The sequence below is a fragment of the Amycolatopsis sp. NPDC047767 genome (genome assembly GCF_040704195.1).
Classification (GTDB): domain Bacteria; phylum Actinomycetota; class Actinomycetes; order Mycobacteriales; family Pseudonocardiaceae; genus Amycolatopsis.
Genome location: NZ_JBEYSJ010000002.1, coordinates 393,353 through 448,030 on the forward strand (window position 1 = coordinate 393,353; position 54,678 = coordinate 448,030).

62 protein-coding genes (2 of these 62 only partly in view) are annotated in these 54,678 nt (G+C 71.2%); 33 read left to right on the forward strand and 29 right to left on the reverse strand.

Annotated elements, in window-relative coordinates:
• Both AB0878_RS05020 and AB0878_RS05025 read left to right on the forward strand, forming a co-directional pair.
• Positions 1–269: the 3' end of a sugar porter family MFS transporter gene (locus AB0878_RS05020; protein ID WP_366576621.1), read on the forward strand. It extends 1,090 nt beyond the left edge of the window; 269 of the gene's 1,359 nt are visible here — the last part of the coding sequence; the start codon falls outside the window, past its left edge; the stop codon is at positions 267–269.
• A 9-nt stretch (positions 270–278) separates the two neighbouring features.
• The gene (locus tag AB0878_RS05025) at positions 279–1,178 is read left to right on the forward strand and encodes an NAD-dependent protein deacetylase (RefSeq protein WP_366576623.1); all 900 of its coding nucleotides are present in this window, start codon (positions 279–281) and stop codon (positions 1,176–1,178) included.
• 7 nt (positions 1,179–1,185) lie between these two features.
• On the opposite strand, the gene AB0878_RS05030 is transcribed toward AB0878_RS05025, so the two are convergent.
• On the reverse strand, positions 1,186–2,046 hold the full coding sequence (locus AB0878_RS05030) for a haloalkane dehalogenase (protein ID WP_366576625.1): 861 nt from the start codon (positions 2,044–2,046) through the stop codon (positions 1,186–1,188).
• Between the two features lie 13 nt (positions 2,047–2,059).
• Complete coding sequence (locus AB0878_RS05035) at positions 2,060–2,878, reverse strand: NAD(P)H-binding protein (RefSeq protein WP_366576627.1); 819 nt, start codon at positions 2,876–2,878, stop codon at positions 2,060–2,062.
• A 93-nt stretch (positions 2,879–2,971) separates the two neighbouring features.
• On the opposite strand from AB0878_RS05035, the gene AB0878_RS05040 reads away from it, so the two are divergent.
• The 3 genes from AB0878_RS05040 to AB0878_RS05050 all read left to right on the forward strand — a co-directional run bounded on the left by AB0878_RS05040 (position 2,972) and on the right by AB0878_RS05050 (position 6,166).
• Positions 2,972–3,382 carry a helix-turn-helix domain-containing protein gene (locus AB0878_RS05040; protein ID WP_366576629.1) on the forward strand — a complete coding sequence of 137 codons (411 nt, stop codon included), beginning with the start codon at positions 2,972–2,974 and terminating at the stop codon, positions 3,380–3,382.
• A 2-nt stretch (positions 3,383–3,384) separates the two neighbouring features.
• A complete protein-coding gene (locus tag AB0878_RS05045) occupies positions 3,385–5,790 on the forward strand; it encodes a glycoside hydrolase family 2 TIM barrel-domain containing protein (protein WP_366576631.1) in 2,406 nt (801 codons plus the stop codon).
• Between the two features lie 67 nt (positions 5,791–5,857).
• Positions 5,858–6,166, forward strand: coding sequence for a helix-turn-helix transcriptional regulator (locus tag AB0878_RS05050; protein WP_220241202.1), 309 nt, complete (start codon positions 5,858–5,860; stop codon positions 6,164–6,166).
• A gap of 33 nt (positions 6,167–6,199) precedes the next feature.
• Here the strand turns inward: AB0878_RS05050 and AB0878_RS05055 are convergent, their stop codons facing one another.
• The 5 genes from AB0878_RS05055 to AB0878_RS05075 form a co-directional block, all read right to left on the reverse strand.
• Complete coding sequence (locus AB0878_RS05055; RefSeq protein ID WP_366576633.1) at positions 6,200–6,892, reverse strand: TetR/AcrR family transcriptional regulator; 693 nt, start codon at positions 6,890–6,892, stop codon at positions 6,200–6,202.
• A 121-nt stretch (positions 6,893–7,013) separates the two neighbouring features.
• Entirely contained in the window at positions 7,014–8,228 is a 1,215-nt protein-coding gene (locus tag AB0878_RS05060) for a cytochrome P450 (protein WP_366576635.1), read from the reverse strand.
• The gene (locus AB0878_RS05065) at positions 8,225–8,752 is read right to left on the reverse strand and encodes a PadR family transcriptional regulator (RefSeq protein WP_366576637.1); all 528 of its coding nucleotides are present in this window, start codon (positions 8,750–8,752) and stop codon (positions 8,225–8,227) included. Before AB0878_RS05065 ends, AB0878_RS05060 begins: the two co-directional genes overlap by 4 nt.
• Positions 8,753–8,823: 71 nt before the next feature.
• Positions 8,824–9,819, reverse strand: a complete 996-nt coding sequence (locus AB0878_RS05070) for a zinc-binding alcohol dehydrogenase family protein (RefSeq protein WP_366576998.1) — start codon at positions 9,817–9,819, stop codon at positions 8,824–8,826.
• Positions 9,820–9,923: 104 nt separating this feature from the next.
• Positions 9,924–11,432 carry a glycoside hydrolase family 30 beta sandwich domain-containing protein gene (locus AB0878_RS05075; RefSeq protein WP_366576639.1) on the reverse strand — a complete coding sequence of 503 codons (1,509 nt, stop codon included), beginning with the start codon at positions 11,430–11,432 and terminating at the stop codon, positions 9,924–9,926.
• Positions 11,433–11,740: 308 nt separating this feature from the next.
• On the opposite strand from AB0878_RS05075, the gene AB0878_RS05080 reads away from it, so the two are divergent.
• The 6 genes from AB0878_RS05080 (at position 11,741) to AB0878_RS05105 (ending at position 15,668) form a co-directional block, all read left to right on the forward strand.
• Positions 11,741–12,553, forward strand: a complete 813-nt coding sequence (locus AB0878_RS05080) for an LLM class flavin-dependent oxidoreductase (protein WP_366576641.1) — start codon at positions 11,741–11,743, stop codon at positions 12,551–12,553.
• 377 nt (positions 12,554–12,930) lie between these two features.
• Positions 12,931–13,302: an STAS domain-containing protein gene (locus AB0878_RS05085; RefSeq protein WP_366576643.1), complete on the forward strand. Its 372-nt coding sequence runs from the start codon at positions 12,931–12,933 to the stop codon at positions 13,300–13,302.
• Between the two features lie 34 nt (positions 13,303–13,336).
• Positions 13,337–13,834: a hypothetical protein gene (locus tag AB0878_RS05090; protein WP_366576645.1), complete on the forward strand. Its 498-nt coding sequence runs from the start codon at positions 13,337–13,339 to the stop codon at positions 13,832–13,834.
• A gap of 179 nt (positions 13,835–14,013) precedes the next feature.
• Complete coding sequence (locus AB0878_RS05095; RefSeq protein ID WP_366576647.1) at positions 14,014–14,439, forward strand: STAS domain-containing protein; 426 nt, start codon at positions 14,014–14,016, stop codon at positions 14,437–14,439.
• An 85-nt stretch (positions 14,440–14,524) separates the two neighbouring features.
• Complete coding sequence (locus AB0878_RS05100; protein ID WP_366576649.1) at positions 14,525–15,427, forward strand: TIGR03619 family F420-dependent LLM class oxidoreductase; 903 nt, start codon at positions 14,525–14,527, stop codon at positions 15,425–15,427.
• Between the two features lie 55 nt (positions 15,428–15,482).
• Positions 15,483–15,668, forward strand: a complete 186-nt coding sequence (locus AB0878_RS05105; RefSeq protein ID WP_366576651.1) for a hypothetical protein — start codon at positions 15,483–15,485, stop codon at positions 15,666–15,668.
• Between the two features lie 229 nt (positions 15,669–15,897).
• Here the strand turns inward: AB0878_RS05105 and AB0878_RS05110 are convergent, their stop codons facing one another.
• Positions 15,898–16,431: a bifunctional nuclease family protein gene (locus AB0878_RS05110; RefSeq protein WP_366576653.1), complete on the reverse strand. Its 534-nt coding sequence runs from the start codon at positions 16,429–16,431 to the stop codon at positions 15,898–15,900.
• Between the two features lie 85 nt (positions 16,432–16,516).
• Complete coding sequence (locus AB0878_RS05115; protein WP_366576655.1) at positions 16,517–17,248, reverse strand: GAF and ANTAR domain-containing protein; 732 nt, start codon at positions 17,246–17,248, stop codon at positions 16,517–16,519.
• 218 nt (positions 17,249–17,466) lie between these two features.
• Here AB0878_RS05115 and AB0878_RS05120 point away from each other — a divergent pair, with 218 nt between their 5' ends.
• From AB0878_RS05120 to AB0878_RS05135, 4 genes are all read left to right on the forward strand, one after another.
• Positions 17,467–17,919 (forward strand): ATP-binding protein, encoded by a 453-nt coding sequence (locus AB0878_RS05120; RefSeq protein WP_366576657.1) that lies wholly within the window; start codon positions 17,467–17,469, stop codon positions 17,917–17,919.
• Positions 17,916–18,701, forward strand: coding sequence for a SigB/SigF/SigG family RNA polymerase sigma factor (locus AB0878_RS05125; RefSeq protein ID WP_366576659.1), 786 nt, complete (start codon positions 17,916–17,918; stop codon positions 18,699–18,701). The genes AB0878_RS05120 and AB0878_RS05125 overlap by 4 nt, the downstream gene beginning before the upstream one ends.
• A gap of 188 nt (positions 18,702–18,889) precedes the next feature.
• Positions 18,890–19,303, forward strand: coding sequence for a VOC family protein (locus tag AB0878_RS05130; RefSeq protein WP_366576661.1), 414 nt, complete (start codon positions 18,890–18,892; stop codon positions 19,301–19,303).
• 87 nt (positions 19,304–19,390) lie between these two features.
• Positions 19,391–20,686 (forward strand): NAD(P)/FAD-dependent oxidoreductase, encoded by a 1,296-nt coding sequence (locus AB0878_RS05135; protein ID WP_366576663.1) that lies wholly within the window; start codon positions 19,391–19,393, stop codon positions 20,684–20,686.
• A 16-nt stretch (positions 20,687–20,702) separates the two neighbouring features.
• Here AB0878_RS05135 and AB0878_RS05140 read toward each other — a convergent pair whose 3' ends face one another.
• Positions 20,703–21,227, reverse strand: a complete 525-nt coding sequence (locus AB0878_RS05140) for a L,D-transpeptidase (RefSeq protein ID WP_366576665.1) — start codon at positions 21,225–21,227, stop codon at positions 20,703–20,705.
• A 147-nt stretch (positions 21,228–21,374) separates the two neighbouring features.
• Here AB0878_RS05140 and AB0878_RS05145 point away from each other — a divergent pair, with 147 nt between their 5' ends.
• Positions 21,375–22,406, forward strand: a complete 1,032-nt coding sequence (locus tag AB0878_RS05145; protein ID WP_366576667.1) for an LLM class flavin-dependent oxidoreductase — start codon at positions 21,375–21,377, stop codon at positions 22,404–22,406.
• Between the two features lie 21 nt (positions 22,407–22,427).
• Here AB0878_RS05145 and AB0878_RS05150 read toward each other — a convergent pair whose 3' ends face one another.
• Positions 22,428–22,970, reverse strand: coding sequence for an enoyl-CoA hydratase-related protein (locus AB0878_RS05150; RefSeq protein ID WP_366576669.1), 543 nt, complete (start codon positions 22,968–22,970; stop codon positions 22,428–22,430).
• A gap of 46 nt (positions 22,971–23,016) precedes the next feature.
• Positions 23,017–24,735, reverse strand: a complete 1,719-nt coding sequence (locus AB0878_RS05155; RefSeq protein ID WP_366576671.1) for a helix-turn-helix domain-containing protein — start codon at positions 24,733–24,735, stop codon at positions 23,017–23,019.
• Between the two features lie 340 nt (positions 24,736–25,075).
• Here AB0878_RS05155 and AB0878_RS05160 point away from each other — a divergent pair, with 340 nt between their 5' ends.
• From AB0878_RS05160 to AB0878_RS05200, 9 genes are all read left to right on the forward strand, one after another.
• The gene (locus tag AB0878_RS05160) at positions 25,076–26,713 is read left to right on the forward strand and encodes an aromatic/alkene/methane monooxygenase hydroxylase/oxygenase subunit alpha (protein WP_285966586.1); all 1,638 of its coding nucleotides are present in this window, start codon (positions 25,076–25,078) and stop codon (positions 26,711–26,713) included.
• Positions 26,714–26,802: 89 nt separating this feature from the next.
• Entirely contained in the window at positions 26,803–27,852 is a 1,050-nt protein-coding gene (locus AB0878_RS05165; RefSeq protein ID WP_366576674.1) for an FAD-binding oxidoreductase, read from the forward strand.
• A gap of 55 nt (positions 27,853–27,907) precedes the next feature.
• Complete coding sequence (locus AB0878_RS05170; protein ID WP_366576676.1) at positions 27,908–29,011, forward strand: aromatic/alkene monooxygenase hydroxylase subunit beta; 1,104 nt, start codon at positions 27,908–27,910, stop codon at positions 29,009–29,011.
• Positions 29,008–29,358 carry a propane 2-monooxygenase effector subunit MimD gene (gene mimD, locus AB0878_RS05175; protein WP_360603108.1) on the forward strand — a complete coding sequence of 117 codons (351 nt, stop codon included), beginning with the start codon at positions 29,008–29,010 and terminating at the stop codon, positions 29,356–29,358. The genes AB0878_RS05170 and mimD overlap by 4 nt, the downstream gene beginning before the upstream one ends.
• Before the next feature lie 101 nt (positions 29,359–29,459).
• Positions 29,460–30,494: an amidohydrolase family protein gene (locus tag AB0878_RS05180; protein WP_366576679.1), complete on the forward strand. Its 1,035-nt coding sequence runs from the start codon at positions 29,460–29,462 to the stop codon at positions 30,492–30,494.
• Positions 30,491–31,060, forward strand: coding sequence for an iron-sulfur cluster assembly protein (locus AB0878_RS05185; protein ID WP_366576681.1), 570 nt, complete (start codon positions 30,491–30,493; stop codon positions 31,058–31,060). Before AB0878_RS05180 ends, AB0878_RS05185 begins: the two co-directional genes overlap by 4 nt.
• Positions 31,057–32,082, forward strand: coding sequence for an NAD(P)-dependent alcohol dehydrogenase (locus AB0878_RS05190; protein ID WP_366576683.1), 1,026 nt, complete (start codon positions 31,057–31,059; stop codon positions 32,080–32,082). The genes AB0878_RS05185 and AB0878_RS05190 overlap by 4 nt, the downstream gene beginning before the upstream one ends.
• 50 nt (positions 32,083–32,132) lie before the next feature.
• Positions 32,133–33,782 (forward strand): chaperonin GroEL, encoded by a 1,650-nt coding sequence (gene groL / locus AB0878_RS05195; protein ID WP_366576685.1) that lies wholly within the window; start codon positions 32,133–32,135, stop codon positions 33,780–33,782.
• 1,051 nt (positions 33,783–34,833) lie between these two features.
• Entirely contained in the window at positions 34,834–35,157 is a 324-nt protein-coding gene (locus AB0878_RS05200) for a putative quinol monooxygenase (RefSeq protein ID WP_366576687.1), read from the forward strand.
• A gap of 128 nt (positions 35,158–35,285) precedes the next feature.
• On the opposite strand, the gene AB0878_RS05205 is transcribed toward AB0878_RS05200, so the two are convergent.
• Positions 35,286–35,618: a hypothetical protein gene (locus AB0878_RS05205; RefSeq protein WP_366576689.1), complete on the reverse strand. Its 333-nt coding sequence runs from the start codon at positions 35,616–35,618 to the stop codon at positions 35,286–35,288.
• Positions 35,619–35,809: 191 nt separating this feature from the next.
• On the opposite strand from AB0878_RS05205, the gene AB0878_RS05210 reads away from it, so the two are divergent.
• Together AB0878_RS05210 and AB0878_RS05215 are read left to right on the forward strand one after the other, a co-directional pair.
• Positions 35,810–35,959, forward strand: coding sequence for a hypothetical protein (locus AB0878_RS05210; protein WP_366576691.1), 150 nt, complete (start codon positions 35,810–35,812; stop codon positions 35,957–35,959).
• A gap of 53 nt (positions 35,960–36,012) precedes the next feature.
• Positions 36,013–36,300, forward strand: coding sequence for an antibiotic biosynthesis monooxygenase family protein (locus AB0878_RS05215; protein WP_366576693.1), 288 nt, complete (start codon positions 36,013–36,015; stop codon positions 36,298–36,300).
• Positions 36,301–36,308: 8 nt separating this feature from the next.
• Here the strand turns inward: AB0878_RS05215 and AB0878_RS05220 are convergent, their stop codons facing one another.
• Positions 36,309–37,253, reverse strand: a complete 945-nt coding sequence (locus tag AB0878_RS05220; protein ID WP_366576695.1) for a LysR family transcriptional regulator — start codon at positions 37,251–37,253, stop codon at positions 36,309–36,311.
• A gap of 100 nt (positions 37,254–37,353) precedes the next feature.
• On the opposite strand from AB0878_RS05220, the gene AB0878_RS05225 reads away from it, so the two are divergent.
• From AB0878_RS05225 to zwf, 6 genes are all read left to right on the forward strand, one after another.
• Positions 37,354–37,602, forward strand: a complete 249-nt coding sequence (locus AB0878_RS05225; protein ID WP_366576696.1) for a hypothetical protein — start codon at positions 37,354–37,356, stop codon at positions 37,600–37,602.
• A 4-nt stretch (positions 37,603–37,606) separates the two neighbouring features.
• Positions 37,607–38,482 (forward strand): MoxR family ATPase, encoded by an 876-nt coding sequence (locus AB0878_RS05230; RefSeq protein ID WP_366576698.1) that lies wholly within the window; start codon positions 37,607–37,609, stop codon positions 38,480–38,482.
• Positions 38,475–39,578: a VWA domain-containing protein gene (locus AB0878_RS05235; RefSeq protein WP_366576700.1), complete on the forward strand. Its 1,104-nt coding sequence runs from the start codon at positions 38,475–38,477 to the stop codon at positions 39,576–39,578. The genes AB0878_RS05230 and AB0878_RS05235 overlap by 8 nt, the downstream gene beginning before the upstream one ends.
• A 12-nt stretch (positions 39,579–39,590) precedes the next feature.
• Entirely contained in the window at positions 39,591–39,857 is a 267-nt protein-coding gene (locus AB0878_RS05240; RefSeq protein ID WP_366576702.1) for a hypothetical protein, read from the forward strand.
• On the forward strand, positions 39,854–40,243 hold the full coding sequence (locus tag AB0878_RS05245; protein WP_366576704.1) for a hypothetical protein: 390 nt from the start codon (positions 39,854–39,856) through the stop codon (positions 40,241–40,243). The genes AB0878_RS05240 and AB0878_RS05245 overlap by 4 nt, the downstream gene beginning before the upstream one ends.
• 108 nt (positions 40,244–40,351) lie before the next feature.
• Positions 40,352–41,752 carry a glucose-6-phosphate dehydrogenase gene (zwf, locus tag AB0878_RS05250; protein WP_366576705.1) on the forward strand — a complete coding sequence of 467 codons (1,401 nt, stop codon included), beginning with the start codon at positions 40,352–40,354 and terminating at the stop codon, positions 41,750–41,752.
• A gap of 57 nt (positions 41,753–41,809) precedes the next feature.
• On the opposite strand, the gene AB0878_RS05255 is transcribed toward zwf, so the two are convergent.
• From AB0878_RS05255 to AB0878_RS05325, 15 genes are all read right to left on the reverse strand, one after another.
• Positions 41,810–43,141, reverse strand: a complete 1,332-nt coding sequence (locus AB0878_RS05255) for an NAD(P)/FAD-dependent oxidoreductase (protein ID WP_366576707.1) — start codon at positions 43,139–43,141, stop codon at positions 41,810–41,812.
• Complete coding sequence (locus tag AB0878_RS05260) at positions 43,138–44,997, reverse strand: glycoside hydrolase family 15 protein (protein WP_366576709.1); 1,860 nt, start codon at positions 44,995–44,997, stop codon at positions 43,138–43,140. The genes AB0878_RS05255 and AB0878_RS05260 overlap by 4 nt, the downstream gene beginning before the upstream one ends.
• A gap of 104 nt (positions 44,998–45,101) precedes the next feature.
• Complete coding sequence (locus tag AB0878_RS05265; RefSeq protein ID WP_366576710.1) at positions 45,102–46,145, reverse strand: cytochrome d ubiquinol oxidase subunit II; 1,044 nt, start codon at positions 46,143–46,145, stop codon at positions 45,102–45,104.
• Positions 46,142–47,575 (reverse strand): cytochrome ubiquinol oxidase subunit I, encoded by a 1,434-nt coding sequence (locus AB0878_RS05270; RefSeq protein ID WP_366576712.1) that lies wholly within the window; start codon positions 47,573–47,575, stop codon positions 46,142–46,144. The genes AB0878_RS05265 and AB0878_RS05270 overlap by 4 nt, the downstream gene beginning before the upstream one ends.
• A gap of 230 nt (positions 47,576–47,805) precedes the next feature.
• Positions 47,806–48,165, reverse strand: a complete 360-nt coding sequence (locus AB0878_RS05275) for a hypothetical protein (RefSeq protein ID WP_366576714.1) — start codon at positions 48,163–48,165, stop codon at positions 47,806–47,808.
• Positions 48,162–48,437 (reverse strand): hypothetical protein, encoded by a 276-nt coding sequence (locus AB0878_RS05280; RefSeq protein WP_220241270.1) that lies wholly within the window; start codon positions 48,435–48,437, stop codon positions 48,162–48,164. Before AB0878_RS05280 ends, AB0878_RS05275 begins: the two co-directional genes overlap by 4 nt.
• A 5-nt stretch (positions 48,438–48,442) precedes the next feature.
• Positions 48,443–48,685: a hypothetical protein gene (locus AB0878_RS05285; protein WP_366576716.1), complete on the reverse strand. Its 243-nt coding sequence runs from the start codon at positions 48,683–48,685 to the stop codon at positions 48,443–48,445.
• A gap of 13 nt (positions 48,686–48,698) precedes the next feature.
• Positions 48,699–48,926 (reverse strand): hypothetical protein, encoded by a 228-nt coding sequence (locus AB0878_RS05290; protein WP_285966567.1) that lies wholly within the window; start codon positions 48,924–48,926, stop codon positions 48,699–48,701.
• A 13-nt stretch (positions 48,927–48,939) separates the two neighbouring features.
• Positions 48,940–49,194, reverse strand: coding sequence for a hypothetical protein (locus AB0878_RS05295; RefSeq protein ID WP_366576718.1), 255 nt, complete (start codon positions 49,192–49,194; stop codon positions 48,940–48,942).
• An 11-nt stretch (positions 49,195–49,205) separates the two neighbouring features.
• On the reverse strand, positions 49,206–49,790 hold the full coding sequence (locus tag AB0878_RS05300) for an SRPBCC family protein (protein ID WP_366576720.1): 585 nt from the start codon (positions 49,788–49,790) through the stop codon (positions 49,206–49,208).
• Positions 49,784–50,725 carry an XdhC family protein gene (locus AB0878_RS05305; protein WP_366576722.1) on the reverse strand — a complete coding sequence of 314 codons (942 nt, stop codon included), beginning with the start codon at positions 50,723–50,725 and terminating at the stop codon, positions 49,784–49,786. Before AB0878_RS05305 ends, AB0878_RS05300 begins: the two co-directional genes overlap by 7 nt.
• A gap of 10 nt (positions 50,726–50,735) precedes the next feature.
• On the reverse strand, positions 50,736–53,126 hold the full coding sequence (locus tag AB0878_RS05310) for an aerobic carbon-monoxide dehydrogenase large subunit (protein ID WP_366576724.1): 2,391 nt from the start codon (positions 53,124–53,126) through the stop codon (positions 50,736–50,738).
• A gap of 10 nt (positions 53,127–53,136) precedes the next feature.
• Positions 53,137–53,655, reverse strand: a complete 519-nt coding sequence (locus AB0878_RS05315; RefSeq protein ID WP_366576726.1) for a (2Fe-2S)-binding protein — start codon at positions 53,653–53,655, stop codon at positions 53,137–53,139.
• Positions 53,652–54,515 (reverse strand): xanthine dehydrogenase family protein subunit M, encoded by an 864-nt coding sequence (locus tag AB0878_RS05320; RefSeq protein ID WP_366576728.1) that lies wholly within the window; start codon positions 54,513–54,515, stop codon positions 53,652–53,654. The genes AB0878_RS05315 and AB0878_RS05320 overlap by 4 nt, the downstream gene beginning before the upstream one ends.
• A gap of 10 nt (positions 54,516–54,525) precedes the next feature.
• Positions 54,526–54,678: the 3' portion of a hypothetical protein gene (locus AB0878_RS05325; RefSeq protein WP_285966560.1), read on the reverse strand. 84 nt of this gene lie beyond the right edge of the window; only the last 153 of its 237 coding nucleotides appear in the window; its start codon lies beyond the right edge, outside the window — the gene reads right to left on this strand; it ends in the stop codon at positions 54,526–54,528.

Genomic DNA, 54,678 nt, shown 5'->3' on the forward strand with positions numbered 1-54,678 from the left:
GGGGCCCGGTGCAGTGGGTCGCGCTGCCGGAGCTGTTCCCGTTGCGGATCCGTGCGGCGGCCGTGAGTGTCTGCGTGGTCTTCAACTGGCTGTTCAACCTCGCGGTCGCGCTCGTGTTCCCGCCGCTGCTGGACGCCTTCGGCGCCGGGCTGAACTTCCTGTTCTTCGCCGTGATGACGGCGCTCGCGTTCCTCTTCGTGTGGCGGCTGATGCCGGAGACGAAGGGTCGCAGCCTCGAGGACCTCGAACGCGAGCTCGTGGGTGCGTAAGCTGATCGGGTGCGGACACGACCGACCCTGACCTGGACCGGCACGGGTGAACCGCTCCCGCGCACCGGAAGCGTCGCCGAAGTGGCCGAGGTCGTCTCCCGCGGCCGCGTGGTGGTGCTGAGCGGGGCCGGGATCTCCACCGAGTCCGGCATTCCCGACTATCGCGGCGAGTCCGGCAGCCTGCGCCGGCACACCCCGATGACCTACGACGAGTTCACGACCAGCGCCGAGGGCCGCCGCCGCTACTGGGCCCGCAGCCACCTGGGCTGGCGCACCATCGCGCGCGCCGAACCCAACTCCGGGCACCACGCCGTCGCGGCCCTGCGCGAAGCGGGCCTGCTGTCCGGCGTCATCACGCAGAACGTCGACGGCCTGCACCGCGCGGCGGGCACGCGCGGCGTGGTGGAGCTGCACGGCAACCTCGACCGCGTGATCTGCCTCGGCTGCCGCCGCACCACGCCGCGCGAAGAGCTCGACGACCGCCTGCGCGCGGCCAACCCGGACTTCGGCGGCACCGCCACCCGCATCAACCCCGACGGCGACGTCGAGCTCGCCGAGGAATCCGTGCGCACGTTCACGCTCGTCGGCTGCACCGCGTGCGCCGGCGTGCTCAAGCCCGACGTGGTGTTCTTCGGCGAGAACGTGCCCCGCGCCCGGGTCGAGCGCTGTTACCGCCTGGTCGACGAGGCCTCGGCGGTGCTGGTCCTGGGCTCGTCGCTCACGGTCATGTCCGGCCTGCGCTTCGTCCGCCACGCCGCGAAAACCGGCAAACCCGTCCTGATCGTCAACCGCGGCCAGACCCGCGGCGACGCCCACGCGCGGGTTCGCGTCGACCTGCCGCTGGGCGAGGCGCTGACCGACCTGGTCGACCTGGTCGACCGCGTCGGCCGCCCCGCGCGCCTCGCCTGACGCGGGCCTACCGCAACCCGCGCGCGCCGGCCCACGCGGAGATCGACGCGGCCAGCTCGGCCGGCCGGTCCTCCGGCGTGTGGTGCCCCGCCGGGACCGCGTGGTGCGCGTGGTCGAGCCCGGCGACGGTGTCGGCACACCACCTCTGCAGCTGCGGCCCCAGCATCACCCCGGGGCCGGGTTCGAACGTCACGAGCAGCTTCGGCACGTCGGCGCTCGCGGCGAGCCACTCGTCGTAGCGCTCGATCCGGGCGACAACGTCGGCGGGTTCGCCGTCGAGCGGCATCGCGCGCGGCCACTGCAGCAGCGGCAGCCGGCTCTCCCGGGTCGGATACGGCCGCAGGTACTCCCGCAAGTCCGCCGGCGCGAGCGCGCGGGACACCGAGCCGGGCAGCAGCTCGCGCAGGAACACGTTGTCGTCGAGCACCATCCGCTCGCCTTCGCCCGGGGTCTTGAGCGCCCGGAACAGTTCCCGGCCCGCGGCCGGGAACTCCGCCCACGTCAGGGGTTTCACGATCGTCTCGGTGAACGCGACCCCGCGCACGCGGCCCGGGTGGCGCGCCGCGAAGTCGAACGCGAGCGCGCCGCCCCAGTCGTGGCCGACGAGCACCACGTCGTCGAGGCCCAGGGCGTCGAACCACGCGTCGAGGTGGCGGGCGTGGTCGTCGAACCCGTACGCCAGCGGCGGTTTTCCCGAATCGCCCATGCCGATCAGGTCGGGCGCGAGCAGGCGCCCGCCCCCGGCCGCGGGCAGTACGTGCCGCCAGAGATAGGAGGACGTCGGGTTGCCGTGCAGGAACACGAACGGCGCGCCGTGGCCGGTTTCGCGGTGGTACACGGTCGAACCCAGCACAGCAGTGGTCGGCATGTCCGCCCGTCCCTCAGCGGAACGCGGCGACGGAACCCGCCACCCACTCGGCGAACGTCCGGGCCGGGTGGCCCAGCACCCGCTGCACGTCGGGGCTCACCCGGCGTTCCGCGGGCAGCGGCGAACCCAGTACACCCAGCGTCGCCTCGACGATCGGCGGCGGCATGAACTCCAGCATCCGCGCGCGGGCCTCGTCCGGCGTCTGCTCGGCGAACCGGACGGGCTCGCCGAGCGCGGCGCCGATCGCCGCCGCCCGCTCGCGCGGGGTCAGGGCCTCCGGACCGGTCACGTCGTACTCGGCGCCGTCGTGCGAGTCGTCCAGCAACGCCGCGGCGGCGACCGCCGCGATGTCCGCCGGGTCGACGAACGGGAGCGCCACGTCACCGAACGGAGCTTCGACGAGCCGTGAAGCCCGGACCGAAGGCGCCCATCCCAGGGTGTTGGTCGTGAACCCGCTCGGCCGCAGGATCGTCGCCGCCGGCACCGCCGAGCGCACGGCCTGTTCGTACGCCGTGAAAAACGCGTAAGCCTCCGGCCGGGTGGCCACGCCCTGCGAGGAAAGCAGCACGAGCCGCCGCACTCCCCCGGCCTTCGCGACGTCGGCCAGCTCCGCCGGAGCCGGCCCGCCCGGGAACAGGAACAGCGTGTGCGCCCCGGCCAGCACCTCGCGCAGGGAATCGGGCGCGGCCAGGTCCGCCACCTGGTGCGTCACGCCGTCGGGCAGGTCGGCCGGCGCCGTCCGCGACACCGCCGTCACCGGTGCCCCCGCGGCCGCCAGTGCCGCCACCAGCGGACGGCCGATGTTGCCCGTCGCCCCCGTCACCACGATCATCTTCGTTACCCCAATCTTACGATCCACAGTGGTCACGAAGGTGCCGTGCGCGTCCCCCGGCCGGAAGGACGCACCTTTAAGTAAGCTCACGACATGGAGGAATGGACGCAGTTCGCGGGCCGGTCGACCCGTGACGGGTATGAGGTGTTTCACACCGACTGCCCGGCGCGGACGGTGCTCGACCACGTCACCAGCCGCTGGGGCGTGTGGGTGCTGATCGCCTTGCGGGAGCGGGAACTGCGGTTCTTCGAGCTCCGCCGCAGCATCGAAGGCGTGAGCGAGAAGATGCTGGCGCAGACGCTGCGCACCCTCGTGCGCGACGGCCTCGTGTGGCGCCGGGTCGAGCCCACCACGCCGCCGCAGGTCAGCTACGGCCTCACGCCGCTCGGCCGCGGCACCGGCGACCAGCTGTCGACGCTCTTCTCCTGGCTGCGCGACCACGCCGTCGACATCCTCGCCACGCAGTCCGGGTACGACGAGTCCGGCGGCCGGCAGAGCGCGTAGGCATGGCGGAGGAAGAACCCGGGGGCACGGCTGTCCCGAGGACCGGTCACGCCCGGCGCACGTTCCTGCTCGGCGCCGGTGCCGCCATCGCCGCCTCCGGCGCGCTGTCGGCCGCGTTGCACCACCCCGAGCCGGTGGAAGCGACGAGCGGGTTCGGCGCCGACTGGCTGTTCGGCCCGTTCGTGCCCGGCTGCACCGAAGCGGACTTCGACGACCGGTCCATGACGCTCATGTCGGTGCCCCACTGCGTCACGCCGTTGTCGTGGGAGGGCTGGCACCCGAACGACTGGCAGCACCTGTGGGTGTACCGCCAGCACTTCTTCGTGCCGCCGCAGCTGCGCAAGAACCGCGCGTTCCTCCGGTTCGACGGGGTTCTCAGCGCCACCACCGTGTTCCTCAACGGCCGGCGCGTCGCCTCGCAGAGCGGCGGGTACCTGCCGCTCACGTGCGAGGTCACCGGGCTGCTCACCGACTCGGACAACGTGCTGGCCGTGGCCGTCGACGGCCGCTGGCAGCAGGACACTCCCCCGGACCTGCCCGAATACCCGAACCCGACGGCCATCGACTTCTACCAGCCCGCCGGGATCTACCGCACGGTCAACCTCTACGGCACCCCACAGGCCTACCTGTCCGATGTGTACGCCCAGCAGATCGCCGTGCTCACGCCGAACCGTGCCGTGGTGGTGCACTGCACCGTCGACGCGGCGAAGGCGGTGAAGGGGCCCGTGCGGCTCACGGCGACGCTGAGCCAGGCCGGCACCGAGATCGCCACCGCGGTCACCGACATGACGGGTCTGCGCAAGGGCGAGACGAACACCACCGTCACGCTCGAAGGCCTCGACGCGGTGAAGCTGTGGGACGTCGACGAGCCCGCGATGTGCGACATCCTGGTCACGCTCTCGGTCGGCGGGCGCAAGGTCCACACCTACCCCGTGCGCACCGGACTGCGCGACGCCCAGTTCACTGTGGACGGTTTCCGCCTCAACGGCCGGCCGTTGAAGCTCTTCGGGCTCAACCGCCACCAGTGGTACCCGTTCGTCGGCGGCGCGATGCCCGAGCGCGTGCAGCGGCGCGACGCGGAGATCCTCAAGAACGAGCTCAACGTCAACATGGTGCGCTGCTCGCACTACCCGCAGTCGCCCGCGTTCCTCGACGCGTGCGACGAGCTCGGCCTCCTCGTGTGGGAGGAGCTGCCCGGCTGGGACCACGTGGGCGACACGGCGTGGCAGGAGCTCGCGGTGCGCGACGTGCACGACATGATCGTGCGCGACCGCAACCACCCGTCGATCATCGTGTGGGGCACGCGCGTGAACGAGACGCTGGGCCAGTACACGCTCTACGGCAAGACCGACCAGCTGGCCGCCGAGCTCGACCCCATGCGGCCGTGCACCGGCGCGGTCGCCGGGCAGAAGGGCTACGTCTCGCCGTTGTACCCGGTGAAGGAGAACGGCGGCGTCTTCTCGTTCAACGACTACAGCCGCCCGCCCTCGCGCAACGCGCCGCCGCCGCTGCGCCCGCCGCGCCGGGGCGTGCCGTACCTGGTGAGCGAAGCCGTCGGCACGCTCGTGGGCGCGCCGTACTTCCGGCGCACCGACGCCGCCGACGTGCAACGGGAGCAGAGCATGCTCCACGCGTGGGTGCATGAGCACGCGGCGGCCGACCCGCGCTACTGCGGTCTGATCGCGTGGTGCGGCTTCGACTACCCGTCCGGCTGGTACCACTCGCTGCGCGGGGTGAAGTACCCCGGCGTGGTCGACTTCTTCCGGATTCCCAAGCTGGGCGCGGGTTTCTACCGCGCGCAACGGGCCCCGTCGCGCGGCGCGGTGATCGAGCCCGCGTTCTACTGGGACTTCGGGCCCGGCTCTCCGCGCGGCGGACCCGGCCGCAACGCGCTGATCTGGTCGAACTGCGACCAGCTCGTGGTCACCGTCGCGGGCCGGCGGCCGGTCACCGTGCAGCCCGACCACGCGCGGTTCCCACACCTGAAGCACCCGCCGTTCGTGGTGAACCTGACCGTGACCGGGAAGGCGCGCCCGGACCTGACGATCGAGGGCCGGGTGAAGGGGCAGACGGTGCTGCGCCGCAGGTTCAGCGCCGACCCGACGTTCGACACGCTGGCCGTGGCCGCGGACGACGGCGCCATCACCGCCGACGGCCAGGACACCACGCGCGTCACGCTGCGGTCCGTGGACCGCTATGGCGCACCGCGCCCGCACGCCCGCGGGGTGCTCAGCGTCGCGGTCGACGGGCCGGGAGTCCTGATCGGCGAGCAGTTCCTGGACTTCGGCGCGCTCGGCGGCGCGGCGGCGGTGTGGATCCGCTCGATGCGCGACACGCCGGGGACGATCACCGTGACCGCGTCGCATCCGTTTCTGGACACGGGAACGGCCACGATCTCCGCGGTCTGAGCCACTCGCCGGACGCGGGTACGATCGAACCCGACGCCGGAGTGACACGAGAACGCCGGGAGGCGGCATGGCGCGGACGCTGACCCACACGGATCCGGCCGAGGTGACGTTGCAGCAGGCGCTCGACGCGCTGACCGATCCGGTGCGCCGCACGATCCTGCGCGAGCTCTCGGACGGGCCGGACTTCTCGCGCGCGTGCGGCACCTTCGACCTGCCGGTGTCGAAAGCGACGGCGAGCCACCACTTCGCGGTGCTGCGGTCCACGGGGCTGCTCGAACAGCTCGACCGCGGACCCCGCCGCTACAACCGGCTGCGCCGCTCCGAGTTCGACGCGCGCTTCCCCGGCCTGCTGGACCTGGTGCTCACCGAGCCCTGACGCCCGGCCGGGCATCCGTCCACTTCGGACTCTTCAGTCACGGGCCAGGCCGTCGAGCCACTTCAGCAGCAGCTGCGTCTCCTCGGTGCCGAGAGTGGTGTCCTCGGTGCGCAGGAGCGCGGCGAGCTGCAGGGCCGCGGTGGGCAGCGGGGCGGTCGAGCTGTCGGCCTCCTCGGTGCCGTTCTCGGGCGTGAGCAGGCTGTCGTGCACGGCGTCGCGCACGCGCCGCGACAGCTCGGGATCGGTGTAGACCTGCGGCTGGGTGACCATGTTGAGCGCGACCCCGATGTTCGCCGACATCACGCGCTGCGCGGCGGCGTCCGGGTCGACGCGCAGCCGGCCGATGGCGGCGCAGCGCACGAGCACCTCTCGCAGCAGCCGCAGCGCTTCCTGCGCGGCGCTGGGGATCTCGGTGAACGCCGGGGAGTACATCAGCCGGTAGACGGCCGGGTGCTCCTGCGCGAACGCGATGTGGGTGTCCCAGCCGTTCTTGAGGTCGGCGATCGGGTCGGTCGACGGCTCGGCCGCGCGTTTCGTGGCCAGGTAGCGGTCGAACCCGTGGTCCACGACAGCCGAGAGCAGGCCGTTCTTGTCGCCGAACAGGCGGTACAGCATCGGCGCGCCGACCCCGACCGCCTCGCACACGGCGCGCGTGGAGATGTCCCGGTCGGGCGAGGCGTCGAGCAGCTTCTCGGCGGCCTCCAGCATCTGGGTGCGGATGTCCATGCAGCCAGTGTAGCTCAGATAACTCATTCACGTAGCATTGTTACGCACGTCATAGCGTCGCTACGGTTCATCCCTATCAACGATAGGGCCGCACCCCCGGAAGGAGTGCGGCCCGGCGCGGTCACCAGGTGACCGGCACGCTCGAAACCCCGCCCGTGACGCGGTTGGAGCGGACGTCGAGGTCGTCGACGTCCACGGCCAGGCGCAGGTTCGGGAAGCGGCGGAACAGCGCACTGAACACCACGCGCAGCTCGGTGCGCGCGAGGCTCGCGCCGATGCAGAAGAACCCGCCGTAGCCGAACGCGATGTGGGAGTTGGGTTTGCGGTCCGCGTCGAACTCCTCGGGGTCGGCGAACACGCCGGCGTCACGGTTGGCCGACGACGTCGAGATCATCACGGCGTCGCCCCGCCGGATCGCGACCCCGCCGATCTCCACGTCCTCGTGGGCGTAGCGCAGCAGGCCGAGGCCGCCCGGCGCGGACATCCGCAGGATCTCCTCGACGGTGCTGTGCACGCGGCCCTCGGGGTCGGCGGCCAGCGCGTCGCGGCGCGCGAGGTCGGCGAGCAGGAACAGCACGCCGAGGTCGATGCGGTTCGACGTGGTCTCGTGGCCGGCGAAGAGCAGGCCCGCGGCCAGCCGGCCGAGGTCGTCGTCGGTGAACGTCGGATCGTCGGCCTGCGCGGCGACGAGGTCGGACACGACGTCCTGCGCCGGCTCCGCGCGCTTCTTGTCGGCCAGCTCGCCCATGTACGCGGCGAACTCGTCCATCGCGAGCTTCGCGTCGCCGCCGCTGTCGAGCACGCCGATGCGGTCGGACAGGTCGCGGAACTTGTCCCGGTCGGCGTACGGCACGCCGAGCAGCTCGCAGATCACCAGCACCGGCAAGGGGAACGACAGGAAGTCGTGCAGGTTCACGGGTTCGCCGCCCGCGGCGTCGTGCGCGGCCTCGAGCTCGTCGAGGCACCGGTCGGCGAGCTCCTGGACGTGCTCGCCGAGCTTGCGCATCCGGTTGGCAGAGAACGCCGGGACCAGCAGGCGCCGCAGCCGTGCGTGCTCGGCCTCTTCGGTCTCGTAGTCGCCCCGCGGTCCGCTCAGCAACGCGGCGTCGGACACCGCCGAGGCCTCCTCCGGCTTCGGGTGCGAACGGCCGAAGCGCGGGTCGGTGAACACCGCGCGGGCCTCCTCGAACCGCGTCACGAGCCAGGCCGGGTCGCCGGCCGGCGTCGTCACCCGCGCGATCGGGCCTTCGCGGCGCAGAACCTGGTACAGGGGCGCGATCTCGAGCACGTTCGGCCGGTCGAACGGCAGCCGTGGCGCACGCTCGGTGGTGGTCATCGGGTCTCCTCCTCGGGTGACGGTTTCCGGGCCCGCGCACGCACCGTCGCGAGCCAGCTCAGTTCCTGCTCCGCCCGGCGGCCGACCTCGGCCAGCACCAGCCGGCTCCACGGGTTCTCCTGCGCCTCGGCGAGCTTCCCCAGCCGCTCGCCCTGAGCCACGAGCGCGGTCTCCCGCGCGTCGAGCACCCGCAGCCGTTCCGCGGGCTCGAGCCAGCCGAACCCGGCGAGCCGGGAGAGGAACTCGGTCGCATCGCCGGCCAGGTCGGGCGGCAGATCCGCGAGCAGGTCGTGCAGCAGTTCACGGCCGACGTCGGTGATCGTGTAGACGTGCCGCGGCGGCTTGCCCTCCTGCGTCTCGGCGCTGCGCGTGACGGCACCGGCTTCGGCGAAGCGGCGCAGCGCCGGGTAGAGCGAGTTGTTGGACAGCGCCCGGCCGCTGGACTCCTCGACCTTCCGGCGCAGTTCGTAGCCGTGCATGGGCTGCTTGGCGAGGCTCGCGAGCAGCAGGACGTCGATCCACATCTAGGTCACCGTAACCTAGGTTATCGTGACCCACCAACGGCCGAACGAGTCACGTCGGCGGAAAATCCCCGTCAGGCGCGCAGGACGGCCGCGCCGGTGAACCGGCCCGCCGCGAGGTCCGCCAGCGCCTCGTCCGCGCGGGCCAGCGCGTACGGACGCGTGGTCACTTCGAGGTGGTGGCGGCCGGCGAAGGCGAGGAACTCCCGGGCGTCGGCTCGCGTGTTGGCCGTGACGCTGCGGAGCTGCCGCTCCTGGAACAGGTGCCGCTGGTAGTTCAGCACGGGCACGTCGGAAAGGTGGATGCCCGCGATCGCAAGCGTTCCGCCGCGGTCCAGCGCGGCCAGCGCGCCGGGCACCAGCCCGCCGGCGGGGGCGAACAGGATCGCCGAGTCGAGCGGCTCGGGCGGCGGCTCGTCGCCCGCCGAGGCGGCCCCGAGGCCGAGCGCGAGCCGCTGCGCCGCGCGGCCGCGCGTGACCACGTGGACGGTCGCGCCCCGCGCGAGAGCCACCTGCGTCGCGAGGTGCGCGCTGCCGCCGAAGCCGTACACGCCGAGGCGCCCGCCTTCGGGCACTTCGGCCCGCAGCAGCGCGCGGTAGCCGATGAGCCCGGCGCACAGCAGCGGCGCCAGCTCGTCGTCGCCGTAACCGGCGGGCAGGGGGAGGGCGTAGTCCGCCGGGACCACGGCGTACTCCGCGTAGCCGCCGTCGGCGTCCCAGCCCGTGTAAAGCGATGCGGGGCACAGGTTTTCCGTGCCCTGCAAGCAGAACTTGCACGTGCCGCACGTGTGGCGCAGCCACGCGATCCCGACGCGGTCACCGATGGCGAAGGTGCCGCTCGCGCTTTCACCGAGGGCGGCGACCTCGCCGACCACCTCGTGCCCGGGGATCACCGCCGGCCGGTGCACCGGCAGATCCCCTTCCGCCACGTGGAGATCCGTACGGCACACGCCGCACACGAGCACCCGCACGAGCAGTTCACCGGGCGCCGGTTCGGGCACCGGTCCGTTCGCGGGCGTCAGCGGCCCGGTGCCGATCGGCCCCGGCGCCGTGACGCGCCACGACCGCATGGTGGCCGGCAGTCCCGTCATCGCCGCTCCTTCGTCCGGGAACCCGAACGTACCGCGCGCGGTGCGGGGCGGCGGGCTTTCCCCGCCCCGCACCACCCGGTCGGTCAGCGGCCGCTCCACTGGAAGGTGACGGTGGCGCCGGGGCCCACGGTCGCGTCGAACGAGCGGTCACCCGAGACGACGGTGAACTTCTGCTCGGTCTTCGCGGTGTTCAGCGCGACCACGGTGGTCGAGCGGTCGGGGGTCGTGAACGCGACCGCCTCGATCGGCGTGCTGCTGCCGCTGGTGTAGACCACGGACGACGCGATGCGCACCGAGCCCGGCGGCACGAACTTCGAGAAGTGCTCGATGTCGCGGTACTGGTCGTTGTAGGTCACGGCCTTCGTCTGCGAGTTCACGGTGACGGTGCCGTTGCAGGTGCCGCAGCCGCCCAGGTGCGGGCCGTGGTTCTCGTCGAGCGCGATGTTCCAGTCGATGGAGCTGCGGCCCCAGTTGCGCATCACGCCGAGGATCGTCGACGAGTCGCCGCCCTCGCACTCGGTCATGAAGATGTCCTTGCCGGGGAACGAAGCCTTGAGCGGCGTCTGGGCGTCGGACGAACCGTAGTAGCAGTGGTAGGCGGTGCCCGCCATCCACTTCGCGGCCGGGGTGGACAGCAGGTCGTACGGGTACTCCGGCTGCGGGTCCTCACCGGCCCGCTGGTGCGAGGCGATGTCGCCGGGGTGCTCGCTCCAGTTGTGGTCGAAGCCGAGGATCTTCGTGTCGAGCCCGGCGGCGTGGATGGCGGGGCCGAGCGCCTCGATGACCTTCGCCTCCTGCTGCCACGGCAGATCGGTGCCCGGGTAGTTGTTGCGCTCCAGTGCCTGCGGCTCGTTCTGCACGGTCAGGTAGTCCACGTGCACGCCGGCGTTGCGGTAGGCCTGCAGGAACTTCACGAGGTACAGCGCGTAGGCGCGGTAGATCTTCGGCGAGTCGATGAGCTTGCCGTCGATCATCGAGCCGGACGTCTTCATCCAGCCCGGCATGCTCCACGGGCTCGCGACGATCTCCAGCTGCGGGTTGAGCTTCTTCGCCTGGCGCACGAGCGGGAGGATCTGCGCTTCGTCGTGGGCGATGGAGAAGTGCTTCATGTCGTAGTCGGTCTGCCCGGCCGGCAGGTCGTCGTAGCTGTAGTCCTGGCCGACGGCGAAGTCCGACGCGCCGATGGGCTGGCGCAGGAAGCTGATGCCCGCGCCGGCGCGCGGGTCGAAGAGGTTCTTCATGACCTCGTCGCGGTTGACCGGGGTGAGGCCGTAGAGCACCTGGGCCGACGAGTCGGTGATGGCCGCGCCGAAGCCGGACACGGTCTGGAACTTGACGCCGCCGTCGACGCGGACCGTCGTGGGTGCCGCCGCGGCCGGGCTCTGCCAGCTCAGCTGCGTGTCGACGGGCGTGGCGTCACCGGGGTTCGTGAGCCACTCGTGGACCGTCCGCGACACGGCGGCCGGCGCGGACGGGTTTGCGGCGGCGGGCGCGATCTCGGGCCCGGAGGCGGCGGTCGCCGACCCGGCCGCCACGGTCACGGCGGCCGCCGCGGCCGTCACCGAACACAGCACTCTTCGCAAGCGCGGCATGCAGATTCCTTCGTTTCACGGGGAAAACCCAGCGGACACGGCACCTGATCGGCACCGCGGGGAACCCGGGCCCGCGTTGGCGGCCGCGACCGGGGGTCCGCACCGACACAACCAAACCGCCGGCGCCGTGACAAGATCCCCGCTCCGGTTTCCCTTCGTTCAGGCGGTTTGTCCGCACGTCCGGCCCTTTCCCGTGCCACTGACCGGCAACCGCCCGCGCCGGTTCCCGTTGCCGGGCAAGGCAATTCAGCCTGCTGAACGCGGACTCGTTACGGTGGCCCGAATCAACTCACGTGAGGAGATCCCCGGTGGGAAAACTTCGCCACGGCCTGTACCTGCCGCCGTTCGGACCGTTCGGCGACCCGGCGGTGCTGGTCGAGCTCGCCGTGCGAGCCGAGGCCGCCGGCTGGGACGGGGTGTTCCTGTGGGACCACGTCGTGCCCGGCGAGCCGCCGATCGCGGACCCGTGGACCACGCTCGCCGCGATCGCCCAGGCGACGAGCACGATCCTGCTCGGCCCGATGGTCACTCCCCCGGCGCGGCGCCGGCCGTGGGTGCTCGCCCGCCAGGCCTCCACCGTCAGCCGCCTCTCGCGCGGGCGGCTCGTCCTGGGTACCGGCCTCGGCTCTGACGAGACCGGCGACTTCAGCCGCTTCGGCGAGCCCCTCGGCCCCCGCTCGGCGAAGTTCGACGAGGCCTTGGCGATCATGCGCGCCGTCTGGTCGGGCGCCGAGGTGCACCACCGCGGCACCCACTTCCACGTCGACCTCGACGCCGGCGCACCCGAGCCCCACCCCATCCCCGTCTGGACCGCCCTGTCCACCGACCACCCGCGCGTCCTCGCCCGCGCCACCAGGGGCGACGGCATCTTCCCCCTCGCCGGCCCCCACCCGCCGGCACCGGACGAGCTGGCCCGCCTGGTCACCGCCACGCGCCCACCGGGCCGCCCCTTCGCCGTCGCGGTGGCCGGCAACGCCAGCCCCGCCTGGGACCACCCCTCACCGGTCGACCTAGGCGCACTGACCGAGGCGGGCCTGACGTGGTGGCTCGAATCGCTCATCCACTTCGACCCCCTCGACCTCTCCATGACGGTCGTCGACGCCGGGCCGCCACGCCGCTGAGACCTCCAGCCGAACGCGACCACGCATTCGACACCGGAGCCCCCGGCCCACAGTCGCAACGAGGCCACCATCGACCCCGGCACGTTCACCACGCCGCCCCCGGGCCCCGCACCGTCGTCGACGCCGAGCACCCCGGCCGGCAACCTGGCGCTCTCACCAAAGCCGACCGCGCTCTCGACCTCTCGATGGCGGTCGTCGACGCCGGGCCGCCACGCCGGTGAGGGCGTGGCCTGCCCGGGTGGGCCGGGGCTGATACTTTCGGGACGACCACGGTTGAGCACCCAGCCGTCACCAGACCGTGTCCCGGCTCGAGGCCGGGCACCGGGCCTGCTGTCAGCGGCTGTCTGGCGGGCCCGTGACCGCGGAGGGAACCTGTCGTGACCGACGACCTCAGAGCGGCCGGCGCGCGGCGCCTGCCCACGCTCGACATCACCACCACGACCGCCGGCGGCACGACGGTGGTCACCGCCGCCGGGGAGATCGACACGGCTGTGTCGGACGCGTTGCGAGACCAGCTCGTCGCGGCCCTCGAAGCGCGCCCCGGCGTGCTCGTCGTGGATCTGTCCGAAGTGCCGTTCTGCGACTCCAGCGGCCTGTCGGTGCTGATCGACGTGCGGGGCCGCGCGACCGAGGCCGGGATCCCGTTCCGCATCGTGACGCAGCAGCGCGGCCTGCTGCGGCCGATCGGGCTGCTGCACCTCGACTCGGTGCTGGAGATCCACCCGGACCTGGAGGCGGCCACGTCGTAGTGCGAGGCCGCCGCGGCGGGCCTAATGTCCTCGCATGAGCGATCTGCCACGATTTCCCGAGGAGCCCAACCAGCCGCCGCCCTCCAACGAACCCCCACGTCCGGCCGTGCCCAGCACCATCACGGTCGCGTTCTGGGCGTTCGTCGTCTCGACCGTGATCGGCATCGTCGGCGCCCTGCTGCTGTTCGGGCAGAAGGACGACCTCATCGACGCCGCGCGCCGCACCAACCCGAACCTCGGCCAGGCCCAGCTCGACCAGGCCGCGAACATCGCGCTCATCGTGGCGGTCGTGATCGCGGTGATCATCGCGCTGCTGTACCTGCTGTTCGCGGTGAAACTGCGGGCTGGGCGCAACTGGGCGCGGATCGTGCTGACCGTGCTCACGGTGCTGCAGGTCCTGTCGCTCATCGCGGGCAGCGGCGGGACCTGGCTGAGCTACCTCTCGGCACTCGCGGCCGTGATCGGCGTCGTGTTCTCGTTCCTCGGCGACTCCAACGCCTACATCGCGGCTGGCAGGCAGGTTCGGCGGTAACCATTCCGGCGGTGGCTGGCGGCTCTAGTGCACGTGCACTATTCTGGGTGTTCGGTTGAGCCACCAGCCGCCGCGATTTCACCGCGCTCCGGGAGCGTTGGCGCCGATCGGCTGGAAGCCTGAACTCCGGTCCGGGTCGGCCGTCACCCGGGTGCGCGGCCTACGAGAGGCGGGCCGCCATGAGCGCCCTACGCCGCACGAAAGCCCCGTCCGTCAGAGTCGGCCACGTCGACCCGAAACACCTGCTCACCCTGCACGTCCACCGGCCTGTCCCCGGAGCTTCCGTGGTGGAGGTGGTCGGCGAGGTCGACCTCTGCACCGCGCCCCACCTCGCCGAAGTCGTCGAGGCCCGCATCCGCAGCACGGTCGGCGTGGTGATCATCGACCTGAGCCGCACCACGTTCCTCGCCGTCGCCGGCCTCAAGGTCCTGCGCCGCATGCAACTGCTGGCCCAGCTGTTCGACACCGACTTCTACGTCGATCCCGGCGACTCGCACCCCGCTCGCCGCCTGCTCGAGCTCATGCCGCTCGGCTGCGAACGCCCGGGCGCCGCCGCGGGCCTCTCGCCGGTCGACGTCCCCGGCCAGCGGCGGCTCACCCCCTGAGGGTTTCCCGCCGCACCCCGCGAAACCCGGGCCCCGGTGGCAAGATCACCACGGGGACCACCACCGCGGACGCCGGGAGAGCACCATGCGCATCGGTTTCACCCTGCCCCAGTTCGGCCCGTTCGCCGGAGACGGCTCGGGCGTCACCCGCTTCGCCCGGCGCGCCGAGGAGCTCGGCGCCGCGAGCCTCTGGGTCGGCGACCGCCTGCTCGCACCGGTGCACCCGAAGGTCGGGTACGGCGGCTCCGACGCGATCCCGGCGGAGTTCTCCGTGCGGCTCGACCCGTTCGCACTGCTGGCCGCCGCGGCCGCGGTCACCGAGCGGGTGCGGCTCGGCACCAACGTGCTCAACGCGCCCTGGTACCCGCCTGCCCTGCTGGCGCGCTCGCTCACCACGATCGACGCGCTCAGCGGCGGCCGGCTGGTCCCGGGGCTCGGCACGGGCTGGTCTCCCGAGGAGTACGAGGCCGTGAACGTGCCGATGACCGAACGCGGCGCGCGGCTCGACGAATGCCTCGACGCCCTCGAAGCGCTGTGGACGACCGATCCCGCCGAGTACCGCGGCCGGCACTGGACCGTGCCCGAGACCCACGACTCGTTCAAGCCCGTCCGCACGCCGCCGGTGTACCTGGCCGGGTACGCACCGGCCGCGATGCGCCGGATCGCGCGGCGGGCGGCCGGCTGGCTCCCGGTGATCACGCCGCCGGCCGAGTACGACCCGGCGACCGCGATCCTCGCTCCGCTGGCCAACCTGCGGCAGCTGGCCGCCGACGCCGGCCGCGACCCCGCGGAGCTGGGCGCCATCCTGCGCGTCTATCCGCGGGCCGACGCCGGCGTGGCCGACGTGGTCACCGCCATCGAGCGCACCGCCCAGGACACCGACCTGGACGACGTGTTCGTGGACCTCACCTTCACCGCGCGCAGCACCGACCACGCGCTGGAGCTGGTGGAGACGATCCTGGGGCAGACTTCGCACGAGCCCGCGTGACGCGTTCACCCTCCGTTGGTTGCCCGCCGGGGTCCGGAGTGTCGAAGATGTCGGGATGATCGAGCGCCACCACCACCGGCACGAGTCCGACGAGAACGACGGGCTCGCCGAAGCCGCCCGGCACGCCGGCTTCGACCTCGGGACCGACATCGCCCAGCCGGTGGCCGGGCACGACCACAACGCTTTCGACGCGGAGGTCGACCTCGGCGTGGACGGTGAGCCGCCGCAGCTGCGCGACTGAGCCAAGATCGTCCCCGGGCACGAGGATGGCCCCCGACCGGAGCCAGGTCGGGGGCCATCGTCTCGGGGCCGGTGCGCCGTGCCCGCCTCTCGGCAGTTCGCACGACGCGGCGCCGGCCGGATGCCTTCCGCAGCCGGACCGAGCACCGCTTCGACGAGGGGTGAGCCCGGCGGACACGAGCGCATCGGCCGCCTCGTTCAACATCACGAGCGGCGATCGCTATTCCCGCTCAGGCGGGCCCGGATCCGGGGTCGCGGAAGTCGTCGGGGCTGACCTCGTCGAGCAGGTCGCGGAACTGGCGGATCTCGTCCTCGGTACCCACGCCCGGCTCTCCGCCGAGCGCTTCGGCCGGGTCCTCGCCGCCGGCCACCGTCACGTCCACCGCGGCCTCGGCCAGCACGGCCTCGGCGACGTCGATGGGCGCGTGGGCGCGCAGCCCCACCGCGATCGCGTCGCTGGGCCGCGCCGAGACGCGCACGCCGTCCGAGAGCACCAGGTCGGCGTGGAAGATGCTGTCGCGCAGCTCGGTGACCTCGACGCTCGTCACGTGCCGCCCGAACGCCGACACCACCTCGAGGATGAGCTCGACCGTGCCCGGCCGGACGGAGGTCACCTGTTCCTGCGCGGCGGCCAGTTCCTGTGCCTCCGGCGCGCCGATGGTGATGGCCAGCCAGCGGCGCTGCCCCGTTTCCTCACGCAGCAGCACCACCGGCGCCACCTCCTGGGCGACGACGGCGAGGCCCTGGACCCGCACTTGCACCATGTGGTTCACCCGCTTCCGGACTGAGATCCCCCTCGGGGACATACCCAGTGTCGCGCGCGGGCACGCGTACCCGCGCGGGGTGGGGTCAGGTAAAACTGGACACGGCGGCCACGAACTCGGCCGCCACGTCGTAGAGCTTGCGGTTTCCGTCCTGCGAACGCTTCACCAGCCGTTGGAAAGCCTCTTCGGCGGTGATGCGGTGCGCGGCCATCAGGATGCCTTTGGCCTGGTCGATCACGGCTCGCGTCTCGAGCGCGCGGTTGAGCTGCGCCACCAGCTCCTGCGCGTCGAAGTAGCGCCGCGCGCTGCGCAGGCCGAACACCACCGTGGCGGTGTAGAGCTCCAGGATTTTCACCTCGAGGTCGCTGAACCCGTGTTCACCGAACCCGAACAGGTTCATCGCGCCGCTCATGTCGCCGTCGACGGTGAGCGGGGCGGCGAGGAAGCTCGCCACGCCGAGCTCCTCGGCGGCCGAGGCGAACTGCGGCCACTGGTCGGCCACGGCGCCCACCCCGACCCGCACGGGCGCGCCGGTCTCGGCCGCGCGCAGGCACGGCCCGTCGCCGATGCGGTACTGCTCGCGGTCGAAGTTCACCGCGCGCTGGTCGGTGCTGGCGACGGTCTCCCCGACGCCGTCCCGGACCAGCGTGATGCTGGCCATGTCCGCTCCGGCGACCACACCGACCACGTGCTCGCAGACCGCCTGCAGCATCTGGCCGAGATCGAGTTCCTGGTGGTCGAGCATCGCGGTCAGCGACTCCATCGCCACGGTGACTTCGTCAAGCCGCGCGGATAGCCGTTCCTGGCCGCCGGTCATGTTTCCCAGGCCCCTTCTCTTGGGTACTTGAAGGGCGCTGCTGACCAGGCGAGACCCGGGCGCGCGCCACCACTGGCCGCTAGCGCTTTAACGGGTCCTCGGGCGACATTACTGCATCCCGATCACCTGTCCGACACGCGGTGCCGCTCCCTCCGCACCGCCCGGTCGGTGAAAAGAACCGAGGTGTCGAAGCCCGGCCGAGTGGGTATGCGGGGGGCATGGAGAACGAAGCAGCCGGCAGCTCGCCGAGCCACGGGATGCCGGCGGTCGACCACCTGCTCGACGAGGTGATCGAGCTGCGCCTGCCCGCCGAGACCGGGCAGATCCCGCTGGTGCGGATGCTGGCCCAGGCCGTGGCCGCGCGCGCCGACTACGGGCTCGACGCGATCGCCGACGCGAAGATGGCCGTGGACGAGGCCTGCGCGCAGCTCGTCGAGCTCGCCGACCTCGGCGAGACGATGACGTGCCGCTTCCGCGTGGCGCCCGAGGGCATCGCGATCACCGTCGAGACCCGCACCGGGCACGCCCGGCTGCCGAGCGAGCGCAGCTTCGGCTGGCACGTGCTCACGACGCTGGCCACCGCCGTGTCGGCCACCAGCACCCCCGCTGCCGACACCGCGGGCAACACCCTGGCCATCCGGCTGGAGCTGGCCCCGGGGACGGCCCGGTGAACAAGCCGCCGGTCACCCGGCGCCGTGACGAGTACGCCCACACGGTGCCGCTGTTCGAAGAGTTCGCCGCCCTCGACGCGGACGATCCGCACCGCCCGCGCCTGCGCGAACAGCTCGTGACGGAGTTCCTCCCCGTCGCCGAGCACATCGCCACGCGCTTCACCGGCCGCGGCGAGCCCCGCGAAGACCTCGTGCAGGTGGCCCGGATCGGGCTGATCAACGCGATCGACCGGTTCACCCCGGACCGCGGCCCCGACTTCCTGTCCTTCGCCGTGCCCACGATCATGGGCGAGATCCGCCGCCACTTCCGCGACACGGGCTGGTCCGTGCGCGTGCCGCGCCGGCTGAAGGAACTGCACCTGTCCCTCAGCCACGGCTCGAGCGCGCTGTCGCAGACCCTCGGCCGCGCACCCACTCCGACCGAGCTCGCCGAGCACTTGGGACTCGACGTCACCGAAGTCCACGAAGGTCTCATCGCCGGCAACGCCTACCAGACCCTGTCGGTCGACAAGCCCGTGCACGACGACGCGGAACCCCTGTCGCTCGCGGACACCCTCGGCGAGGAAGACGCGGAACTCGAGCACATCGAAAACCACGAGGCGCTGGAACCGCTGCTGCGCGAACTGCCCCAGCGCGAACGCGCGATCCTCGTGATGCGCTTCTTCGGCGGTCTCACGCAAACCCAGATCGCCGACCGCGTGGGCATTTCCCAGATGCACGTCTCGCGCCTGCTGTCACAGACCCTGGAACAACTTCGCGGAAAACTCACCACCGACCCGTGAGCACGGCAATAATCGAAATCTTTTCACCGGACACGCCTGAAACCGCCACGCGGCAACGGAAATCTCCGCGGTCAGCGCAGCCGCACCCGTTACGGAAAAACGATTTCTTCACCCGCCGGAGCGACCCCGTTGTCCGCCCCTTCGTCTTCTGCAAGGATTCATTCCCGTCCACGACGAAGGAGTGTCCGGTGGCTTCGATCCTCAACCCGTACATCAGCTTCCGCGACGACGCCCGGCAGGCGATGGAGTTCTACCGGGACGTGTTCGGCGGGACGCTGACCGTCAACACGTTCGGGGAGTCCGGCATGCCCGACTCCCCCGCGGCTGACAACATCATGCACGCTCAGCTCGAGACCGAGAACGGGTTCACGTTGATGGCGGCCGACACGCCGCCGGGCATGGACCACAACCCCGGCACGAACATCTCGGTGAGCCTCAGCGGCGACGACGTCGACCAGCTGCGCGGCTACTGGGCCAAGCTCTCCGACGGCGGCACCGTCGCGGTGCCGCTGGAAAAGCAGATGTGGGGCGACGAGTTCGGCATGTGCGTCGACAAGTTCGGCATCGGCTGGATGGTCAACATCACGCAGCCGCAGAGCTGAGCCCGTCCGGCGGCGGCGCGCGGATCGCCGCGCGCCGCCGCCGGGCGACCACCGCGTGTCCGCGCAGCCGTACCGGGAGCAGATGTGATGCGGGTCGTGATCGTCGGGGGCGGGTTCGCCGGGTACAACGCGGCCAAGCGGCTGCGCAGAACCGCGGGCGACGACGTGGAAGTCGTGGTGGTCAACCCCACCGACTACTTCCTCTACCTGCCGTTGCTGCCGGAGGTCTCGGCCGGGCTGCTCGACCCGCGCAGCATCACCGTCTCCATCCCCGGCACCCTGCGCGGCGTGCGGCTCGTGCTCGGCACGGTGACCACTGTGGACTTCGACGGGCACACCGTGGGCTACACCGATCCCGAGGACCGCGCCCACGAGCTGTCCTACGACCGGCTCGTGCTCGCCGCCGGCAGCGTGAACAAGCTCCTGCCCATCCCCGGCGTCGCGGAGACCGCCCACGGGTTCCGCGGGGTCCCGGAGGCGCTCTACCTGCGCGACCACATCACCCGTCAGATCGAGCTCGCCGCCGCCACCGACGACACCGAGGAACGCGCGGCTCGCTGCACGTTCGTGGTCGTGGGCGCCGGTTACACCGGCACCGAGGTCGCGGTGCAGGGCCCGGCGTTCACCGGCGCGCTCGTCGCCCGCCACCCCGAGCTGGGCGGACAGCCGGTGCGCTGGCTGCTGCTCGACATCGCCGACCGGGTGCTGCCCGAGCTGTCGCCACGCCTGGGCCGGACCGCCGACGCGGTGCTGCGCGAACGCGGCGTCGAGGTGCTGACGAAGACGTCGGTGCAGGACGCCACCCCCGACGCCGTCACGCTCACCACCGGTGAACGCGTCCCGACGCGGACGCTCGTGTGGTGCGTCGGGGTGCGGCCCGATCCGCTCGTCGCCGACGTCGGCCTGCCCACGGCCAAGGGCCGTGTCGTGGTGACCGCGCGGCTCGGCGTGCCGGGCTACCCGGACGTCTTCGCGTGCGGCGACGTCGCGGCCGTGCCCGACCTGACGCGGCCGGGTGAGTACACGGCCATGACCGCGCAGCACGCGGAACGCCAGGGCAAGCTCGCGGGGACCAACGTCGCCGCGTCACTCGGGTACGGCACCCCCGGCACCTACCGCCACCACGACCTCGGGTTCGTGGTCGACCTGGGCGCGGGCCGCGCCGCGGCCAACCCGCTGCACGTGCCGCTTTCGGGCTGGCCCGCGAAGATCGTGACCCGCGCCTACCACCTGCTGGCGATGCCGGGCAACCGCCTGCGCACCGCCACCGGCTGGGGGCTCGCGACGGTGAGCCGCCGCCCGACCGTCCAATTGGGACTCGTCCGGGGCTCGTCCGTGCCACTGGACACGGATTCCCCGGAGGTACCGCATCGCCGCACCTGAGTCCACTGTGGACTGATCAGGCCTTCACCTCGACCGCCGCGCCCACCGGCAGCCCGGCGAAGAACGCCTCCGAGTCGGCGTCGGTCAGGTGGATGCAGCCGTGGGAGGGCTTGTCCAACGGCCCCGCGTGGAACGCGATCCCGCCGGCCGCGAAGAACACCGAGTTCGGCATCGGGTCGCCGTACTCACTGCTCGTGTGCACCTTGTCCTTCCACGCCACCTTGAAGCTGCCCACGGGCGTCGGCTGGCTCGCGTCACCCGGCTCCATCGCGACCGGGCCGCGCACGACGACGCCGTCCTTGAGCAGCCACGCGAGCCGCAGCGACAGGCTCGCGCACGCGCCGGTCGTCACCGCGCACGGCGGGGGCGGAGGCGGCGGCGGGGTGGTCGGCGCCGGCGGGGTCCCGGTGGTGGTGGGCGTGAGGTGCGACGTCTCGGCCAGCGGCGTGGGGGTGGTGGTGGCCGCCTGCGGTGCGGCGCACGCCGTCAGTGTGGCCGCGGCGGCCACGAGCACTCCCGTCGCGAAGGTCTTCGCCTGCATCGACAACTCCTGTCGTCCGGTCCCCGTGATCAACGGGTGAGCGGACGGGAAGGTTGAGTCCGTGACCGCCGACACTACCGGCAGGGAATGTTGACGTGTCAGCAAAGCCTGGTAGGTTCGACGCCAGGACCTCGCGAGGAAGTGGACATGGAACTCGGTATCTACAGCTTCGGCGACCGGACGCCCGACCCGGTGACCGGTGAACAGGTGTCGGTCGCGCAGCGGCTCGCCGAGACGGTGGAGCGCATCAAGCTCGCCGACGAGCTCGGGCTCGGGTTCTACGGCCTGGGCGAGCACCACCTGGAGCACTACGCCATCTCGAACCCCGCCACCGTGCTGGCCGCGGCGGCGAGCGTCACCGAGCACATCACGCTCGCAAGCGCGGTCACGGTGCTCTCCACCGAGGACCCGGTGCGCGTCTACCAGCAGTTCACCACACTCGACCAGCTCAGCCGCGGCCGCGCGGAGCTGCTCGCCGGGCGCGGGTCGTTCACCGAGTCGTTCCCGCTCTTCGGCGCCGACCTCGGCGACTACGACGAGCTGTTCGAAGAGAAGCTCGCCCTCCTGCTGCGCATCGACCGCGAGGACCCGATCACGTGGTCGGGCCGCTTCCGCCCGCCGCTGACCGACGCGCACATCTACCCGCGCCCGTACGGCCGGCGCCTGCGCATCTCCGTCGGAACCGGTGGCAACCCGGAGTCCTCGATCCGCGCCGGGCTGCTCGGCCTGCCCGTGGTCTACGCCGTGATCGGCGGTGAGCCGGAGCGGTTCGCGCCGCTGGTGGACCTCTACCGCCGCGCGGCCGCGGCCGGCGAGCACACCGACGACGAGCACGACGTGACCATGGGCGCGATCGGTTTCATCGCCGAGAAGTCCCAGGACGCCAAGGAAACCTTCTACCCGTACTGGCTCGAGACGATGAAGTGGGGCGCGCGCTCGCGCGGCTGGGCCGTGCCCACGCGCCGGGAGTACGACCAGTACACCGAGGGCGCCCGCGCGCTGTTCGTCGGCAGCCCGGACGAGGTCGCCGAGCGCATCATCACCGTCGGCAAGCTGACGGGCGCCGACCGCTACGCCATGCAGATGGACTGGTCGGGCGTGCCGCACGCGAAGGTGATGAAGGCGATCGAGCTGCTGGGCACCGAGGTGCTCCCGCAGATCCGCAAGGAGTTCGGCTGACGCCCGGGCGGGCGTGAAGGCTCAGCAGAACTGCTTCGCCCCGCCGGCCAGCCGCGCCGCCCGCTCCACCGCCACGTGCAGCAGATCGCTGGGGGCGCAACACGTTTCCACCAGACCGGCGACGAGGGCCGCCTCCGCCGTGAACGTGCGCTCGCCCGAGCGGACCGTGCGCCAGACCGGGCCGGCGTGGCGGCGCAGCACCGTCTCGACGGCGGGCGGCACGTGCGCGGCCGCGCCGAGCCCGAGCCGCCCCTGCGCCATCACGCGCAGGTCGGCGGCAGCCGCCAGCGCGTAACCGGCACCCAGCGCGTCTCCGCCGATCGCGGCGACGACCGGGCTCGGGTGGTTCGCGATGGCGAGCACGGCCCGCTCCAGCCGGTCGGCCGCGCCGGCGAAGCCGCGGGCGAACACGTCGTCCCCGCCGGTGAGGACGACCGCGTAGGAGCCGCCGATGTAACCCAGCGCGGCGGTGATCCGGTCCAGCGTCTCGGGAACCATGCTCCCGCAAGGGTTCTCGTGCATCCGGACCACCGCGACGCCGTGGTCGTGCTCCAGGTCGATCATGCGCCGTCCTCCCCGCACCCGATCGCAGCGTCCCGCGCGAGACGGCTCACGACGGGATGTCGATGCCGTAGTCGCGGATCTTGCGGTAGATCGTGGCCCTCGACATGCCGAGGGAGTGGGCCGCGCGGGACTTGTTCCCGTCGGCGTCCAGGAGGCTGCGCACGATCGCGTCGCGCTCCAGCGACTCCAGCGGGTTGAGCACGCGCTTGACCACCGTCCGGCACTCCGGCGGCAGGTCCTCGGGCTCGATCACGCCCGCGCGGCGGGTGTGCACGACCTTGCGCAGCACCTGCCGCAGCTGCGCGACGTTGCCCGGCCACTCGTTGCGCAGCAGCAGCTGCAGCGCGGCCGGCGAGCAGTGCAGCAGCGGGCCCTTGCCCAGCTGCGCGAGCAGGAACGGCACGAGCACGCGCACGTCCTCGATGTGGTGCCGCAGCGGCGGCACCGTGACCGACGTCGGGAAGTGGCGCATCAGGTCGGTGTCGAGTCCGTCCTGCTCCCCCTCCGACACCGTCGCGACGCCCCACACGCGCGCGTCGAGCCGCGCGTCGTCCAGCACCGCGGCGAGCGCGCGCTGCTCGTCCCGCGAAAGCTTGTCCAGGTGGCGGAACACCACGGTGCCCGGGCCCTTGCGCAGCGCCCGCCGCACCGGGGCCTCCCACTCCCCCGCCTTGACGCCGTCGAGCTCAACGACCTCGCACGGCGCGCTCGCCGTCGAGCCGGAGTGCGCGGCGCGGGCCATGGCGAGCTTGCCGCTGCCGGGTTCGCCCTCGACCACGGTCCACTTGCGGTCGCGCGCGAAGCGGCCGACCGAGTGACACGCCCGCACCCACAACGCCCCCGTGCCGACGATTCCGGGCAGCACGGGCTGGCGTGTGTCGGTGCGCGCCGACACGACCTCGGGCTCCTGCAGCAGCCGAGCCCGCACGACGCCGCCGGCCGGGCCGACGTCGCTGGAGACCGGCGTGTAGGACAACCGCGCGCGGGCACCGCTGGGCAGGTCCATCGACAGCGAGCGGTCCGACTGCGAGCTCAGCGCCTCCACGGCGCGGGCCAGCAGCGCGGCCTGGTCCTCGGGCACGAGCAGCTGGCGGGCGTGGTCGTTGAGCATCACGAGGTCGTTGTTGACCGCGAGAACGATGCCCTGCCCACGCCGGCACGCCCGCAGGTACGCCGAGAACAGGCTCAGCTCGCGCAGGCCGACCTGGTTGGTCAGCTCCGTCTCGATGTCGTGCGCGGTCGCCTTGGCCAGGGCCAGCAGCAGCGGGCCGGCGTCCTTCTTCCAGCACGTGAGGTCCAGCAGCCCGAGGACCTGGCCCGAGATCGGGTGGCGGATGGGCACGCCGGCGCACGCGAGCGTGTCGAGGTTCTCCGCGTAGTGCTCGTGACCGAACACCGCGGTCGGCTGCCTGCCTTCGAGTGCCGTGCCGATCCCGTTCGTGCCGACGAACTCCTCGGCGTAGCTGAACCCGCGCGCGAGCTGCACCCCGTCGAGGTACCGCTCGAGCGCGCGGTCTTCGGTCCGGCGATCGAGCACCAGCGCCTGGTCGTCGGTGAGCACCACGCTCACCGCGAGGTCGCTGAGCTTGTCCTCCAGGGCGTCGAGCACCGCGCCCGCGCTCTGCAGCAGGGGCGTCTCGAGGTCGGGATCCGCCACGTACGGAGTTCTCACGTGGTCGGCGGCCACCCGGTGCGTCCGGGACCGCCACCACGAAGCGAGGATCGTCTTGCGGACGCTTTCCGCGTCGACCTCCTCCGTGGACAAGAACTGCTCCCTGGCGTTCGCCAGCCTGTCCGGCGACGAAATGGAGGCGCCTGCGTCGGTCAAAGCCTCACCTCCCGGCAGTAGGGCGTCGTGCGCCCCGGCCAGGCACACGACGTCGTGTGCCAGTCACCATAACCGCAGCGTCGACCACTGCCTGTCTCATATTGAGACCACCATCACAGGGTACTCGCGGTGTCATTCCCTGCATCCGGACGGCGACGTGCGAGCTGCATCCGGTGCCCGGCGGCCAGGCGGCCGGGAACCGGATCATCACCCGCGAGCGGCGCGAACCAAGCCGAGCCAGGAACTGCCGACGACCGATCAGGTGGAGGTACACGGCGTGAGTCGACAAAGTCTGAGCAAGGCGCACAAGAAGATCACGGAACTGTCGTGGGAACCGACCTTCGCGACCCCCGCGAAGCGTTTCGGGACCGACTACAAGTTCGACAAGGCCCCCAAGAAGGACCCGCTCAAGCAGATCCTTCGGTCCTACTTCCCGATGGAGGAGGAAAAGGACAACCGCGTGTTCGGTGCCATGGACGGCGCCATCCGCGGCAACATGTTCCGCCAGGTCCAGGAACGCTGGATGGAGTGGCAGAAGCTGTTCCTGTCCATCATCCCGTTCCCGGAGATCTCGGCCGCCCGCGCGATGCCGATGGCGATCGACGCGGTGCCGAACCCCGAGGTGCACAACGGCCTCGCGGTGCAGATGATCGACGAGGTTCGCCACTCGACGATCCAGATGAACCTCAAGCGTCTCTACATGAACCACTACATCGACCCCGCCGGGTTCGACATCACGGAGAAGGCGTTCTCCAACAACTACGCCGGCACCATCGGCCGGCAGTTCGGCGAGGGCTTCATCACCGGTGACGCGATCACCGCGGCGAACATCTACCTCACGGTGGTGGCCGAGACCGCATTCACGAACACCCTGTTCGTCGCCATGCCCTCGGAGGCGGCGGCCAACGGCGACTACCTGCTGCCCACGGTGTTCCACTCCGTGCAGTCCGACGAGTCCCGCCACATCAGCAACGGCTACTCCATCCTGCTGATGGCGCTGGCGGACGAGGACAACCGGCAGCTGCTCGAGCGCGACCTGCGTTACGCGTGGTGGAACAACCACTGCGTGGTCGACGCGGCCATCGGCACCTTCATCGAGTACGGCACGAAGGACCGCCGCAAGGACCGCGACAGCTACGCGGAGATGTGGCGCCGGTGGATCTACGACGACTACTACCGCAGCTACCTCATCCCGCTCGAGAAGTACGGCCTGAAGATCCCCCACGACCTCGTCGAAGAGGCCTGGAACCGGATCATCAACAAGCACTACGTGCACCGCGTGGCGCAGTTCTTCGCCACCGGCTGGCCGGTGAACTACTGGCGCATCGACCCGATGACCGACACCGACTTCGAGTGGTTCGAGTCGAAGTACCCGGGCTGGTACAACCAGTTCGGCAAGTGGTGGGAGGCGTACAACCGCCTGCGCTACCCGGGCAAGAACAAGCCGATCGCGTTCGAGAACGTGGGCTACGAGTACCCGCACCGCTGCTGGACCTGCATGGTCCCCGCCCTCATCCGCGAGGACATGGTGACCGAGAAGGTCGACGGCCAGTGGCGCACCTACTGCTCGGAGACCTGCGCCTGGACCGACACCACGGCGTTCCGCGGCGAGTACGAAGGCCGCGAGACCCCGAACATGGGCCGGCTCACGGGCAAGCGCGAGTGGGAGACGCTCTACGACGGCATGGACCTCGCCGACATCATCTCCGACCTCGGCTACGTCCGCGACGACGGGAAGACCCTCATCCCGCAGCCGCACCTCGACCTCGACGACCCGAAGAAGCTGTGGACCCTCAACGACGTCCGCGGGATCACCTTCGGCAGCCCGAACATCGCCCTCAACAAGATGTCGGACGCCGAGCGCGAGGCGCACATCGCCGCGTACAAGGCGAACCCGAACGTCACGGTGGCCTGAGGCCGCACCCCGAAACGGTTCCCGCCGGGGTGCCCGGGTTCGAATCCCGGGTGCCCCGGTGGGTGCCCCCATCCCCAGGAGCGGCGTCCATGGGCGACAAGCACAAGATCCGGTTCGAACCGGTCGGCATCGACATCGAGGCCGACGAGGACGAGACCATCCTCGATGCGGCCTTCCGGCAGGGCGTCATGCTCATGCACGGCTGCAAGGAGGGGCAGTGCTCGGCGTGCAAGTCCTTCTTGCTCGAGGGCGACCTGCAGATGGACCGGTACTCCACGTTCGCGTTGGCCGACTACGAAAGCGAAGAAGGGTTCGTGCTGCTCTGCCGAGGGCACGCGTACTCCGACCTCGAGATCGAGCTGACCAACTACGACGAGGACATGATCCGGTCCGGCCTGCCGGTCGTCACGGCGGGAACCACGGTGGAGTCCATCACCGACCTGACCCACGACATCTCGCTCGTCCGCCTGAAGGTGGACGAGGACGCGGGCATCCGGTTCCACCCGGGGCAGTACGTGGACATCAAGATCCCGGGAACGGACGAGCACCGTTCGTTCTCCATGGCCAACGTCACGGTGGCCGACGGGATCCTCGAGTTCATCATCAAGCGCTACCCCGGCGGCAAGTTCTCCTCACTGCTCGAAGGATCCCTGTCCGCCGGCGACCCGCTGGAGGTGACCGGGCCGTACGGCACGTTCACGCTGCGGGTCAGCTCCGACCGGCGGCTGGTCTTCGTCGGCGGCGGGGCCGGGATGTCCCCCATCCTGGCGCTGCTGCGGCAGATGGCGGAAAGCGGCAACGAGCGCGACGTCGTGTATTACTACGGCGCCCGCACCGAGCGGGACCTCTTCCACCTCGAAGAGATGGCGGAGCTCGCCCGGCAGCTGCCGAAGTTCCGGTTCGTGCCGTGCCTGTCCGACACCGCTCCCGAAGGCTGGCCGGGTGACGGCGAAGGCGAGCTCGGGCTCGTGACCCAGGTGCTCGAACGGCGGGAGGACAACCTCGCCGAGTGCGACGTGTACCTATGCGGCCCGCCGCCGATGATCGACGCGGCCCTGCCCCTGCTGGAAAGCCTGGGCGTGCCGTCAGATCAGGTCTTCTACGACAAGTTCACGATCACGGCCGCGGCGGAGGACTGACCACCGCGCGCCGATCCCACCCGAAGCAGGCCACCACACACAGAGAGGTGTGCTCATGGTCAGTACGGAAAAGCCCCAGCAGAGCTTCCCGAAGCCGGAGTTCACGGGCGCCGAAGCCGGGCTGCTGGACTTCCCGAGCTCGAAGAGCCGAAGCTACAACTACTTCAAGCCGCGCAAGCTGCGCGCGACGATGTACGAGGACGTGACCTTCGACGTCCAGCCCGACCCCGAGCGGCACCTCTCGCAGGGCTGGATCTACGGCTTCGCGAACGGCCCGGGCGGCTACCCGAAGGAGTGGACGGAGCTCAAGTCCGGCAACTGGCACCAGTTCCTCGACCCCAACGAGGAGTGGGAACAGACGATCTACCGGAACAACTCCAACGTCGTCCGGCAGATCCAGCTCAACCTCGAGAACGCCAAGAAGGCCGGCGCCTACGACAACTGGGCGCCGAGCTGGGTCAAGTTCGTGGAGCGGCACCTGGGTGCGTGGATGCACGCCGAGCACGGTCTCGGCATGCACGTGTTCTGCTCGGAGCAGCGGTCGGCCCCGACGAACATGATCAACAACGCGATCGCCGTGAACACCGCGCACAAGCTGCGCTTCGCCCAGGACCTGGCGCTCTACAACCTGGACCTGACGGAGTCGGGCATCGAGTTCGACGGTGCCGTGCACCGTTCGGTGTGGCACGAGGACCCGGCGTGGCAGGGCGTTCGCGAGAACGTGGAGCGCCTGACCGCGATCGGCGACTGGGCCGAGTCGCTGTTCGCCGCCAACGTGGTGTTCGAGTCCCTGGTGGGCGTGCTCTTCCGCAGCCACCTGGTGATGCAGGTGGCCGCCCGCAACGGCGACTACGTCACGCCGACCGTCGTCGGTGCCGGCGAGCACGACTACGAGCGGGACCGCAGCTACACGCGGGCCCTGTTCAGCATGCTCACCAACGACGCCGAGCACTCCGCGCACAACAAGCAGGTGCTCACGTCGTGGCTCGAGAAGTGGGTGCCGGTCTCCGTGGCCGCCGCCCGCACGCTGCAGCCGATCTGGTCGCAGCCGCAGGAGAAGGTCGTGACCTTCGCCGAGTCCTGGGACGCGTCGGTGACCAACCTGCGCAGCCTCCTGTCCGACCTCTCCCTCGACGAACCGAAAGGGCTGCTTTCATGACCGCGAGCAGGCAGTTTACCGTCGACCGCACCGCGTCGAACATGTGCGGCGTCACCCTGATGAACAACCAGAACGGCTACGTCGTGGCTGAGGTCATGCGCGGCAAGCCGGGTGTCACGGTGGCGGAGTACCCGTCCATGATCCGCGTGGACGGCACGAACAAGATCGTCTTCAACTGGGACGAGATCTCCGAGGCGATCGGCTTCGACTTCGAGCAGCCGGACTTCGAGGAGATCATGTCGACGCACTACGGCCGCATGGTCCACCTCGACGACGAGACGGTCCTGTTCGCCAACCCGGAGGACGCCGCGGAGTACATCGACTTCGATCTCGAACCGGTCGAGTAGCCCGCGCACGACCACCGGTTCGCGCCGAGGGGGGTCGGGCCGGGACGGAGCACACCCGTCCCGGCCCCGGCCCCCGGGCGCCCTTCCGCGAAAGGACTCCCATGTACCGCAAGGACGGCGAGAGCTATTTCATCGTCGACAGCCACGTGCACTTCTGGGACGGCTCGCCCGCCAACCAGGCCAACCGGTACGGCAAGGGCTTCATCGAGGACTTCTACGACCACCACCGCACCCTCAGCCCCGCCGAGTGGCTGTGGTCGCTGGAGAAGTTCGGCAAGTACTCCGAGGAGACGCTGATCGACGACCTGTTCACGACGGGCTACGTGGACAAGGCCATCTTCCAGCCGACCTACCTCACCGAGTTCTACGTCAACGGGTTCAACACGACCGAGCAGGACGGGGCCGTCGCGGAGAACAACCCCGGGAAGTTCATCGTCAACGGCGCCTTCGACCCTCGCGACGGCGAGGCCGGGCTGGACAAGCTCGAAGCGCTGGCCGAGCGGTGGGACCTCAAGGGCGTGAAGCTGTACACGGCGGAGTGGAAGGGCGAGTCGAAGGGCTGGCAGCTGTCGGACCCGTGGTCCTACCGCTACTTGGAGAAGTGCGAGCAGCTGGGGATCCGCAACGTCCACGTCCACAAAGGACCGTCGATCGGCCGGAGCGAGCGGGCGTCGGACGACGTCGCCGACATCGACGACGCGGCCGGCGCGTTCCCCAACCTGAACTTCGTCGTCGAGCACGTGGGCCTGCCCCGGTTCGAGGACTTCTGCTGGATCGCCACGCAGGAGCCGAACGTCTACGCCTGCCTCGCGGTGGCAATGCCGTTCATCCACACGCGACCGCGCTACTTCGCGCAGGTCGTGGGCGAGCTGTTGTACTGGCTCGGGGAGAACCGCATCACCTTCGCCAGCGACTACGCGATCTGGCAGCCGAAGTGGCTCGTCGAGTCCTTCGTGGACTTCGAGTTCCCCGAGGACATGCAGGGCGACTACGGCACGCTGTCCACCGACGCGAAGAAGAAGATCCTCGGCCTCAACGCCGCGCAGCTCTACGACCTGGAAGTGCCCGCGGAGGTGACCGCCGGGATGGCCGGTGCCCGCGCGTCCGCCGGGTCGGGTTCGAAGGTCCCGGCATGACCGCGGCGACGGCGGAGACGCTGACCAGCAGGGTGTGGCGCGCCCTGGCCGACGTCGTGGACCCCGAGTTCCACGAGCCGATCACGGACCTGGGGTTCGTCGCCGGCGTCCACGTGCGCCTGCACAACGACCGCGGGCACTCGGTTTCGGTGCGGCTGCGGCTGCCCGCGTACTACTGCGCGCCCAACTTCGCGTACCTGATGGTGGCCGACGCGCACGACGCGGTGCTGAGCCTGCCGAGCGTCGACACGGTCGACATCGTGCTGGAGGGCCGCCGCGCCGGCGAGGAGGTCACCGCCGCCGGGTTCGGCGGCCCGGTGCCCGAACAGGCCGGCAGTGAGCTGGCCGAGCTCCCGCCGGAGTTCCGGCGCGAGGCGCACCTGGCTTGCATGGAGCGCGCGGTGCGCAAGCTGGTGGACGAGGGGTGGCGGGTCGACGCGCAGCAGTCCCCCGAGCGCGAGAGCCTGCTGCGGTTCGCCAAGGGCGTGCGGGTGTCCCTCGAGGACACCGCGAAACCGCGGTACTACCGGACCGGCGACGAGGTGCGAGAGGAGGTACCGTCGTGAAAGCGGTGCAGCTGCGCGGTTACGACCGCACCCCCGAGCTCGTCGAGGTGCCCGACGCCCACGTGCAGGGGCCGCTGGACGTGGTGGTGCGGATCGGCGGCGCCGGCGTGTGCCGGACGGATCTGCACATCATCGAGGGCCAGTGGGCGGAGAAGTCGGGCGTCACGCTGCCCTACACGCTCGGCCACGAGAACGCGGGCTGGGTCGCGGAGATCGGCGAGGGTGTCACGTCGGTGTCCGTGGGCGACCCGGTGATCCTGCACCCGCTCGCCACGTGCGGCCTGTGCAAGGCGTGCCGCGCGGGCGACGACGTCCACTGTGTACAGTCGGCGTTCCCGGGCATCGACCGGGACGGCGGCTACGCGGAATACCTGCGCACGAACGCGCGGGCTGTGGTAAAGCTGGACTCCTCGCTCGAACCGGCGGCCGTGGCGGCGCTGGCCGACGCGGGGCTCACCGCGTACCACGCCGCCCGCAAGGCGGCGGCTCTCCTGCACCCGGGTGAGCGCGTGGTGTCGATCGGCGCGGGCGGGCTGGGTCACATCGGCATCCAGGTGCTGAAGGCGATCAGCCCCGCCGAGCTGATCGTGGTCGACCGGTCGCCGGAGGCGCTGAAGCTCGCGGGCGAGCTCGGCGCCGACCACCTCGTGGTGGCCGACGGCTCGGAAGCCCAGGCGGTGCTCGAGCTCACCGGCGGCGAAGGCGCGGAAGCCGTCGTCGACTTCGTGGGCGAGGGCGGCGCGATCGAAGCCGGCGTGCAGATGTTGCGGCGCGCCGGGAACTACTACGTGGTCGGCTACGGCGGGACGCTGGCGGTGCCGACCATCGACATCATCTCCACCGAAATCAACTTCGTCGGCAACCTCGTCGGGTCCTATTCGGACCTCGCCGAGCTGATGGTGCTCGCCGCGCGCGGAAAAGTCGCGCTGCACACCAGCACGTACGCCCTGACCGACTTCGAGAAGGCGCTCGACGATCTGGACCGCGGCCTCGTCCGCGGCCGCGCGATCCTCGTGCCCTGACCGCCGGCAGGTTCAGCCGCGACCACGACCTCCGTACGGAAAGGACAGACATGGCCAAGGACTTGCGGTTCAACGTCGAAGCGCGCCAGCTGCTGGAGTCGGGCGTGAACGCGCTCGCCGACGCGGTGAAGGTGACGCTCGGCCCCAAGGGACGCAACGCCGTGATCGAGAAGCTCACCGGAGCCCCGACGATCACGAACGACGGCGTCACCATCGCCAAGGAGATCCAGCTGCGCAACCCGTTCGCCAACATGGGCGCGCAGCTGGTGAAGGAGGTGGCGATGAAGACCAACGGCGTGGCGGGCGACGGCACGACCACCGCCACCGTGCTGGCGCAGGCGATCGTGCGCGAGGGTCTGCGCGCCGTCGACGCGGGCGCCAACCCGCAGCTGCTGAAGAACGGCATCCAGAAGGCCGTGCAGCGGGTGGTCGAGGTGCTGCAGGCCGGCGCCCGTGAGGTGACGGAGGCGGGCGACCTCGCGCACGTCGCGACGCTTTCGGCCAACAACGACCCGGAGATCGGCGACATCATCGCCGAGGCGATGGGCCGCGTCGGGCTCGGCGGTGTGGTCACCGTCGAGGAGTCGCCGGCGTTCGGGCTGCAGGTGAACTTCGCCGACGGCGTGGAGTTCGACAACGGCTACATCTCGCCGTACATGGCCACCGACAAGGACCGCATGGAAACGGTGTTCGAGGACCCGTACATCCTGCTCACCAACGAGAAGATCTCGAAGGTGCAGACGCTGATGCCGGTCCTGGAGCAGGTGACCCGCACGCAGAAGCCGCTGGTGATCATCGCCGAGAACGTGGACGGGCCCGCGCTGGGCATGCTCGTGGCGAACAACGTGCACAACACGTTCAAGTCGGTCGTGGTGCGGGCGCCGGGCTTCGGGCACCGCCGCATCGCGGAGCTGTCGGACCTCGGCGTGTTCACCGGCGGCGAGGTCGTGACCGGCGACGCGGGGCAGAGCATCGACGCGGTTCGCCTCGAGCAGCTGGGCCGCTGCCGGCGCATCACCATCACCGAGGGCAGCACCACGCTCGTCGGCGGTGCCGGCAACGAGACCGCGGTGTCCGCGCGGATCGAGCAGATCAAGCGGGAACTGGAGCGCGCCGAGAACGAGCACGACCAGGACAGCCTGCAGGCGCGCATCGCGCGGCTCTCGGGCAGCGTCGCGGTGATCCACGTCGGCGCGGCCACCGAGGTCGAGCTGCGGGAGAAGCAGCATCGCGTGGAGGACTCCCTGTCGGCCACGCGCGCCGCCATCGAGGAGGGCATCGTCGCCGGCGGCGGCACCGCCCTCGTGCAGGCCCGCACCGAAGTCGACAGCCTCGACCTCACCGGCGACGCCGCCGTGGGCCGCGACATCGTCCGCCGCGCACTCGTCGAACCCCTGCGCTGGATCGCCATCAACGCCGGCTACGACGGCGACGAGGTCCTGGCCGCCGTCGGCTCTTCGGCCCCGGGGCACGGCTTCAACGCCCTCACCGGCGAGTACGGCGACATGTTCGACGCGGGCGTCATCGATCCACTGAAGGTGACCCGCTCGGCACTGCAGAGCGCGGCTTCCATCGCGGCCCTGCTCCTGACCACCGAGACGCTCGTGGTGGAGGAGATCATCCAGAACCCGGGCGCCATCATCGCCCCCGGCTTCGGCGACCTCGCCGAGGGCATGGTGCGGCCTTCCAACATCTACTGACCTGCCGGCCGGGCACTGCTTCGCTCGACGGGACCGGGTGCGGAACCGGTTTCGGTGCCGTCGAGCGAGCAGCCCGCTTGGTGGCGGTGGTGTGTGGCAAGTCGCGTCGCTGGTCGGCAAGGTGCCACGCCGATTGGCAAGTGCCGGGCGGAACGGCTTGTTGCCGGCACCTTTGGCACCAAGCCGGCTGAACCGGTCAGCCGCCCTGGCAAGCAGGCGAACCAGATGGCGAATTGCCAAACCCCACGGCATCCCGCCACCTACTTTGCCGCTTGCCAAGGGCCCTGGCACGAAGCCGCCCCCGATGGAAACACACCACGACGAGTCGCCACTTGCCGGAACGACGTGACAGCCAGCCACGCCACCGGCAAGTCGCCAGGCCAACGGCAAGGCGGACGGCAAGAGCCGGCCGCCACCGCCACGGCATCTCGCCAGGCCAATGGCAAATTGCCACGGCTTTGGCAAGACGCCACGGCAACGGGGCGTTGCCTTGGCAAGTTGCCACGGGAGCCGCAGGTTATCCGTGGCAACGGCAAGACGCCATGGACGTGGCAAATCGCCATGACAACGGCGAGGCGCCTCGGCAACGGCAACTCGCCGAGACAGCCGCAGCAATGGCAAATTGCCACGGCGTCGGCAAGACGCCACGGCAAACGCAAGACACGACGGCGAGTTGCCACGGGAGCCGCAGGTACCCGTGGCCGTGGCAAGGGCAAATCGCCGTGACAAGGGCGAGAAGCCGTGGCAGGCGACCGACGGAACGGCAAGGTGCCACAGCCCGTGGCAAGTGGACAGCCGGACCGGTCGGTTGCCGGGGTGATCTGTCACCGCGATGGCAGGTTGCCAGGACGCATGGCAAGTGAGGCAGCCGTGGTAACGGCGGCCGGGGCGAGGAACACGGCCCCGGCGAACCCGGACTCGGTTCCCGGCGCGGGACGCCCGCCGGGGGCCGCGGCCGGTCGTGAGTACGGGTGGTCGCGGCGCCCGGCTCACGCCCGGTCACGAGGCAGCGTGGCCTCGTGCACCGTCGGTGGCCTGTGCGGAGGACAGCATGATCTTCATCGTCGTCAAGTTCACCGTCCGGCCCGAGCGGAGCGAGGACTGGCTCGGCCTGGTCGACGACTTCACCCTCGCCACCCGGCGCGAGCCCGGGAACCTGTTCTTCGAATGGTCGCGCAGCGTCGACGTGCCCCACCAGTTCGTGCTGGTCGAGGCCTTCGCCGACCCCGAAGCCGGCCGCGCGCACGTGAGCTCGCCGCACTTCGCGGACGCGATGGCGTGGATGCCCGACGTCATCGCCCGCACCCCGGAGATCGTCAGCCTGGACGCCCCCGGCGCCGGCTGGAGCCCGATGGGCGAGCTCCGCATCGACTGACCGCTCCCACCACAAGGCCGGACCGGTCCGGACCGCCGCGACGGGTCCGGACCTGTCCGGCCGAATCACGGGGAAATCACCCGGGAATCGCCCGGCGGATCACCCGAGCAAATCCCCCGCGCACCCCGTCAACGCTTTCTCCCCCGCCGACGCCGCGTCGCGCGGGTGAGGATCCAGGCCAGCGAGACGACCATGCCGCCCACCGCCAGGCCCCAGGCGGTCACGTCCACGGCGGGCACCCACGTCACCTCCGAGCCGCGGATGACGAACGCTCCCGTCGGCCGCGCGAAGAGCCCGAAGCCGACGCCTTCTTTGTCCGGCGCCTCCTGCCCGCCGCCCCCGCCGCCGGTCACCATGGCGGCCGGGATGACAACGATGCCATCCTTCTCGACCGGGTCGCTGTAGACGCGCTGCGCCGTGTACAGCTCCGCCGTGGACGCGGTGATGTCCTTGAGTCCCATGTGGTCACTCCTTCGTCGAGTCGCTGCCGGTCACGATCCTCGTCGATTACAACGTCCGGGTGAAGTCCCTGGCCACCTCGGCTCACGTTGTTAGCGTGGACGCCGCTGACTCGACGGACGGTGGGGACATGACAGCACCCGTGCAGGAGCGGACCGGCAGACCACGAAGAACGAACGAAGGAGGGAAACCGTTGTCCCGCAAGGAAGAACCAGGTCTGGTGTTGAGCATCGCACTCACGACGGCGCTGGGTTTCGCCTGGGCGGCCGAGGTGGGGGTCGGTGTCGGGGTAAGCATCGGGAACCTCGTGACCGGCAACGCGGGCAAGCCGCTCCCCCGCTGAAAAACCCCGAAAACCGCAGCATCACAAGGAAAACCGCACCGAAGGAGCGGCAGATGCTGATCGTCGCCGGGCATCTCGCCGTCGACCCCGGCCGCCGCGACGCCTATCTCGCGGGCTGTGTGAGCGTGATCGAGCACGCCCGCGACGCACCCGGCTGCCTCAGTTTCTCCCTCACCGCGGACCTTCTCGACCCCGGCCGCATCGTCGTCTTCGAGCGCTGGGAGTCGCGGGAAGCCGTCGAAGCGTTCCGCGGCAGCGGCACGAGCGACGAGCAGAACGCCGAAATCCTCGCCGCCGACGTGGCGGAGTACGAAATCGCCGGCGTGCGCGACCTGACCTGACGAAAAGGTTAAGACCAGATCGTCACGTACACCGGCGGCCGGAACCGCGAGGGCGGCACGCCACTGCCCGGCGCGCGCATCACGTGCATCGCCGCCGGCGTCGTCAGGAAGTGCCGCAACGAGTTCGCGGCCCCCGTGCGGCGGTCGGTCGGCAGGGTGGTCACGTACCAGCACGTCGACATCGGTGTGTGGCGCGTCGGCACCACCGCCAGCTCGTGACGGCGCAGCTGTGGCGCCACCAGGTGCTCCAGCGCCACCGACACCCCGCCTCCGCTGGCGGCCGCCGACCACGCGGCCGTCTGGTTCGGGAAGACCTGGATCGCGTCGTCGGGCACGCCGAGGCGGGCCAGCAGCCGGCCGGTGTCGCTGCCCGGGTCGGCGCCCGCCGGGTCGAGCAGCCACGGCCAGTGCGCCGGGCTGCCCTGGTGGCGGCAGTGCGGCGAGCCGACCACCACGAGTGACGCGCGGAAGATCGGTGTGCAGTCGAGGTCGCCGCCATCTCCGGTCACGTCGGGGCCCAGCGCCACATCGGCGAGCCGGTTGGTGATGAGCACGGGCAGCTCGGCGGTGCGCGCGAGCCCGGACGACGCGTCGATCGCGTTGCCCGATCTCCGCGTGAACGCCTCCAGCAGCGGGTTGGCCACGAACTCCGCGATCTCACTGGTCACCGCCAGCTGCAAGCGCGCCGCGACCCCGTTGGCCTGGCGCACGGCGGCGTCGGCCTCCGCGCCGAGCGCCACCATCTGCGACGCGATGGGCAGCAGCCGGCTCCCGCCCGCGGTGAGCGTCATGCCGCCGGAGCGCTTGATGAGCAGCTTGTCGCCGTGGTGCTGGCGCAGCGCGGCCAGCGCCTGGGACACCGCGGGCTCGCTCACGCCGAGCGCCTTCGCGGCGTCGGTGACCGACCCCAGCCTCGCCACCAGGACGAACGCATTGAGCTGGCCCAGTGTCATGGTCAAATACTCTCGGTAACCCCGGATCCTGGACAATACTCCTTAAGCAAAGGGTTAATCCAGCGCCGCGCGAGGCGCTCGGGCGGTGTTGACTCGCCCCATGGACGACGAAGCGCTGCAAGTCCTGCGCGAGGTCTGGCGCGCCCAGGGCCAGGACGCCGACGAGCTGGAGGCGGCCTGCGGGCCCCAGCGTTCCTGCAAGAGCATGTCGGCCGTGGGGTTCGGCGGGCTCGCCGAGAACGGCGACCTGCACGCGGCGTGGCACGACCAGCTCGCCCGCGAGGGGAAGCTGAAGCCCGGCACGAGCACGGTGCGTGACCTCGTGCTCGGCGCGGACGAGCAGCCGTAACGGGATGGCCGAGCCGGACACCGTCGCGGGGCTCACCGCCTCCCTGCGCGACGGCGCGTACCTCGCCGACCGCGGCCTCGCCACGGCGCTGCTGGTCGGGCTGCGGCTGCACCGGCCCGTGCTCCTCGAAGGCGAGGTCGGCGTCGGCAAGACCGAGGTCGCGAAAACCCTCGCCGCGGTGCTCGGCCGCCGCCTCATCCGGCTGCAGTGCTACGAGGGCATCGACACCGCCCAGGCCCTCTACGAGTGGGACTACGCCCGCCAGCTGCTGCGCATCCGCGCGCTGCAGGACCACCAGGCCGAGTCCGGCGAGGTGGTCGAGCAGCTGTTCGGGCCCGAGTTCCTCGTCGAACGGCCGCTGCTGGCCGCCGTCCGCGCGGGCGCCGGCGCCGTGCTCCTCGTGGACGAGATCGACCGCGCCGACGACGAGTTCGAAGCCTTCCTGCTCGAACTGCTCTCCGACTTCCAGGTCACCGTGCCCGAGATCGGCACCATCGTCGCGCCCAGCCCACCACTCGTGGTGCTCACCTCCAACCGCACCCGCGAGCTGCACGACGCGCTCAAGCGCCGCTGTCTCTACCACTGGCTCGGCTACCCGGGCGCGGACCGTGAGCTGGAGATCGTGCTCGTGCGCGAGCCCGGCGTCGAGGAGGCCCTGGCGCGCCAGGTCGTGGCCGCCGTGCGCCGGCTGCGGGAGCTCGACCTCGCCAAGCCGCCCGGGGTCGCCGAGACCATCGACTGGGCCCGCATGTTGCGGTTCCTCGGCGAGGACACGCTCGACGCACGCTCCGCCGGCGACACGCTCGGTGCCGTCGTGAAGGACCGCGACGACCTCGACGTGGTGCGGGCGCACCTCGCGGAACTCGCCTCCGGTGGCTGAGCTCACCCGGGTGCTGGTGGGTTTCGCGCGGGCCCTGCGCGAAGCCGGCCTGCCCGTGGGCTCCGGCGACGCGCTCGGCTGGTGCCGCGCGATGACCGTCCTCGACACCACCGACCTCGCCGACCTCTACTGGGGCGGGCGCACCACGCTGCTCAAGCGTCACGAAGACCTCCCCCGCTACGACGAGACGTTCCGCCGCTACTTCCTCGGCGCCGGCGAGCCGCCGGCGGCGGTGCTCACGATCCTCGCCGAGTCGGGCGTCGACGCCACCCTGGCGCTGCCCGAACCCGAACGCGCCGGCGACGAGCGGGAGACCGACACCCTGCTCGGCCTCACCGCGTCCGATGTGGACAGTCTGAAACGCAAGTCCTTCGGCGCCTGCACGCCCGAGGAGCTCGCCGCGATCCGCCGCATCGTGGCCCGGCTGCGCCTCACGCCGCCGAAACGCCGCACGCGCCGCACCCGGCCCGCGCGCAAGGGCCACGAACCGGACCTGCGCCGCACGGTCCGCGACTCGCTGCGGACGTTCGGCGAACCCCGCGCGCTGCGCTACCGCGAACGCCGCGTGCGGCTGCGGCCGCTGATCCTCGTCCTCGACGTGTCCGGCTCGATGGCCGGCTACTCCCGCACGCTCCTGCAGTTCGCCTACTCCGCGCGCCGCGCCGCCGCGAAGGTCGAGGTGTTCTGCTTCGGCACCCGCCTCACGCGGATCACCGACCAGCTGGGCACCCGCGACGCCGACGAAGCCCTGGCGCGCGCGGCCGAAGCCGTGGTCGACTGGGAGGGCGGCACCCGCATCGGCGCCGCGCTCGACGAGTTCGTGCGCACCTTCGGCCGGCGCGGCCGGTGCCGCGGCGGAGTGGTCGTGATCTGCTCCGACGGGTTCGACCGCGGCGACCCGGACGTGCTGGCCAAGGCGGTGGAGCGGCTGTCGCGGCTGTGCCACCTGCTGGTGTGGACGAACCCGCACGGCGGCGCCCTCGGGTCGGCGCCGCTCGGGATGAGGATCGCCGCGCCGTACGTGGACCTGCTGGTGACCGGCCACGACCTGCGCAGCCTGGAGGAGCTCGCGGCAGCGTTGCCACGGGCTCGGTGAGGAGCACCGGCGATGCGGTGGAGCGTGGGGATCGAAGCGGACGGCGACCGCGTGTTCACGCGCGAGGAGATCGTGAGCCTGGCCGACGCGGTGGCGCCCTCGGGCGGCATCGCCAGCGGGATCGGCACCACGAGCTACGGCGCGCGCCTGCTCGTCGAGGCACCCGACCGCGAGAAGGCGATCACGCTCGCCACGGCGGAGTTCCGCCGCGCGGCGAAGGCGGCCGGGCTGCCGTCGTTGCCGGTCGGGCGCGTCGAGGCCGTGGGCGAGCACGAGTGATCCGCCTCGGCCCGGCCTCGGGGTACCCGTTCGAGGGCCCCCGCCTGCTCGGCGGGTGGGCGCCGCCCGCCGTCGCCGCCGTGTACGCCGTGCTCTACCGCCCCGAACCCGAAGCCCGGCCCGATCGCTACGCCGTGGTCTACGTCGGCCACGCCGACGATCTCTCCCAGGCGGACCTGCCGTTCCGCCACCCGCGCGCGCAGTGCTGGATCGCGCGCGCGGGCTCGCGGTGGAAGGTGCACATCTGCACCTACGAGGTCCCCGGCGGGCTGCCCGCGCACCGCGAGCAGATCGTCCGCGAGCTCACCGCCGTCTACCGGCCGCGCTGCAACGAGGCCCAGTTCGAGCACGCCTGGCACGAGAACTGGATCGGCCACGAACGCTGAGCGCCCCTCTCATCCTCCACGGATGAGGCCCGGCCGTTCGGTCGGCGGCGACGATGCTCCCGGACACGACCGAGCCCGCGATGCGCCGTGACGGAGCTGGAGGCAGGGATGACATCGACAGCCACCGCGCCGCCGCGGGCCGACGTCCTCGTGATTTTCGGGATCACCGGCGACCTGGCGAAGGTGATGACCTTCCGGTCGCTCTACCGCCTCGAGGCCCGCGGCCTGCTCACCTGTCCCGTCGTCGGGGTGGCCGCCGACGACTGGACCCTCGATCAGCTCGTCGAACGGGCCCGGTCGTCGATCGAAGCGACCGGAGACCTCGACAAGGCGGTGTTCGACCGGTTCGCCGCCAAGCTGTCCTACGTCAGCGGCGACTTCACCGATCCGGCCATCTACGACCGGATCGGCACCGTCGTCAAGGGCGCCGCGACCCCGGTGTTCTACCTGGAGATCCCGCCGTTCCTGTTCGCCCGGGTGGTCAAGGGACTGTCCGACGCCGGGCTGACGACCGGTGCCCGGCTCGTCATCGAGAAGCCGTTCGGCCACGACCAGCAGTCCGCGCGTGCGCTCGCCGACGAGCTGCACCGGTACGTCGACGAGGCGCAGCTGTTCCGGGTCGACCACTACCTGGGGAAAATGGGGCTGCAGGAGATCCTCCACCTGCGTTTCGCCAACGCCGTCCTCGAGCCGTTGTGGAGCCGCAACTTCCTCGAGTGCGTGCAGATCACGATGGCGGAGAGCTTCGGCGTCGAGGACCGCGGTCATTTCTACGATCCCGTCGGAGCGCTGCGCGACGTCGTCGTCAACCACCTGATGCAGGTGGTCGCGGCGGCCGCGATGGAGCCGCCGTCACGGGGCGACCCGGTGACGCTCAAGGAGTCGCAGGTCGGCCTGTTCCGGGCGGTGATGGAGGCGAACCCGGCCCACTACGTACGCGGGCAATACCGCGGCTACCTCGACATCGACGGCGTTCCGCGCGACTCGGCCACCGAGACGTTCGCCGCGCTGCGGCTCGACATCGAGAACTGGCGCTGGGCCGGCGTGCCGTTTTTCATCCGGACGGGCAAGCGGTTGCCGGTGACGCAGACCGAGCTGCGGCTGGTGTTCAAGCGCCCGCCCAAGCTGGGCTTCGGGCTGGTCGGGCCCGCGGTGGAGCCGAACCAGCTCGTCCTGCGGCTCGACCCGTCGACCGGGGTCCGGATCCAGGTCGACGCGTACCGCGCCGATGTCGCCCGCATCGCGCCGATCGAGCTCGACATGGAGTTCGCGGACGAGGGCGGCGAGGGCCCGACACCGTATGAGGTCCTGCTCCACGCGGCCATGATCGGCGACAGCACCCGGTTCTCCCGCCAGGACGGCGTCGAGGAGACCTGGCGGGTCATGCAGCCGCTGCTCGACGCGCCGCCGCCGGTGCACGCCTACGAACCCGGGACCTGGGGCCCGGCCGCGGCCCACGAGATCACGGCCGGGTTCGGCGGCTGGCGCACGCCCTGGACGTCCCGCTGACGTCGCGCTGACCCGGCTCGGCCGAGCGGCTTGGGTGGCCGGTCGCCGCCGGCCTCGTCAGGAACGGCCGGCCGACGTCGCCGCGTCGCCCCGGTCGAGGGAGATGTGCGGAACGTCCGCGTCGTCGTCCTCCCACACGACGCGGTGGGGTTTCGTGGACCACTCGACGATCGCGGCGTGGTCGCGCTCGAAGTAGTCCCACGCCCACGACATGAAGGCATCGACCTTGCTGTGCACCCCGCTCAGCAGCATCGCGTGGACACCGAGCCAGGCGGCGAACGCGAGGGGCCCGTCGACCTGGTGGCGGTGCTTGCCGACCTCGGCGACGGCGGCGTTGCGGCCGATCATGGCCATGATGCCCTTGTCCTTGTACTGGAACGGTTTCGCCGGCTGCCCGGCTCGCCGGCGCAGGATGTTGCCCGCGGCCCACTCGCCGGACTGCTGGGCCACGGAGCCCAGCTGCGGCAGCGTCCCGTGGTGCCGGGCCGGGATGTTGGCGGCGTCTCCGACCGCGTATACGTCCGGGTGCCCGGCGACCGTCAGATCGGGCTGCACGTCGACCCGCCCGCCACGGCCGGTCGCGAGCCCGGCGGCGGCCTGCACCACGGGCGCCGCCGACTCGCCGCCGCCCCAGATGACGGTGCGGGTGCGGATGGCGGTGCCGTCGTCGAGCTCCACCCGGTCGGCGTGCACCGCCGCGACTCCCGTGTCCAGCCGGAACTCGGCGCCGCGCTCGGCGAGCCGCTTGTGGGCGTACTGGTGCGACCGGTGGGAGAACGCGCCGAGCAGCCTGCTGCCGCGGTCGATCAGGAAGATCCGGGGGGCGAGCGGGATCCGCTCCATGGCCGCGAGGGCGGTCATCAGCTCGGTGAGCGCCCCGGTGATCTCGACGCCGGTCGGGCCGCCGCCCACGACGACGATGTCGAGGGCGTCCTCGCCGAGCCGTTTTTCCGAGACCTCCCGCACCAGGTCCTGCACGTGCAGCCGGAGCCGGACGGCGTCGGCCACCGAGTAGAGCGGGAACGCGTGCTCGGCGGCGCCCGGGACGCCGAAGTACTCGGGCTGCGCACCGGCCGCGATCACCAGGTGCGATCCGCTGATCTTCTCGCCACCGGACAGCGTCAGCCCGAGGCTCGCGAGGTCGAGCTCCGTGACGCGCGCAGTGCGGACCTCGACCGTCGGGAGGTCGTGGAAGATCACCCGGTGCGGGCGGGCGATGTCCTCCGCGGGCAGCTGCGAAGTGGCGACCTGGTACAGCAGTGGCTGGAACTGGTGGTAGTCGTTGCGGTCGACCAGCGTCACGCCGATGCCCTCGTCGCCGAGCTTCCGGGCACAAGCGACGCCCGCCAGTCCGCCGCCCAGCACCACGACGTCGCGGTTCCCGGTCACAGCGACAGCTCCCCCATGAAGTCGGACAGGATGATCCGGCTCGCCGCCTGGATCAGGGCGAGGTGCGAGAACGCCTGGGGGAAGTTGCCGAGGTGCCGGGCCCGCTCGACCTCGAACTCCTCCGCATACAGGCCCAGTGGCGACTCGATCCGCAGCAGGCGCTCCAGCAGGCTGGTCGCCCGGTCCATCTCGCCGACCATCGCGAGCGCGGAAACCAGCCAGAACGAGCAGATCAGGAACGTGCCTTCCTTGCCGGACAGCCCGTCGTCGGTCTCGTCGGTCTTGTAGCGCAGGACGTAGCCGTTCTCGGTCAGCTCGTCGGCGATCGCGTCCACGGTTTTGCGCATGCGTTCGTCGGTGCCCGGCAGGAAGCCGAACAACGCCGCGAGCAGCGTCGAGGCGTCCAGCGCGTCGGTGTCGTAGTGCTGCCGGAACACCCCCCGCTCGCTCACGCCGTTCTCGAGGATGTCCGCGCGGATCTCGTCCGCGGTCGCTTGCCACTGGCTCGCGAGCTCGTCGTCGTCGCGGATGTTCGCGAGCTTGGCGGCCCGGTCGAGCGCCACCCAGCCCATCAGCTTCGACGACACGTAGTGCTGCGGCTTGCCGCGCGCCTCCCAGATGCCCTGGTCCGGATCGCGCCACACCGCGGTCGCGGCCGCGGCCTGCGACTGCACCAGCGGCCACAGCCGGCGCGGCAGGTGCTTGCTCCGGGCGGTGTGCAGCAGCAGCGAGTCGAGCACCGCGCCGAAGACGTCGTTCTGGCGCTGGTCGAAGGCACCGTTGCCGACGCGGACCGGCCGGGCGCCTTCGTAGCCGCCGAGATCGTCGCGAGTGGACTCGGCCAGGTCCCGGCGGCCGTCGATGCCGTACATGATCTGCAGGCCGCCGTCGGCGTTCGGTTCGAGGTCGCCGACGAACTGCATGAAGTCCCCGGCTTCCCAGTCCAGGTTCAGGTAGTGCAGCGCCTGGAGCGTGAACGTGGTGTCGCGGATCCAGGTGTAGCGGTAGTCCCAGTTGCGTTCGCCGCCCGGCGCCTCGGGCAGCGACGTGGTCAGTGCCGCGACCGTCGCGCCGGTCGGCATGTAGGTCAGGCCTTTGATGGTGAGCGCCGACCGCTCGAGGGAAGGGCGCAGCGCGTGGTCCGGGATGCGGGCCCGGGAGAGCCAGCCGCGCCAGAACTGGACCGTCGCGTCGATCCGGGCTTGTGCCTCCGCGAAGTCGGCCGGCGACGACAGCCCCTCGGCCCACGACAGCGCGCAGAACGTCTTCTCGCCCTTGGTGAGCACGTGCCGGGCCCGTGCGGTGCCACCCTCGATGCCGATGAGCATGTCGGTGCTGAGCCGGAAGGTCTGGCCGGCGCCGGTCGCGTCGGCGTGGTGGTCGTTGCCGTCCATGGCCCAGACGGCCGGCTCCCGCCCGTAGTCGAACGCCGGCTCGCAGACCAGCTCGACCTCCAGCTCACCTTCGAGGCACTCGACGGTGCGCACGAGCAGGTGGTCGGCGTCGTTGTCGGCCGGGGGCCTCGTGTGGGGCGTGACCGTGTCGGGGCCGCGCCGGGGGCCCATCGTCAGGGCGTCGTGGACCAGCAGCCAGCCGCGTGGCGTGTGCCAGGTGGTGGTCATGACGTTGGTGCCCGGCACGTAGGCGCGCGAGGTCGGCACGTTGATCCCGTAGGGACCGAACCGGAAGGATCCGGCTCCGCGGTCGAGCAGGTTGCCGAAGCTGCTCGGGGCGTCGAACGCGGGCAGGCACAGCCAGTCGACGGATCCGTCCGGGGCCACCAGGGCACCGGTGTGGCAGTCGGACAGGAACGCGTAGTCCGCGATCCGCGGGAAGGGCGAGGTCGTGGCGTTCACGGGAGCTCCTTCACAATCGTGACGCGCGAAGTCGCGGGCCTGCTTCGACGATCGATGGACCGGGCGGCGCGGCAATCACCTTTCGGGGGTGATTGCGGTCCGGCTCAGCCGGCCTCGGTGTCGACGGCGCGGTCGGCGGCGTCCTCGACGCCTTCCCCGGGAAGCAGCCGGCGTTGGTCGAGCACGTAGAGCAGCACGAAGCCGGGCAGCACGATCAGCACCAGCAGACCCACGGCGACCAGCAACGCGGTCAGGGTTCCGGACGGTGCGGCGGCCGCGGCGACGGTGGTGGTCACCGGCAGCAGGTACGGCCACTGGGCGATGCCCCAGCTGAGAATGATGCAGGCCACCGCGACCACCGCGAGCACCCGTGCGCCGCGGGGCGCGCCGCGAATCAGCAGCACCAGGGCGCCGAACCCGCTCAGGACGCTGAGCACGACCGGCGGTAACGCCCACGAAGTCAACCGGTCGAAAACGTACGGAGCCGAGGCGCTCAAGACGACGAAGCCGATCACGGCGACCGCCGCCGCGGCGAGGGCGCTCACCACGGCCCGGCGGCGGAAGTAGAGCGCCAGAGCGCTGTCGCCGGCTCGTCGTGCGTTCCTGACGAGGTACACCGCGGCCAGGTACGCCGCCAACACGACCGCCAGCCCGCCCGTCACGAGCGAAGTCGGGTTGAGCCAGCTGCCCACCGGATCGCCCGCCTCGCCTCCGGCCGGCACGTGACCGGACGCGATACCGCCCGCGATCGCGCCGAAGCAGAACGGCACGAGCACCGACGAGAGCGCGAACAAGCCACCGAAGACCCGCCGGACGCGAACGGTGACCACCGTCTTGCGGAATGCGAAACTCGCGCCCCGCAACACGATCCCGAACGCCGCGATGGCCAGCGGGACGAACATCGTCAGGGTGATCGACTGGAACGCCGCCGGGAAGGCCGACCACGTGACGACGAAGATGAAGATCAACCAGACGTGGTCGGCCTCCCACACCGGGCCGATCGACCGCTCCACCAGGCCCCGCGGCGCGGCACCTCGCTCGGGTCCGCCGGCGGTCAGGTCCCAGAAACCGGCGCCGAAGTCGGCTCCGCCGAACACGGCGTACATCACGAGGGCGATCAGCAGCACGACCGCGACCGCGGTGCTCACGGCCCGCGCTCCCCGGTCTTCGCCGGCTCCGGGTCCTTCGCCGGCCCGTACGGCGTATCGAGGTCGGCGAAGCCGCCGGCCCGGCGGAAGCGCCGGCTCATCGACCGGAGCACCACGACCGTCGTGACACCGAGCGCGACGTAGAGCACGGCCACGGCGATGAACGTGATCCAGACGCCGGTGTTGCCCGTCGCCGCGGCCTCGACCTTCATCAGGTTGTAGACGATCCACGGCTGGCGGCCGACCTCCGTGACCACCCAGCCGGCCTCCATCGTGACGACGGCGAGCACCCCCGCGCACGCCGCGGCTCGCAGGAACCACTTACTTGTCGGCAGGTGCCGCCGGAACAACCAGACCGCGCCGTACCACAGCGACAGCAGGAGCAGCACCGTCCCGAGCCCGACCATCACGTCCCAGGCGAGGTGCACGACGTTGGCCTCGAGCACCGTCGGCCGCGCGTCAGCCGGCACGGCGTCGAGTCCCTGGACAACGGTCGACCGGCCCGTGCTCGGGTCCGACAACCACGACGCCAGCCCCGGGATCGGGACGCCGCCGGTGACCGTGCCGTCCGCGTTGAGGTGACCCAGCAGAGTCTCGGGCACATCCGAGCTGGTCGTCGGCACCAGCTCGATCGCGGCGAACTTGACCGGCTGATCGTTGTAGACCCAGCGCGCCAGGCTGTCGCCCACGCCGATCTGGATGGGTGTCGCCACCGCGGCCACGCTGAACGCGATGGTCAACCCGAGCTTGTGGTAGCGATCGGTCCGGCTGCGCAGCATCCCGACCGCGTACACCGACGCGACCAGGAACCCGCCGACCAGGTAGGCGGCGACGACCATGTGCGCGGCCTGCAGCGGCATCGCGTCGTTGAAGATCACCCCGAGCGGATCCACGTCGACGATCTCGCCCTGCGCGTTCGCCGTGAACCCGGACGGGGCGTTCATCCAGGCGTTCGCGGCGACCACGGAGACCGAGCCGAACACGCCGGCGAGGACGATCGGCACGCCGGTCCAGAAGTGCGTCCACGGTTTCAGCCGGCGCCAGCCGAAGATGTAGACGGCGACGAAAATCGCCTCGGTGAAGAAGAAGATCCCCTCGAACGCGAACGGGATGCCGAACGCCTCGCCCCAGGTCCCCATGAAATGCGGCCAGAGCAGGCCGAACTCGAAACTCAGCACGGTCCCGGTCACCGCGCCCACCGCGAAGGTCACGGCCATGTACTTCGACCAGCGCTGCGCGAGCAGCAGCGCGGCCCGGTCGTGGTGCCGAACCGCCCGGTAGTTCGCGATCAGGACCATGAACGCCCACGACACCCCGAGCGGCACCAGGATGATGTGGAACCCGAGCGTGAACGCCATCTGCGAACGCGCCCAGGGCACGGGGTTCACGGCGGCGGCCGCGTTCGCGAGGACGGTCAGCGTTTCGCCCACGATCACCCCTGCCCGCTTGCCCGTGCACCGGCCCCGGCCGCTCGGCGGGTTCGCCGGTTGTGGCGATGCCCCGACCCTGTCGGGTGCCGCACCCGGCGGGCATCACCCCGCGGGGATGACGTCGGCCCCCGCGCCGGACCGCGGACGAGCGGGCGCCTCCCGGCCGCGTGACCGGCCGGGAGGCTCGTTCGATGCACCTGACGGCGCCGGACAGGAGGCGCCGGACGGGATCAGCGCCGCGCGAACCCCACCGCGTCGTGCAGCCGCGAGCGCCGCGTGCCCGAAGCCGGGCGCGCCGGCGGGCGTTCCTCCGTCGGCGGCGTGTAGGTCGCGCCCACCACGATGTCCTCGGCCATCCCGTACAGCAGCGGCAGCGCACCCGCCACGACGCCGCCCGTGCGGTTGATGTGCGAGACGCCCGGCACGATCGCCTCGGCGTGGGTGTTGATGCGGCGGACGGTGTCCGCGCAGTCCTCGAGGTTCGTCGCGATGCGGGCGAGCAGGCCGCCGACCCAGAACAGGTACACCGCGAGGCCGGCGACGAGCAGGGCGATGTCGACGACGGTCAGCACGACCAGGGTGGTGGTCACGACTTCACCTTTCCGAGCACCCGTCCGAGGAACAGGTGGTGCTGCAGGCCTTCGGCGAGCACGGCGTCGACGCGCGTGGCCGTGACGGGGATCAGGTCGGTGTGCTGCGTGTTGTCCGCGGCGCCGTGCAGCGTGTCGCGGATGCCCGCGACCCGGCGGTCGATCACCTTCACGTAGCGGATGAGCAGGCTCAGCAGAGCCACCACCACGAGGATCACCACGAACCCGGCCGCGATGGCGATCCACCACAACGTCTCGTCCTGTGTGGACATCCGGATCAGCCTCCCAGCCGCTCACGGCCGCGGCGCAGGCCGGCGACGATGACCTCGGCGTGGTCGATGGTGGTGCGCAGCTCGGCCAGCGGCGCGGTGTTGCGTTCGGCGGCCTTGAGCTCGTCGTCGATGAGCGGCGCGGCCTCGCCGATGGAGCGCGCGAGCACCAGGATCGGCACCACGAGCGCCACCACGACGAGCACGATGACGATCCCGATCGAAAACCCGATGATCCAGCCCGTGGTCACGACGGCTCCCCTTTCACACCGACTCGCAGAAGTCGCGCACCGGCTTGAGGTTCGCGTTCACCGAGCCCAGCGCGGCGGGCACGGGCGCGGTCTCCTGGGCGATCACCCGCACGCCACCGAGCACGCTGCCGAGCGTGCGGCGGACGTGGCGCAGGTGCAGGATCACGCGGAGCAGGCCGACGGCGGCGAACAGGATGATCAGTGCGCTCACGGCCAAGGTGGCCCAGGCGGCGGCAGGCATGGCGGAACTCCTTTCAGCCCAGCAGTTTCGCGACGCTGCCGGCGTACCGGGTCGCGCCGACGGCCACTTCGCCGATGGTGCGGTCGGTTTGCGCGAGCGCCGCGGGGACGGGTTCGAGCTGCCCCGCGAGGCGCACGCCGCCCACGAGGATGTCGTCGGCCGCGGCGCGGATCCGCTCGACGGCGGCCAGCACGCGGTTGAGCAGGGCGATGACGACGGGCAGCACCACGAACAGCAGCACGGCGTTGCCGATCCACCACAGGACCATGGGTCGCCTCCTCAGGACGGGGTGCTCGGATAGGGCGCGAAGAACCGGCGGACCACGCGTTTGAGCGCCATGAGCGTCGCCTGCAGGCCGATGGTGAAGCCACGGGCCGGGGCCGCCGCGTGGCGCGCCGCCGCCGTCTCGCCGCGTTCGGCCCGGGCGATGGCCTCCTGCACGTTGAGGGCGAACTGGCGCATCAGCACCGACGACACGTCGGCGATCATGCCCCGCCCGTACTGCGCGGCGGCGCCGGACACCTGCAGGTCCTGCTCGAAGTCGACGCGGGTGCCGACGTCCGCGCGGGCCAGCGTCGCCGTCACGATCATGGCCGCCTGGCCGCGGCCGCGGGCTTCGGCGCCGCTCGCGTCGACCACGAGCCGGCGGGCGGCCTCGTCGCGCGAGGTGATGGCCGCGATTCCGTCGAACTTCAGCGACACCGGCCCCAGGCGGACGCCCACGCGGCCGCGGTAGCGCTCGTCGCCGAGGTCCTCGGTCAGCTCGGCGCCGGGCAGGCACGTCGCCACGGCGGGCACGTCGTCGAAGAACCGCCAGACCTTGTCCACGGGCTGCGCGACCTCGAACTGGTTGCGGATCAGCATCGGCTCTCCTTCTTGGCGTACGCGCCGGGGTCGCGCAGGAACGCGGCGCGGCAGCCGGCGCAGCAGAAGCTGTACTCGTGGCCCTCGAACGCCACCGGGTCGTCGATCTCGACGGTCATGCCGCACACCGGGTCGACGGTCTCGGCCGGGTCGGGTACCGCGGCGCCGGCCGGCCCGGGCGGCACCCCGCGGGCCGCCCGGATCCGCACCAGCTCGGCCAGGATCGCCACCGCGATCTCCCGGTGCGACACGTGGCCGAGGTCCAGCCCGGCCGGCACCTGCACGCGGTCCAGCTCGTCGGCCGCCACCCCGCGATCGGCGAGGTACCCGAGCACGCTCGCCCCGCGCCGGCGTGAGCCGACGAGCCCGACGTACGCCGGCCGCGCGGCCAGCGCGCGCTCCACCGACTCCTCGTCGTGGTGCCCCTGCGTCGCCACGACCACGAAGGACCGTTCGGTCACCGCGTCGAGCTCGGTGTGCTCGACGAGCCGCGCGTGCCAGCCGAGCGAACCCGCCAGCTCCACCAGCGTGTGCGCCATGGGCGAGCGCCCGACCACCACCAGGTGCGGCACGGGCTGCACCGGCTCGATGTAGACCTCCAGCGCGCCCTCGCTCTGACACGAGATCGGCACCACCGTCATGCCCTCGGGCACCGCCGCGCCGAACTGCTCCGGCGAACCGAGCAACAGCAACCGCGGGGTGCCTTCGACGAGCGCCTGCCGGGCCTCGCGGATCACGGCCGGCTCGGCACACGCGCCGCCGATCCACCCGCGCAGCTCGCCCTCGGCCGTGATGATCGCGCGGCAGCCCTGCTTGCCCGACGACGGGCCCTGTCGCCACACCACGGTCGCGAGCGCGAACGCCTCGCCGCGGCGGGCCAGCTCACCGGCCTGCGCCAGCACGTCCCAGGCGTCGGGCGAGTCCATCATGGACATCCCAGGCACCTCATTCGTCCGTCCGCACGGGCGGCGCGCCGGACACGTCGTGGTGCTGCGTCAGGGCTTCCCACACGCGGTCGGGCAGCAACGGCATGTCGATGTTGCGCACGCCGGTGTCGTCGAGCGCGTCCATCACCGCGTTCACGAACGCCGCCGGCCCGCCGACCGCGGCGCACTCCCCCACGCCCTTGGCGCCGATCGGGTGGTGCGGCGACGGCGTGACGACCTCGCTGTGCAGCTCGAAGCCCGGTGTCTCCCACGCGGTGGGCAGCAGGTAGTCCATGTAGTTCGAGCCGACGCAGTTGCCCTCGGCGTCGAAGGTGATGAACTGCATGTTCGCCATCGCGTAGGCCTCGGTGAGCCCGCCCATGATCTGGCCCTCGACGATCATCGGGTTGATGCGCACGCCGCAGTCGTCCACGGCCACGGTGTTGAGCACGTCCCACACCCCGGTCTCGGGGTCGACCTCGACGGTGACGATGTAGACCGCGAACGGCCAGGTCAGGTTCGGCGGGTCGTAGTAGGCGTGGTTCTCGAGGCCGGGCTCCATGCCGTCGGGCATGTTGCCGTACGCCGCCATCGCGCACTCCTGGATCGTCACGCCGTGCTCGGGCACGCCCCGCACGGAGAACCGGCCGAGCTCCCACTCGAGGTCCTCTTCGGACACTTCGAGCAGGTGCGCCGCGAGCTTGCGCGCCTTGGCCCGGATCTTGCGCGACACCATCGAGATCGCCGCGCCCGCCACCGGTGTGCTGCGCGAGGCGTAGGTGCCCATGCCGAACGGCGCGGTGTCGGTGTCGCCCTCCTCGACCGTGACGTCGTCGGCCGGGATGCCCAGCTCGTGGCTCACGATCTGCGCCCACGTCGTCTCGTGGCCCTGCCCCTGGCTCTTCGCCCCGACCCGCAGCAGCGCCTTGCCGGTCATGTGCACGCGCAGCTCCGCCGAGTCGAACATCTTGATGCCGAGGATGTCGTACTCACGGCTGTTGCCGGCGCCGAGCGGCTCGGTCATCGTCGAGATCCCGATGCCCAGCCGGCGCCCCCGTTTGCGCGCTTCCTCCTTCTGCCGCAAGAAGTCCTCGTAGCCCACGGCCTTCAGTCCCACGTCGAGGCACGCCTCGGGCTGGCCGGAGTCCACCAGGAAGCCGAACGGCGTGCGGTGCGGAAACGCGTCGGCGCGCACGAAGTTGCGCCGCCGGAACTCCGCCGGGTCCAGCCCGAGGTCCTTCGCGGCCTGGTGGACCATGCGCTCCTGGAAGAACATCGCCTCGGTGACGCGGAACGAGCAGCGGTAGGCGACGCCGCCGGGTGCCTTGTTGGTGTAGGTGCCGCGCGCGGTGAGGTGCGCGGCGGGCACGTTGTAACAGGCGAACGTCGAATGCAGCAGCCCGATCTTGAACTTGCTCGGCTGGGCGTCGGCGAAGAACGCGCCGTGGTCGGCCTCGGCGTGCATGCGGACGCCGAGGATCTTGCCGTCGGCGCGCAGGGCCATCTCGCCGTCGAGGTACATGTCGCGGGCGAACCCGGTGGAGATCAGGTTGCCGGTCTTGTCCTCGATCCACTTCACGGGCCGTTCCAGCAGGATGGAGCACAGGATCGAGCACACGTAGCCGGGGTACACGGGCACCTTGTTGCCGAAGCCGCCGCCGATGTCCGGCGAGATGATGCGGATCAGGTGCTCGGGCAGCTCGGCGACCATCGCCACGGCGGCGCGGATGATGTGCGGCGCCTGCGTGGTCATGTACACGGTCAGTTTTCCGGTGGCGCGGTCGAAGTCGGCCACGGAGCCGCAGCACTCGATCGGCGAGGGGTGCGAACGCGGGTAGTGCAGGCGCAGTTTCGAGACCACGTCGGCCTGCTCGAACGCCGCTTCCGTGCCGGCCTGGTCACCGACCTCCCAACGGTAGATGACGTTGTCGGCCTGGCCCGCCTTGTCGTCGCGGATCAGCGGCGCGCCCTCGGCCACGGCCTGGTCGGGGCTCACGATCACCGGCAGCGGTTCGTACTCGACGTCGATGGCCTCGCACGCGTCCTTGGCGATGTAGGGGTCGTCGGCGACGACGCACGCGACCTCCTGGCCCTGGAAGCGCACCTTGTCGGTGGCGAGCACGGCCTGGGTGTCGTAGGAGAGGGTGGGCATCCACGCGAGGTTGCGGGTCGCGGCCATCTCGCCGGTGAGCACGAGCCGCACTCCCGGGATCTCCCACGCCCGGCTGGTGTCGATCGACTTGATCCGCGCGTGCGCGAGCGGGCTGCGCAGGATCTCCATGTGCAGCATGCCGGGCAGCACGATGTCGTCGGTGTAGTTCCCGCGCCCGCGGATGAACCGGTTGTCCTCCACGCGCTTGCGGCTGACGCCGAGCCCGCCGATCTTGTTCTCGTCCAACGCCTGCGACACGTCGAGCCTCCTATTCGGACCGCAGCTTGGCGGCGGCCCACAGCACCGACTTCACGATGTTCTGGTAGCCCGTGCAGCGGCACAGGTTTCCCGACAGCGCCCAGCGGACATCCTCTTCGGACGGATCCGGGTTCTCGTCGAGCAGGGCCTTGGCCGAGAGCATCATCCCCGGCGTGCAGAAGCCGCACTGCAGGCCATGTTCCTCGCGGAAGCCCTCCTGCAGCGGGTGCAGCTCGCTCGCCGTGGCGAGCCCCTCGACGGTGGTGACCTCGTGCCCGTCGGCCTGCACCGCGAGCATCGTGCACGACTTCACCGCGCGCCCGTCGACGAGCACGGTGCACGCCCCGCAGTTGGTGGTGTCGCAGCCCATGTGCGTGCCCGTGAGGCGCAGGCCCTGGCGCAGCAGGTGCGCGAGCAGCAACCGCGGTTCGCACTCGACGACGCGGCGCTGTCCGTTGACCGTGACCGTGATCCGGCGGATGGGGACGTCGCCGGTGGCTTCCTCGTGGATCTCGTGGACGCTCGTCATGCCGCTTCCTCCCCGGTGCGGTCCAGCGCGCGCACCACGAAGGTGCGCACCAGGTGCCGCTTGAACGCGGCGGTGCCGCGGTGGTCGGTCTTCGGGCGCGCCGCCGCGGCGGCGAGGTCCGCGGCCTCCGCCACGCTGTCGGGTGTCAGCGGACCGCCCACGAGCGCGTGTTCGGCGTCGGTGGCTTCGATCGTCGAGCCGCCGACGCCGGTGAGGGCGATGCCGGCGCGGGTGACCGTGCCCTCCTGCGTCTCCACGGCCACGGCGACGCCGACGGTGGCGAAGTCGCCGACCCGGCGTTCGAGCTTGAGGTACCCGCCCGCGGGGGTGCCGCGGGGTGCGGGAATGACGGCCTCCACGGCGATCTCGTCGGCCGCCAGCGCGTTCTGGAACGGGCCGAGCACGAAGTCGCGCGCGGCGATCGTCCGCCGGCCGGCGGGTCCTTCCGCGACGATCGACCCGTCGAGGGCGAGCACCACCGAGGCCCAGTCGCCCTGGGGATCGGCGTGGCACAGCGAACCCACCAGCGTGCCGCGGTTGCGCACGATGGGGTCGGCGATCAGCGGCGCCGCCGCGGCCATCGTGGGCTGCACGGCCTTCAACAGCTGCGAGCGTTCGAGGTCGGCGTGCCGGCACAGCGCGCCGACGTGGAGGTTGCCCTCGGCGTCGAGCTCATGGTGGGCCAGGCCGGGGACGTTGTTGATGTCGACGACGAGCGCGGGCGCGGCGAAGCGCAGCTTCATCAGCGGCACCAGGCTCTGCCCGCCGGCGAGGACCTTGGCCTCGTCGCCGGTGCGCAGCAGGTCGAGCGCCTCGACCAGGGAACGGGGTGCTTCGTAGCGGAACCGGGACGGGTACACGCCGGCCTCCTCAGGCTTTCTCGGGAGGCTCGGCCACGGCCGTGGGCAGCGTGTCCTCTTCGGGGTCCTGACGAGGCCGCTGGTGCGGGGGCCAGGGCCCGGCGACCGGGCGGCCCGCCACCTTCAGGAAGTCCACGAGGTCGGGCCACGCCCATACGGTCGG

Bases quoted from the DNA above. Each gene is read 5' to 3' on its own strand.
- AB0878_RS05030 (WP_366576625.1), bottom strand. From the start codon at position 2,046: ATGCCGACCACTGCTGTGCTGGGTTCGACCGTGTACCACCGCGAAACC.
- AB0878_RS05035 (WP_366576627.1), bottom strand. From the start codon at position 2,878: ATGATCGTGGTGACGGGGGCGACGGGCAACATCGGCCGTCCGCTGGTG.
- AB0878_RS05040 (WP_366576629.1), top strand. From the start codon at position 2,972: ATGGAGGAATGGACGCAGTTCGCGGGCCGGTCGACCCGTGACGGGTAT.
- AB0878_RS05045 (WP_366576631.1), top strand. From the start codon at position 3,385: ATGGCGGAGGAAGAACCCGGGGGCACGGCTGTCCCGAGGACCGGTCAC.
- AB0878_RS05050 (WP_220241202.1), top strand. From the start codon at position 5,858: ATGGCGCGGACGCTGACCCACACGGATCCGGCCGAGGTGACGTTGCAG.
- AB0878_RS05055 (WP_366576633.1), bottom strand. From the start codon at position 6,892: ATGGACATCCGCACCCAGATGCTGGAGGCCGCCGAGAAGCTGCTCGAC.
- AB0878_RS05060 (WP_366576635.1), bottom strand. From the start codon at position 8,228: ATGACCACCACCGAGCGTGCGCCACGGCTGCCGTTCGACCGGCCGAAC.
- AB0878_RS05065 (WP_366576637.1), bottom strand. From the start codon at position 8,752: ATGTGGATCGACGTCCTGCTGCTCGCGAGCCTCGCCAAGCAGCCCATG.
- AB0878_RS05070 (WP_366576998.1), bottom strand. From the start codon at position 9,819: ATGCGGTCGTGGCGCGTCACGGCGCCGGGGCCGATCGGCACCGGGCCG.
- AB0878_RS05075 (WP_366576639.1), bottom strand. From the start codon at position 11,432: ATGCCGCGCTTGCGAAGAGTGCTGTGTTCGGTGACGGCCGCGGCGGCC.
- AB0878_RS05090 (WP_366576645.1), top strand. From the start codon at position 13,337: ATGAGCGATCTGCCACGATTTCCCGAGGAGCCCAACCAGCCGCCGCCC.
- AB0878_RS05095 (WP_366576647.1), top strand. From the start codon at position 14,014: ATGAGCGCCCTACGCCGCACGAAAGCCCCGTCCGTCAGAGTCGGCCAC.
- AB0878_RS05100 (WP_366576649.1), top strand. From the start codon at position 14,525: ATGCGCATCGGTTTCACCCTGCCCCAGTTCGGCCCGTTCGCCGGAGAC.
- AB0878_RS05105 (WP_366576651.1), top strand. From the start codon at position 15,483: ATGATCGAGCGCCACCACCACCGGCACGAGTCCGACGAGAACGACGGG.
- AB0878_RS05110 (WP_366576653.1), bottom strand. From the start codon at position 16,431: ATGGTGCAAGTGCGGGTCCAGGGCCTCGCCGTCGTCGCCCAGGAGGTG.
- AB0878_RS05115 (WP_366576655.1), bottom strand. From the start codon at position 17,248: ATGACCGGCGGCCAGGAACGGCTATCCGCGCGGCTTGACGAAGTCACC.
- AB0878_RS05120 (WP_366576657.1), top strand. From the start codon at position 17,467: ATGGAGAACGAAGCAGCCGGCAGCTCGCCGAGCCACGGGATGCCGGCG.
- AB0878_RS05135 (WP_366576663.1), top strand. From the start codon at position 19,391: ATGCGGGTCGTGATCGTCGGGGGCGGGTTCGCCGGGTACAACGCGGCC.
- AB0878_RS05140 (WP_366576665.1), bottom strand. From the start codon at position 21,227: ATGCAGGCGAAGACCTTCGCGACGGGAGTGCTCGTGGCCGCCGCGGCC.
- AB0878_RS05145 (WP_366576667.1), top strand. From the start codon at position 21,375: ATGGAACTCGGTATCTACAGCTTCGGCGACCGGACGCCCGACCCGGTG.
- AB0878_RS05150 (WP_366576669.1), bottom strand. From the start codon at position 22,970: ATGATCGACCTGGAGCACGACCACGGCGTCGCGGTGGTCCGGATGCAC.
- AB0878_RS05165 (WP_366576674.1), top strand. From the start codon at position 26,803: ATGGGCGACAAGCACAAGATCCGGTTCGAACCGGTCGGCATCGACATC.
- AB0878_RS05170 (WP_366576676.1), top strand. From the start codon at position 27,908: ATGGTCAGTACGGAAAAGCCCCAGCAGAGCTTCCCGAAGCCGGAGTTC.
- mimD (WP_360603108.1), top strand. From the start codon at position 29,008: ATGACCGCGAGCAGGCAGTTTACCGTCGACCGCACCGCGTCGAACATG.
- AB0878_RS05180 (WP_366576679.1), top strand. From the start codon at position 29,460: ATGTACCGCAAGGACGGCGAGAGCTATTTCATCGTCGACAGCCACGTG.
- AB0878_RS05185 (WP_366576681.1), top strand. From the start codon at position 30,491: ATGACCGCGGCGACGGCGGAGACGCTGACCAGCAGGGTGTGGCGCGCC.
- groL (WP_366576685.1), top strand. From the start codon at position 32,133: ATGGCCAAGGACTTGCGGTTCAACGTCGAAGCGCGCCAGCTGCTGGAG.
- AB0878_RS05200 (WP_366576687.1), top strand. From the start codon at position 34,834: ATGATCTTCATCGTCGTCAAGTTCACCGTCCGGCCCGAGCGGAGCGAG.
- AB0878_RS05205 (WP_366576689.1), bottom strand. From the start codon at position 35,618: ATGGGACTCAAGGACATCACCGCGTCCACGGCGGAGCTGTACACGGCG.
- AB0878_RS05215 (WP_366576693.1), top strand. From the start codon at position 36,013: ATGCTGATCGTCGCCGGGCATCTCGCCGTCGACCCCGGCCGCCGCGAC.
- AB0878_RS05220 (WP_366576695.1), bottom strand. From the start codon at position 37,253: ATGACACTGGGCCAGCTCAATGCGTTCGTCCTGGTGGCGAGGCTGGGG.
- AB0878_RS05225 (WP_366576696.1), top strand. From the start codon at position 37,354: ATGGACGACGAAGCGCTGCAAGTCCTGCGCGAGGTCTGGCGCGCCCAG.
- AB0878_RS05230 (WP_366576698.1), top strand. From the start codon at position 37,607: ATGGCCGAGCCGGACACCGTCGCGGGGCTCACCGCCTCCCTGCGCGAC.
- AB0878_RS05240 (WP_366576702.1), top strand. From the start codon at position 39,591: ATGCGGTGGAGCGTGGGGATCGAAGCGGACGGCGACCGCGTGTTCACG.
- zwf (WP_366576705.1), top strand. From the start codon at position 40,352: ATGACATCGACAGCCACCGCGCCGCCGCGGGCCGACGTCCTCGTGATT.
- AB0878_RS05280 (WP_220241270.1), bottom strand. From the start codon at position 48,437: ATGTCCACACAGGACGAGACGTTGTGGTGGATCGCCATCGCGGCCGGG.
- AB0878_RS05290 (WP_285966567.1), bottom strand. From the start codon at position 48,926: ATGCCTGCCGCCGCCTGGGCCACCTTGGCCGTGAGCGCACTGATCATC.
- AB0878_RS05295 (WP_366576718.1), bottom strand. From the start codon at position 49,194: ATGGTCCTGTGGTGGATCGGCAACGCCGTGCTGCTGTTCGTGGTGCTG.
- AB0878_RS05300 (WP_366576720.1), bottom strand. From the start codon at position 49,790: ATGCTGATCCGCAACCAGTTCGAGGTCGCGCAGCCCGTGGACAAGGTC.
- AB0878_RS05305 (WP_366576722.1), bottom strand. From the start codon at position 50,725: ATGTCCATGATGGACTCGCCCGACGCCTGGGACGTGCTGGCGCAGGCC.
- AB0878_RS05315 (WP_366576726.1), bottom strand. From the start codon at position 53,655: ATGACGAGCGTCCACGAGATCCACGAGGAAGCCACCGGCGACGTCCCC.